Origin of the sequence: Propionibacterium sp. oral taxon 192 str. F0372 (assembly GCF_000413315.1) — a bacterium.
Classification (GTDB): Bacteria; Actinomycetota; Actinomycetes; order Propionibacteriales; family Propionibacteriaceae; genus Brooklawnia.
The window spans coordinates 2136955-2194625 of the sequence record NZ_KE340297.1 but is presented as its reverse complement, the minus strand read 5'-3'; the positions used below and the strand labels follow the sequence as shown (position 1 = coordinate 2194625).

The window sequence follows — 57671 nt, the reverse complement described above, 5'->3', positions numbered from 1 at the left end:
GGCCGCAACGATCGTCGTACCGTGCGGGGACAACTCCGCGCCGTCGGTACGCGGCAACACCGCCGGATCAACCGACCGGACCAGATCAAAGAAGGAGGTCAGCTCATGCATCATGATGATCCAGCCTAGACCTCAGCCCATTTCCCGGGCACGTCGTCGATTCGCCTCCATGTGCTCGGCTGCAACATTGCGGGGAACCGGACCGGTATAGTCCGGGCCATAAGCGCCGGGAGCCGGGCGACGTTTGCGCATCGGTGCATCTACCCCCGGAGCCATGCGACGGGTGATCACGAGGAAACCAGTGTGTGCGCTGGTGGCGTGGCCCGGGCGGATCGCTAGCCCCTCAGCATGCCAGTCGCGCACCGACACCTCCAATGCCATCGGTTCAGTGAAACAACCCATGGCCCGCATGCTGTCCATCACCCGGCCCATCTGGGTGGTGGTGGCCACATAGCAACACAACAGACCACCGGCCACCAGCGCTTGGGAAACCTTCTCCAAACAGTCCCAGGGGGCGAGCATGTCCAGTACCGCCCTGTCGTACTGGTCCTCAAGAGTGATCTCGGCAAGATCTCCAATGCTCAGCTCCCATCCCGGGTGTGTTCCCCCGCAGAACTGCTCGACATTGCGACGGGCAACCTCGGCGAATTCGGCGCGACGCTCCACCGAGTGCAGAAGTCCACTGGGTCCAATCGTGCGCAGCATCGCCAGGGACAATGCCCCCGAGCCGACCCCGGCCTCCAGCACCCGAGCACCGGGGAAAATGTCGGCGCGCATGATGATCTGCGCGGCATCCTTGGGGTAGATCACCGCCGCCTGCCTGGGCATGGTGACCATGTACTCGTTGAGCAACGGCCGGAACACCAAGAATTGCAGCCCGCCCACAGTGGTGACGACAATTCCCTCGGGCTGTCCGATGATGTCATCGTGGGCCAGACCCCCCTTGGTGGTGTGATGCACCTTGCCCGCAACGAGTTTGATCGACTTACGGTGGCCTTTGGTATCGGTGATGGTGACCCACTCTCCGGCGCACAGCATCCCGGTACGTACCCCTGACCAGCGGTTCGGGTCTTCCTCGTTCACTTGTCTCCTCGAAGCTGTTTCCAGATCCTGCCCAGACTCGCAGTGTCCAGACCGGTCAACGATGGCAGATTGAGCTGGTATTCCCGGTGCGGCAGTGGCTTCATGCAGGGCACCGCGATGACGGCGGCGCCAGCATTGATACCGGCTTGGGTCCCGTAGGCCGAATCCTCAATGACCACACACCTGCCGGGATCGACTCCCAAACGCTCAGCCGCCAACAGGTAGCCATCGGGCTCAGGTTTCCCGCGAGGTATCTCGGAGCCGGGAACCACCAATGAGAAGGCCCCGGACGGCATCCGATCAACACCGGCCATGATCAGATCCAGGGGCGAGGCAGAAACGATCGCCTGGGGAATCCCATTGTCCAGCAGATCCAACACCAATTGTTCCGCGCCGGGCAGCCACGGCAGTGAGGCGACGGTGCTCAAATGATCACGCACCATCCGGTGCATTCGCTCGTAGAACTCCTCACCGGAGATGGGCAACGGCCGACCTTGGGATTCAGCCCAGGCCAAGAAGGCTGCTGTTGAGACCTCACGCGAGGAACCGCAGTACTCAACGCCTTGTTCCCGGGTCCAGGTGATTCCGAAGGATGAGAACAACTCGATCTCCGCATCCACCCACACCACTTCGGAGTTCACCAAAGTTCCGTCGAAATCCCACAGCACTGCCTCTGGAATGTTGCCCACCATTCCATTGTGCCATTTGCGAGGATAGCGGCATGACCGATGAGCAGCAGAACACCACCCCAGCATCTGGTAAGCCGACCCCTACGAAGGAAACAGCCACCTCCATCCGGACCCCATCACCGACACAGCGGGGCACTCTCATCACACCGCAGATACTCAACGGGACCGCGAAGCAGGCCTTCTCCCGCGGATTCGGTACCGGATTCGGTTTCATGGCAGGTATCGGTGCGGTTGTCGCGGCATTGACTATCATCAGCCTCATCAGCGTGATGGTGATGGGAGCCATGGGCGGTTCTGCCCAACAGACCAATTCCAAGTCAACATTGTGGGGCCCGGCCAATGCGAAGAACCAGCTGCTGGCGATAAAAATCGAAGGAACGATCGAGACCACTGGAACCACCTCTTTCGGATCCTCCACCTATGGCTACGAAGTGGCCAAGCAATTGGATGATCTGAAGACCAACGACTACGCAGGTGTGGTGCTGCTGATGGGCACCCCTGGCGGCACCATCAGCGGAGCTCGAGCAATCGCCGAGGCCATCATCCGTTACCAGGAGCGCACCGGGCACAAAGTCGTCGCCTATGTGCAGACGATGTCGGCTTCTGGCGGGATGTTCGCCATGGCACCTGCCGATGAGATCATCACGGACCACGGCACCCTCATCGGTTCCATCGGGGTGATCATGGGTCCTTTCCAGCATTACAAAGATGTGACCGGAACCACCGGGACACTTCTCCAGTCGGGTGTCACCACTTCTGGCGGGATCACCTCGGAATACCTCACCGCAGGCACCGGCAAGGACTTCGGGAATCCCTACCGGGAGATGACCGAGCAGGAGCGAACCAACTACCAAGCCGGACTTGATGCCGAGTACACCGCCTTCGTTGATTTCGTCGCCAGACACCGTGGCATTGAGGCCGATACCATCCGTAACGACCTGGGGGCATTCATGTTCGATGCCCAGACCGCCATCGACAAGGGATTGGCTGATTCGATGGCTGCCCGCCCCGATGCCTTCCGCCGGGCCGCCGAACTCAACAATGCCGACCCCGAGAAGACGAAGGTAGTCACCAATGCGATGCCTAATGGTCTGGCCTCCCTGCTGGGGGCAGAGCAGCGGGTGTACGGACACAACATTCCGCTGAGTACCAAAGACGGTCAGGTTCCCACCTCGGAGCTGTGCTCAGGTTCGCCACGTCCGACAGTCTTCGTCGGCAACCCGGCCACCGTGTGCGGGAGCTGACCGACACTCGCTGCAGATCTGCCAAGAGCACAGCGACACGCGATGGTGCCGTTGTGTGCCGTTGTCCCCCTCGTATCTTTTGGGCTGTGCCGGATCAGCGCGTGGAGAAATACTTGGCTTGGGGGTGGTGGATCACGATGGCATCGGTGGATTGCTCCGGATCCAACTGAAACTCCTCAGACAGGTGCACACCGATACGTGCCGGGGCCAGCAACTCGCACAATGGGGCGCGCATCTCCAGGTCAGGGCAGGCCGGGTACCCGAAGGAGTAGCGAGAGCCCCGGTATGCCTGATGCTCCAGCTGCTCAGCGACGGGCCCGTCCTGGTCGGCGAAACCTAGTTCAGCCCGGATCCGGTGGTGGATGAGTTCCGCCGTGGCCTCGGCCAGCTGTACCGACAACCCGTGCAGTTCGAGATACTCCCGGTAGGAGTTCAAGGCATAAAGCTCGGCTGTGGTCTGGGAGACCTTGGACCCCATGGTGACAAGTTGCATGCCCAGCACATCCGGGCCAAGATCCGCTGTCTCTTGCTCGTCGCGAAAATAATCGGCCAGACATAGCCGCTTGCCGGAGGGCTGCCGAGGGAAGTCAAAGCAGGCCCGCACACTGGTGTGATCCTCAGGATCAAGAACCACCAGGGTGTTTCCCCGAGAAAAACACGGGAAATAGCCATGCACAGCGGCGAATTCACCCAATCCCTCAGACTGGATTCTGTCCAGCAGCCCCCGCAGCCTCGGTTCGGCCTCGGTCGCGACGATCTCTTCATAGCTGGGTCCATCGGGAATTGCACGCAAACCCCAACGTCCCTTGAACAAAGCCTTACGGTCGAGCCAGGACAGCACCTCGGCCAACCCGATGCCCTTGGAAACCCGGGTGCCCCAGAACGGCGGGACGGGAACCGGCACACCACGATCCACCTGGGAGCGGACCGAGGTATCAGCGAGGTCGGGCAGATCGCGGGTACGCGGGGCGACGCGACGCTGTCGACGTGCTGGTAGTCGTGCCCCGGGTACGCCCTGCTTGACGGCCATGATGGCATCCATCAACGCCAGTCCCTCGAAAGCATCCTTGGCATAGCGGACCTCCCCGTCGTACAACTCGGCGAGATCATTGTCGACATATGGCCTAGTGAGAGCCGCTCCTCCGAGCATGACCGGGTATTTTCCGGCGAGTCCCCGCTCGTTGAGCTCCACTAGGTTGTCCTTCATCACCACGGTGGACTTCACCAGCAGCCCGCTCATCCCGATCGCATCCGCGTCGTGCTGCTCGGCCGCCTCGACGATGGCTGTGATCGGTTGCTTGATGCCGATGTTGACCACCGAATAGCCGTTGTTAGACACGATGATGTCGACAAGATTCTTGCCGATATCGTGGACATCGCCTTTGACCGTGGCCAGCACCAGGGTTCCCTTGCCTGCTCCGGCAAGTGAGGAATCCATATGGGGTTCAAGGTGGGCGACCGCCTTCTTCATCACCTCGGCCGACTGCAACACGAAGGGAAGCTGCATCTTCCCAGAACCGAACAACTCGCCGACCGTCTTCATCCCCGACAGCAGGTCATCGTTGATGATCTCCAGAGCGCTCTTTGATGCGAGTGCCTCATCCAGGTCATCGGCCAGAGCCTTATCGTTGCCGTCGATGATTCTTCTGGCCAGCCGCTCAGCAACGGGCAGAGCCGCCATCTCAGCCTCTCGCTGCTGTTTCAGGGATGCGGTCGAAATCCCCTCGAACATTGACAGAAAGACCTGAAGAGGGTCATAGCCATCCCTGCGATGGTCATAGATCAGATCCAGAGCAACCCGGTACTGCTCCTCCGGGATTCGCGACACCGGCATGATTCTGGCCACCGACACGATCGCCGAGTCAAGCCCGGCCTTGATGCACTCATCAAGGAAGACCGAGTTCAACACGATGCGTGCGGCGGGGTTCAGCCCGAAAGAAACATTCGACACCCCCAAGGTGGTCAGTACCCTGGGGTGAGCGGCCTTGAGGGCGCGGATCGCATCAATCGTCGCCACACCGTCACGCCGAGTCTCCTCCGCGCCAGTAGCGATGGGGAAGGTGAGACAGTCAACCATGATGTCGCCCTCGTCCATACCCCACTGCCCCGTCAGGGCCTGGATGAGACGTTCAGCGACCCGCACCTTCCACTCGGCGGTGCGCGCCTGCCCTTCCTCGTCAATGGTCAACGCAACGACGGCCGCACCATGCTCCCGAACGATCGGCATCACTCGCTGGAACCGTGAATCGGGTCCGTCACCGTCTTCAAAGTTGACCGAATTGATGATTGATCGTCCCGGCAGATGGTTAAGACCCGCCTCGATGACCTCTGGCTCGGTTGAATCGATCATGACCGGCAGCGTCACCGAGGTAGCGAACAGTTTACTCAGGGCGGTCATGTCCACTGTTCCGTCACGTCCCACGTAGTCGACGCACAGATCGAGGACATGTGCCCCGGAAGAGGACTGGGCACGTGCGATGTCGACACATTCGTCGAGGCTGCCCGCGAGCATTGCCTCCCGAAAGGCCTTGGAACCATTTGCGTTGGTGCGTTCCCCGATCGCCAGGTAGGAGGCATCCTGAGCGAAGGGCACCTCGGCATACAGAGAGGCCAAGGCATTACCCGGATCAGCCTCGCGGGCAACAACGGCCCGGTCACGACCTAGCATCTCGCGAACCGCACGAATATGGTCCGGGGTTGTGCCACAGCATCCACCCACCAGACTCACACCGTGGACAGTGGCGAACTCATCAAGAGCGTCAGCCAGTTCCTGCGGTGTGAGCGGGTACACGGCCCCGTTGGGGCCTAATTCGGGTAGACCTGCATTCGGCATGACGGAAATCCCGATGCGGGCATTGCGTGCGAGGTAACGCAGATGCTCCCCCATCTCGGCAGGCCCGGTGGCACAGTTCAATCCGATCATGTCCACCCCCAACGGGGCGAGAGTGGTGAGCGCGGCACCGATCTCGGAGCCCAGCAGCATCACTCCGGTCGTCTCGACGGTGACCGAGACGAGGATGGGCAGGTCGACGCCGACTGCTCTCCGGGCTCGCTTGGCACCGATCACCGCAGCCTTGGCCTGCTGGAGATCCTGACAGGTCTCAATCTGGACGGCATCAATTCCGCCACGGATCATCGCGGCCACCTGCCGCTGGTAGGCATCACGCAGTTCAGTCGCCTCGATGTGACCGAGAGTCGGCAGTTTGGTACCCGGACCCACACTACCCAGCACAAAGCAGGGCCACTGCGGCGTGCTGTACTCGTCGGCCACCTCGCGGGCGATCTGGGCTCCCCGAAAGGCCAGATCTTCGATCTGGTCGGGAATGCCGTACTCACCCAGGGCGGCCAGATTCGCCCCGAAGGTATTGGTGGTGACCATGTCGGAACCAGCTTCGAAATAAGCACGGTGTACCCCGGCCACCACATCGGGGCGGGTGCGGTTGAGAATCTCGTTGCAGCCCTCGAAGCCTTCGAAATCATCCAAGGTCAACTCCACCGTCTGCAGCATCGTACCCATCGCCCCATCGGCGAGCAGGACGGTGTCAAGCAGATGATCACGAAGTGAGGGCATGGCCACAAGGATAACCAGCGATTCCGACCCTCGCCCGACGATGACAACCCATGAACAATCGAGATACCTGCGCATGCCCTGGATCAGCCACCAGTTAGGGTTGAGGCATGTTCACCCAGCTCAGAAACCCGGCAGTCGTGGTCGCCTTCGAGGGCTGGAACGATGCTGCCGGGGCAGCATCGGCAGCTTTATCGCATGTGATGAACCGGTATCCAACCGACCTACTCACCAAAATTGAGGGTGACGAATACTACGACTACCAGATCGTGCGGCCCCGGGTAGTGGGTACTGGCCGCAACCGCCGCACCGATTGGCCGCAGGTCTTGGTGCACATCACCCACCTGGCCACCAGAGATCTCCTGCTGGTGTCCGGGCCAGAGCCAAATCTGAACTGGCGGCGACTGGTCGCAGAGATTGTCTCGCTGCTGCGCAGCATCAACCCCCAAATGGTAGTGCTGTTGGGAGCCATGCTCACCGACACCCCCCATTCGCGCCCCGTGCCGGTGTCGGCCACTTGCCTCGACCCCGATGCAGCAGAACGCCTGGGAGCGCAGCCCACCAGCTACGAGGGGCCGACGGGCATCACCGGCGTGCTCGCCGATGCATGTCATGCTGCCGGGGTGCTTGAGGTGTCTTTGTGGGCATCGGTACCCCACTATGTCGCCTCGCCACCGAACCCGAAGGCAACGCTGGCCTTGCTATCACGTATTGAGGATCTCCTCGACATCGCCTTCGATCTCGGCGATCTACCTGAGGAAGCCCGGACCTGGCAGCGTGGAGTGGATGAGCTCGCCGGTGACGACCCGGACATCAGGGAATACATCGCAGGCCTGGAGGATGCTTCAGACAACGACGAGATGCCACACGCCAGCGGGGAGGCTATTGCCGCGGAGCTGGAACGTTACTTGCGGCGTCGTAATCGGGAACGCTGAACTCGCGCACCTCTCTCATCCACCAGGCCAGTACCTCAGTGCTTGCAAGCGGCGACGGCCATCTCACGTAGCCGGTTGACCATGGCGTCGGGGTTATCGGCCCCATAGACGGCCGTTCCCGCGACGAAGACATCGGCACCGGCCTCGGCAGCCCGACCGATCGTATCGACCGACACTCCCCCGTCGACCTGCAACCAGATCTGTTTTCCGGTGCCCTCAATGAGTTTGCGAGTCCGCTCAATCTTCGGAAGCACCAGATCAAGAAATTTCTGCCCCCCGAAACCAGGTTCAACGGTCATCAGCAGAACCATGTCGAGCTCTTCGAGCATGTCAGCATGGGGCTCAATGGGAGTGGCTGGTTTAAGAGCCATTGAGGCACGAGACCCGAGCCTGCGGATCTCTCTGGCCAGCCGGATTGGGGCCTTGGAAGCCTCGACGTGGAAGGTCACCGAGAAGCATCCGGCATCGGCATACTGGGGCGCCCAGATGTCAGCGTCCTCGATCATCAGATGTATGTCCAGTGGAAGATCGGTGTGTGCTTGGAGGGACTGGACCACCGGCAACCCCAAGGTAAGGTTCGGCACGAAATGATTGTCCATGACGTCGAAGTGAAGCATGTCCGAGCTGGGCACCCGGGCGACCTCGACGGCCAAGTTGGCTAGGTCGGCATTGAGGATGCTGGGAGTTATCTGGTGCACGTGGGCAGTCTAACTGGGGACGACCCGCCCCTCAGTCGTCAGCGACGACGCAGCAGAGCGCAGAACATGGCATCGCTGCCGTGCAGATGGGGCCACAGTTGGATGAACCGCCCATCGAGGTGATGTGCTGCGCCGGGTACTTGAGCGATGAGCGCAGGGGCGTCGATGATCTCCACCTGCTCGGCCTGTTCGACGACACCGATGGTTTCGTCGAGATGAGGGGAGCAAGCGATGTAAGCGATCACCCCGCCTGGAAGAGTGGAATTGATCGCTGTTCTCAGCAAGGCATGCTGCAGCGGAACCAGTCCGGCGACTGTCCCGGGAGTGCGACGCCATCGCGATTCTGGCCTGCGTCGCAGAGCTCCCAAGCCACTGCACGGCACATCCGCGACTGTCAAGGCGAAGCGTGGCCCCCATGCGGGCGCGGTGCCGTCACAGGTAATCACTTGATGAGCCCCGGGCGGATAGTTGGCCAGATTCTGGGTGACCAGACCTGCCCGCTGATGCTGGGCTTCAGACGCGAGCAGGAATGTAGGGCTCAACCCACGCAGCAGGGCCGACTTGCCGCCCGGGCCCGCACACAGGTCGAGCCACGGCCCATCGGGAAGGTCCGCCGAGGTGGCTGCGAGGATCGCCAGCTGGGAGCCCTCATCCTGTACACCGGCTCGGCCTTCCCCGATCGCTGGCACCTCTCTAGGGTTTCCGGGCCGTGCGGCGCCCCAGGGCGACCATGTAGCCGGCTCCGCCCCAGCAGCCACCAATTCGTCGACGGTGGCCAGCCCCGGTCTGGCCACGAGCATCGGGACCGGGGCGAGATTATCCGCGGACAGGAGGGCGACCAGATCACCATCCGCGCCCAGCGCCCGGGCCAATTCATCGACCACCCAGGTGGGATGGGCATAGCGCAGCCCTAGTGATGTATGGTCGTCGCCGGGTGCCAGTTCTGCGAGCCAAGAATCAAGGTCTCTGGTGGACATCTTGCGCACCACTGCGTTGACTAGACCAGTGACCCGCTCCCCGATGGCTGTCCCCGCAAGATCCACACTGGTGGCCACGGCGGCGTGGGTCGCCACCTGCGTGGCGAACAATTGCTGGGCGCCCAATCGCAAGACATCGACCACAGCGGGCTGCATTGATCCCAGACCTCGCCCAGCTGCGGCCTCAATGATCGCATCCCAGGTTCCCTGCATACGGCAGGTGCCGTGGACCAGTTCGATAACGAATCCGGCGTCACGGGGTATCATCCGCGCGGTGGCCGATGTGGTCACCAAATTGGCATAAGCCCCTTGGGAATTGATTCTGCGCAACGCATCGAATGCGATCCGACGGGGCGCATCGACCGATCTTTTTCTGCCGCGTGACGATCTGCGATGTTCAGACATCGAAGTACAGCCCGGCCTCTGCAAACTCGTGACGCCCCCGCGCCCAGTCCACGGCCTTCATCGGTTTGCGTCCGGCTGCCTTCACCTCCAGCAGTTCCATGTCACCGTCACCGGTGCCCACCCAAAGATGTTTGCGATCTGCGGTCAGCTGCCCCGCTGCCAAAGGCTCTGCCTGCCTGAGGCTGTCCGGTGCAACGCGCAGCACCTGGAATCTTTGTCCCTCCAGCATTGTCCAGGCCATCGGGGCTGGATTGGCCGCCCGGACGAGCCGGACGATGTCGGTTCGTGGCGCCGACCAGTCGATGCGAACATCGTCGGGCCGCAGCTTCGCTGCCAAGGTGATTCCTTCCTCTGCCTGAGGGACGGGGGTAAGGCCGGATGCCACGTCACGCAGGGTGCCGACCAGCAGCGGCGCGCCGATCTGAGCTAGTTGATCGAGCAGATCACCGGAACTCGTCTGATCGTCGATTTCGACCTGCAGACTGCGGTAAACAGGCCCGGCATCGAGGGCACGCACGATGGAGAAGGTGGTCGCCCCGGTGACTGTGTCCCCGGCAAGAATGGCTCGCTGCACCGGAGCCGCACCCCGCCATCTGGGCAGCAAAGAGAAATGCAAATTGATCCACCCGCCGGGAACTACGTCGATCAACGGCTGGGTGAGCAGCATCCCGAAGGCAACCACGGCCGCAGCGTCGACCTGCAGCTCACGGACCCGGGCAACCAGTTCCGCATCGCAGCGTTCCGGTTTCCAGACCGGTGATCCGAGCTCCTCAGCAAGCAGCGCAACCGGTGAAGGCCTGAGTTTCCTACCCCGGCCTGCAGGAGCATCCGGACGGGTAATGACGGCAGCTACCTCAATGCCTGCCGCCACGATGGCTCGTAGGCTCCAGCAGGCGGCCTCGGGGGTTCCGGCAAAGATGACTCTCACAAGTTAACCCTAGCCAACTCGGGCCACCTCACAGCGCCACCGGATCCACCCGCACCCGCAGGGAGCCGGTCATCTTCCGCGCCGAACGCCCGGCAAGCGCCGATTTGACCGCATCAAGGAGTCGACGTGCTCCGGTGATAGGGCATCGCAGGCTCAACTGCCAGTTTGGTTCGGTCTGCCCCACCGCCAGCGGCTCGTCGAGTTCCACTGGGCCAAGTAGTTCGGCACCGTGGTCGGCGCCCAGCAATCCGATGAATTCGTGCAGTGCCTGAGATCCCCCGGTGACCGTGACGAATCGCACGGCCGGCGGGAAACCGGCCTCGATCCGCTCAACAAGTTCCGCGGTGGCACTGGCCCCCGGGTCAAGACGGACCAAGGCCTGGATGGGTCGTGCCCCGGCTGGTCCGACGACCACCACCGTCCCATCCCGCTCAGCCGGGCGTACCAAGGCCACCGCATTAAGCCAGCGGCGCAAGGCCTCCTCTGCCGCTCGCAGGTCGACGCGATCCAGCAGACGAGCAGCATCCAACAACACGGCCGCGGAATAGCCGTCCACCGCGGGGGGCTCGGCACCAGGGGTAGCAACCACCAAGCAGGGGTGAGTTCCGGTTTGCTCGACGAGTCGTTCCCCGGAGGATTCGATCACTCTGGTACCCGGGAAGGCCCTGCCGAGTTCCTCGACGGTGCGCCCGGCTCCGACGACCGGGGCCCGCAGCTGATCACCGTGGCACACCTCGCAGCGCCAGGTGGTGATGATCCGCCCACACCACGCGCAATCCAGGCGCCGAGGGCCATCAGGTCGGTTCAACCGCACCGGACCATGACAGACAGAACATCTGACCGGTACGTGGCAGGTTGCACAAGATACCGCCGGGAGGTAACCGGCGCGAGGCACTTGGACCAGTACTGGGCCGGATGCTAGACCCCTGCGTATTGTTTCAAAAACGGCACGTGGCAAACGGTCGAATTGAGCCCGCGGATCTCGGTCGAGGGCAAATCGGGAATCGACTGCTGCTCGCACCACCGGAGCATCCGATCTCATCATGACCGAGTCAGCGCCCACGGCTACGCACCATCCCCGATCGATCCACGCCTGAACCTCGCAGCTGCGTCCATGAGATGCGAGCAACAATCCACAGCGCTGCGATGAAGCACGCAGGGCGGCCACATCCCTGGCATGCGGATACGGGGCGCGGGTTTCCGAGTGCAGATCATCGCCGTCATCCCACACCACGATCAGACCGAGGCGGTGAACGGGGGCGTGGACCACCCCACGGGTGCCGACGACCACCTGAGCCTGACCCCGGGAGACGGCCAAATAGTTGCGGTAACGGGCGGCAGGGCCCAGGTCGGAATGCAACTCCGCGACAGCACCTGGCCCGATCGCCTCACCCAGCGCGCTGCGCACATGGCCCAAGTCTCGATAATCGGGCACCACGATGATGACCCCACGCCGCGCCCGCAATGTGGCGATGCTCGACTGGACCACGCCCCTGGTCCAGTCATCGAGACCGGACTCATCCCGTCGATGTCGTGGCCTGACCTGCCAGTGCACTCTGATGGGTTCCCCGCGGGAGAGTGAGTCGAGGAAATGCTGTCCACCCACCTCGTGGAGCAGCCCACCAGCGGGCAGATGCTCAATGAGCGGCTCGGGCCATTCGCGTTGCGGTGCCTTTTCCGTGGTGGCATGACGCGGCGGCACGGCCAGACGTACCACATCGGCGAAGCAACCCGCGTAATGATCGGCTACCCGGCGGATCAACTCGATCTGGGCCAGCGACAACACGGGTTCGCTGGAAACGACCTTCGACAGCGGCAGCAGTGTCCCAGTGACCTCGCTGTGGTCGGTGATCTCGACGACGAAACCGTCACGCATCCTTCCGGCGAAACGCACCCTGACACGCGAGCCGACAACCACCTCATCCACTTGGAGGGGTGGCACCAAATAGTCAAAGAACCTGTCCAAATGTGGCAGGACGACATCGACCGCGACCCGTGCGACCGTGATACCGCCGGTCAGTGGACCAGCGGGCATTTCCATAGGTATCAGCCTCGCACCATACGAGCCAGTTCGTCTGCCATCTCCACTGATTCCCAGGTCATCACATCAAGTTCCCGACCGAAGTGACCGTAGGATGTGAACTGCGAATAGATCGGCGCCTTCAGCCCCAACCGGGCAACGATCGCCGCAGGACGCAGGTCGAAGACCCGCCGTACCGCATCGGAAATCTGCTCGTCAGGAACCATCCCGGTACCGAAGGTATCGACATACAAAGACGTCGGATTGGCCGTACCAATGGCATAGGACACCTGCACCTCACAGCGCCTGGCAAGTCCAGATGCCACAACATTCTTGGCCACCCAACGAGTCGCGTAAGCAGCAGAACGATCAACCTTCGAAGGATCCTTGCCCGAGAACGCACCGCCACCATGACGAGCCATGCCACCATAGGTATCGACAATAATCTTGCGACCCGTAAGACCCGCATCACCCGCCGGTCCCCCGGTCACGAAACGACCAGTCGGGTTCACCAACAACCGGGGATCGGATCCCTCGAAACCATACTCGGCCAGGATCGGCTGAATCACCTGGCTGCGAATATCTGGCACCAAGGTGGCCTCGACGTCAATATCGGCCCGGTGCTGCGCAGAAACAACGACGGTGTCCACCCCCACTGGGCAACCACTGTCGTTATAGTCGATGGTCACCTGAGTCTTGCCGTCGGGACGCAAATAACCGAGCACACCCTGTTTACGGACTGCGGTCAGCCGTTCAGACATACGATGCGCCATCCGGATCGGCAAAGGCATCAACTCGGGAGTCTCATCGGTCGCGTAACCAAACATCAACCCCTGATCACCGGCACCCTGCAGATCAAACTCATCGACCATGGCACCATTGCGCGACTCCCAAGACCCTCGTACGCCCTGGGCAATGTCCGCAGACTGGCTATTGAGAGCAACCATCACACCACATGAAGCGCCATCAATGCCCTTGTCGGCCGAATCAAAACCGATATCAAGCAGACGCTGACGAGCCAAAGCCTGAATATCAGCATAAGCCTCAGTGGATGCCTCACCCGCCACAACAACCACACCATTGGCCACCAAAGTCTCAATAGCAGTATGAGAATTGGCATCACCAGCCAACATGGCATCCAGAACAGCATCAGAGATCGCATCAGCAACCTTATCAGGATGACCCTCGGTTACTGACTCCGACGTGAACTTGCGCATCAGGATGCCCCAAGATCACCGAGCGGATCGCTCAGGTCGTCGCCCAGCGGATCAGTGAGATCAAAGTCGGGATCGGAGAATGCCTCGGCACGGGCAGCAGCCTCAGCGATCGGGTCGATCTCGGTGTACTGGAGCTGGCCCGCCTGCATCTCGCGCAGCGCAATAGACAGCGGTTTTTCCTGAGGAGCTGTTTCCACCAGTGGACCAACGGAATCAAGCAGTCCCTCGCCAAGCTGGGCGTAGTAGGCGTTGATCTGGCGCGCCCTCTTGGCTGCGAACAGCACCAGCCGGTACTTGGAATCAACCTGCTCCAGCAGATCGTCCACCGGCGGATGGGTGATGCCTTCAGGGATGTTGTTGCTCACGGTACGTCCTCGCGAAGAATTGCGGATGTCACAGACCAAGCAAGTGTACCAGCTGTTCCACGCTGTGCTCCACCGTGTCATTGACCACGGTGACGTCGAACTCCGATTGAGCCGCGAGTTCCTGACGAGCCGTGCGGAGCCTACGGGCCATCTGCTCCTCGGTCTCGGTGCCCCTGCCACGCAATCGGGAGACGAGTTCATCCCACGATGGTGGAGCCAAGAACACCTGCTGGGCATCTGGCATGGTCTCACGGACCTGCCGGGCACCTTGCAAGTCGATTTCCAGGACGACTGGGTGTTGTCGGGCGAGTGCATCAACCACCGGCTGACGGGGGGTGCCGTAACGGTGGGTGCCATGGACGAGTGCCCATTCGAGAAGACCATCATCGGCGACCAATTGGTCGAACTGTTCATCGGTCACGAAGAAGTAGTGCTGTCCGTTCACCTCCCCCGGGCGAGGTGCCCGGGTGGTGGCTGATACGGAGACGGCGACCTCGGGATGAGCGGCACGCAGTGCGGACACAACAGTTCCCTTGCCGACTGCGGTCGGCCCGGACACGACGAGAACACCCATCCCGAGATCACCCTGGGCTCAGTTGAATTCTGCCTTCAGGCCGGTCACCTGGTGACGGCCCAGGCCACGGACCCGGCGATTATCGGCGATGTCGTATTTGGTCATGATCTCTGCCGCACGCTTATCGCCAATGCGTGGCACTGCCTTCAGCAGATCAATCACCCGGATGTGGGCTAGCACGTCGTTCTTTGCGCACTCATCGAGAGCCTGGGAAAGGCTCTTCGACCCGTCGCGGACACTGTCCTTGAGTGCGGCGCGGACACGACGCGACTCGGTTGCAGCCGCACGTGCCGCCTGCAACTGCTCGGGGGTCAACTTCGGAATTGCCACAATGCGCTCCATTCTTGCTATCGGTTGACTTGGTACCATGGTGCCAAGCCAGGTGGGTCACATTGACCACATTTGTGTGTTCAGATTCAGTTCAGACCATCAGGGCAGCCACCGCATTTCGTAGTGACTCACCTAATGGACCTGCAGATATCACCTGGCGTGAAACACTTGGCAAGGTGTTGCCAGCCACCTCACCGAAAAGCTTCCGCAGGGTATCCACGGTGCCACCTTGGACACCGATTCCCGGGGCCAGGATCGACCCGCCGAAACCGGTCAGGTCCACGTCCAGGTGTTGGTGGGTGGCCCCGATGACCAGCCCGACAAAGTCGGTACCGGCTTCGGAATTTGCCTGCATCGCCCGGTTGACGATTTCCTGTGCAACGGAAACACCATCGCGCAAGGCCGTCTGGACCGCAAAGCCCTCCGGGTTGGAGGTACGGGCCAAGACGTACAGGCCACGGTCGTTGGCGACCGCGAGTTCCAGGGCGGGGGCGAGTGAATCGAATCCCAGGAATGGCGATACCGTGATGGCATCAGCGCTGAGGTCGGTTCTCCCCGACAGATATGCATGGGCATAGGCAGCCATCGTCGAACCGATGTCGCCGCGTTTAACATCCAGGATGGACAGAGCACCGACATCCGCTATGTCTGCCAGCACCTGGGCCAAGACCCTCATCCCGGGCGCCCCAAAGGCCTCGAAGAAAGCCGACTGGGGCTTGAACACCGGGACGATATCACCGAGGGCCTCCACCATCGTGCGGGAGAGCCGCTCCAAACCGTTCAGGTCGTAGTCGTATCCCCACCCACGAATCAACTTCTCGTGTGGGTCGATACCCACGCACAGTCGTCCTCGTACAGCGGTAACCGCGTCTAGTCGCTCGCAGAACGTGCTCATCGAGTTCTTCCCGGTACGCAGAGGCGATTGATTCCCATCACCAGGGCCGGACCGGAGTAGATGAACCCGGTGTACACTTGAACCAGTTGAGAACCTGCGTCAAAGAGACGCTGGGCATCGCGCGGGGTCATGATTCCACCCGAACCCATGATGGGGAGTTCGGTACGTGATGCGATCGATTCAACGAAAGCCAGCGCCTTGGCAGTCAATGGAGCCCCCGAAAGTCCGCCTGCCTGAGAGGCCAGGTGGCGTTCGGATGCATGCAGTCCGTCACGGGTGATGGTGGTGTTGGTGGCGATGATGCCCGATACCCCGGTCGCCGCGCAAACCGCAAGTACCTCGGTAAGATCGGCCTCCACCAGATCCGGGGCCAGTTTGACGAACAGCGGAATCGGATCGACGGAATCGAGTTTCACCGTTTCCTCAACCAAGGCCGAGGTGAGGGACTCGACCGCGCGCCGTGACTGGAGAGAACGCAACCCCTCGGTATTCGGTGAGGAGACATTGATGGCCACGTAGTCGGCATGGGGGGCGATCGTGCGCAGTGAGTGCAGGTAGTCTTCGTTCGCTGCATCCAGCGCAGTGGTCTTCGTTTTGCCGATTGACACCCCGATCGGGTGCCCCAGCACACCGTTGCCACGGTAGACACCCCACTGGTCGAGGCGGGCCGCCATGGCCTCAACCCCGGAGTTGTTGAAGCCCATCCGATTGATGATGGCCTGAGAGTGCGGCAACCTGAACAGACGTGGTGCTTTATTGCCCGGCTGAGCCTTCGCGGTGACCGTACCCAGTTCCGCGAAACCATAGCCCATAGCCGCCCAGGCCCGAGCCGCCATGCCATCCTTGTCCAAGCCCGCAGCCACCCCGACCCGGCCTGGGAAATCGATACCGGCAACGGTAACAGGATCCATTGACGAAGCCAGGAACTGGGCCATCACGTCGAGTACCGAGGCGGGCAGTTCACCCAGCACACCGACCATCTGATGATGGATCTCCTCGGGGTCTCCCCCATTGAGCCGGAACAGCACGGGACGCACGCACCCGGCGTATCCGGCACGCAGAGTTCGGATCAGCAACTCATCAACGGTGACCATGGTTCACCATCATGCCTCGCAAAGGGTCACTTCGTGGCATTCACCGACAAGCTGTGTCGATCTCCTCGCCCCACTCCTGCAAGGAAACGACATCAACATCACCGGTTTGGAGGGCCTCAATGCCGAGTACCGCAGCCTCTAAACCGGACACCGTGGTGATCGACGGAACATCGTAGAGAACCGCTGCCGTGCGGATTTCGTACCCGTCAGCACGTTGCGACCCACCGCTCGCACCACCCGAGGGAGTGTTGAAGATCAAATCGATCTCACCACGTGCGATGAGCTCCACGATGGTCGGTTCTCCGTTGGGGCCGGTCTTCTCGGAGAACTTACGCACCGGGGTTGCATCGATCCCGCGCTGGGCGAGCACCGAGGCTGTCCCGTCGGTGGCCAGCACCTTGAAACCAAGTTCGATGAGTGCCTTCACCGGAAAGACGATATTGCGCTTGTCCTTGTCCGCGACGGAGACGAAAACTGTTCCCCCGGTCGGGACCTTGACATAAGCGGCGACCTGTCCCTTGGCGAAGGAAAGCCCGAAGTTGCGAGCCAGACCCATGACCTCGCCGGTGGAGCGCATTTCCGGACCCAGCACCGAGTCGACAGAGGTTCCCTCAATGGTATGGAACCGGTTGAAGGGGAACATGACCTCCTTCATGGCGATCGGCATTCCAGGCCAGATCGAAGCACCATCGGTGCGGGTTCGAAGCATCCCGCGCTGCCGCAATTCGGCGATTGTGCTGCCCATCATGACCATGGTGGCGGCCTTGGCTAGCTGGGTATTGGTTGCCTTAGAGACGAACGGGATCGTGCGTGAGGCTCGTGGATTGGCCTCCAGCACGTAAAGGGTTTCCCCCGCTAGCGCGTACTGGATGTTGATCAACCCGTGCACGCCAACACCCTTGGCAATGGCCTCGGTGGATGTTCGGATCTCTTTGAGTGCCGCCCGGCTCAGGGTAGCTGAGGGTAGTGAGCAGGCCGAGTCGCCGGAATGGATACCGGCTTCCTCAATGTGCTCCATGATGCCACCCAGGTATAGCTCGTTGCCATCGTAGAGGGCGTCCACATCGATCTCGATGGCGTCATCCAAGAAACGGTCCACCAGAACAGGGGTTTCCGGGGAGATCAGCGTGGAATTGTCGATGTAGGTGCGCAAGGCTGCGTCGTTGTAGACGATTTCCATGCCGCGTCCACCCAGCACATAAGACGGGCGGACCAGCACGGGATATCCGATCTCCTTGGCAACATTCGAGGCTTGCTCGTAGGACTCTGCCATGCCATGTTTAGGCGAGACTAACCCGGCAGTCTCCAACACACGGCTGAAAGCGCCACGCTCTTCAGCCAAATCGATGGCCTCCGGTGAGGTACCAACGATCTTCACCCCGGCATCCTTGAGCGCCGTAGCCAACTTCAATGGGGTCTGGCCCCCGAGTTGAACGATGACACCGGCGATCTCCCCCATCTGGGATTCTGCGTGATAGATCTCCAAGACGTCCTCAAGGGTAAGAGGCTCGAAGTACAGGCGGTCGGAGGTGTCGTAGTCGGTCGACACCGTCTCCGGGTTGCAGTTGACCATGATGGAGTCGTAGCCGTTCTCTGACAGCACCATGGAGGCGTGCACGCAGGAGTAATCGAACTCAATGCCCTGCCCGATGCGGTTGGGGCCCGAACCGAGGATGATTACCGCAGGGCGCTCACGCCGAGTGAGTTCGCTGTATTCATCGTAACTCGAGTAGTGATACGGGGTGCGTGCTGCGAACTCGGCTGCGCAGGTATCCACTGTCTTGTACACCGGACGAACCCCAAGCGCCCACCTCAGTTGGCGGATGAGATCTGGGGTGGTGTGATGCAGATCGGCGATCTGCCTGTCGGAGAAACCATGACGCTTCGCCGTGCGCAGCAGTTCGGGACTCAGCCCGTCCGCGGCCTTGATCTCATCGGCGAGCTCCTTGATCATCAACAGCTGGTCGATAAACCAAGGATCAACCCCGGTGGCCTGTTGCACTTGTTCGACGGTTGCTCCGGTGCGCAGGGCCTGCATCATCAGTTGGATACGCCCGTCATGCGGGGTCGCGATGGCTTCCAGGAGCTCGTCACGATCGCCCACAGGCCGGGCGAAGTCGAAAGGTGCATCCGGGTTTTCCAAGGAGCGCAAGGCCTTGCCCAGAGCCTCGGTGAAGCAGCGCCCGATGGCCATCGCTTCACCCACCGACTTCATGTGAGTGGTCAGCGTCGGGTCGGCATTCGGGAATTTCTCGAAGGCAAACCGGGGCACCTTCACAACCACGTAATCCAAAGTGGGTTCGAAAGAGGCTGGGGTCTGCTCGGTGATGTCGTTGGGAATCTCGTCTAAGGTGTAGCCGACGGCCACCTTGGCGGCAATTTTGGCGATCGGGAAGCCGGTTGCTTTGGAGGCCAGCGCCGAGGAGCGCGAAACGCGCGGATTCATCTCGATGACAATCATCCGACCGGTCTCGGGGTGAATGGCGAACTGAATGTTGCACCCGCCGGTGTCCACTCCCACCGCGCGGATGATCGCGATGCCGACATCGCGCATATGCTGGTACTCGCGGTCAGTGAGGGTCATCGCCGGAGCCACGGTAATCGAGTCACCGGTGTGCACTCCCATCGGGTCGAAATTCTCGATGGAACACACCACGACGACATTGTCAGCCTTGTCGCGCATGACTTCCAGCTCGAATTCCTTCCAGCCGAGGATGGATTCCTCGACGAGGACCTCGGTGACCGGGGATGCGTCCAGACCGATCCGGCCAATTCTGTCCAGTTCTTCGAGATCATGGGCAAAACCCGAACCCACCCCACCCATGGTATAAGATGGGCGTAGCACGACGGGTAGGCCAAGTTCGGTGGATGCTTCGTGAATCTCCTCAATGGAGTGACAGATGACCGATCTGGCTGATTCTGCGCTTCCCAGGGTGAATTCGGGCAGTGAATCGACGACCCTCTTGAACTCCTCACGATTTTCACCGCGCTTGATCGCATCAACCGAGGCCCCTATCAGTTCCACACCGTATTTGGCCAGCACCCCGGAGTCATGCAGGGCGACTGCAGTGTTGAGAGCGGTCTGGCCGCCGAGGGTGGCCAGCAGAGCATCAGGGCGCTCCTTAGCGATGATCTTTTCTACAAAACTGGGCTCAATCGGTTCCAGATAGGTAGCGTCGGCGAACTCCGGGTCGGTCATGATCGTCGCCGGGTTCGAGTTGACCAGGATGACCCGGTACCCATCCTCGCGCAGCACGCGACAGGCTTGGGTGCCCGAGTAGTCGAACTCGGCGGCCTGTCCGATGACAATCGGCCCGGAGCCGATGACCATGATCGAAGAAATATCGTTACGCCGTGGCATCAGAGGTTCTCCTTGGGCACTGGAGGGGATTCACTTGGTGGCTTGCATCAGGGCCACAAAACGATCGAAGAGGTGCTCCGCATCATGAGGCCCTGCGGCCGCCTCCGGGTGGTACTGGACGGAGAAGGCCCGCAACTGACCATCCCGGCGCAATTCCAGACCTTCCACAACATCGTCGTTGAGACACACATGGGAGACGTTCACCGTGCCAAATTCGGTCTCGACCGATTTGTCGAGTGGCGCATCCACCGCGAAGCCATGGTTGTGGGCGGTGATGTCGATGCGGCCAGTGGTGCGGTCTCTGACAGGTTGGTTGATTCCTCGGTGCCCGTATTTGAGCTTGTAAGTGTCGAATCCTAAGGCCCTTCCGAAGATCTGGTTGCCGAAGCAGATGCCGAACATCGGGCGTCTGGCGCCCAACACCGCCCGGGTCAGTCCCACGGCATGATCTGCGGTCGCAGGATCGCCTGGGCCGTTAGATAAGAAGACCCCATCAGTGTTCATCTCGAGTAGTTCCTCAGCGGTGATCGATGCAGGCACCACAATCACCTCGATACCGCGTTCGACCATCTGGCGCGGGGTATTCGACTTGATTCCCAGATCGATCGCAGCAACCGTGAACCGCTTGGGTCCCACGGCTTGCACTACATAAGGCTCGTTGGTGGTCACCGTCGCGACATGGTCGGCACCTTCCATTCGAGGAGAACGACGCACTTTGTCCAGAAGATCTGCAGCATCCTCGCCCAGCGAGGAGATGCCCACCCGCATGGCACCGGCGTCGCGCAGGTGGATGGTGAGGGCCCGGGTGTCGATGTCACTGATGCCGACGATCCCCTGAGCCACGAGTTGTTCGTCCAATGAGATGGTGGATCGCCAGCTGGATGCGCGCCGGGCAGGGTCACGCACGACATAACCAGAGACCCAAATGCGCTGGGATTCGTCGTCCTCGTCATTCCACCCGGTGTTGCCAATGTGTGGGGCAGTCGCAATGACCACCTGACCGACGTAGGAGGGGTCGGTGAGGGTCTCCTGGTATCCCGACATGCCCGTGGAAAAAACCGCCTCGCCGAAGGTCTCACCGATGGCGCCGTAGCTTCGGCCTCGGAAGACTGTTCCATCCTCCAGAACAAGTATTGCCTTGTTAGTACTCATCCTGGTCCTCTTCCTCGGGAGGTCTAGCGTTCCTGTGGTCTGCTGCTGCAGAAGCCAGCAGCCCGTTTAGGAATTTCTCGGAGTCGTCGGTGGACAGTTCCGCTGCCATCTCCAGCGCCTCGGAGATGATGACCTTCAGATCCGTGTCGGTATGGTCGAGTTCCCACACCGCAATACGGGCGATGTTGCGATCAATGCGCGGCATCCGTTCAATCGGCCAGTCTCGGGCCGAAGCGGAATTGATCCGCGCATCAATGTCGCGTTGGTAATCCCGCACCCCCGCGACGATCTGTTGGGTGAACTCACGGACCGTGATCTCGGGATCGTCCATCCGCCGGGTCAGGGAGTCGAGGAGATCCGACTCGAGCAGATCGGCCTCGAAGAGGATGTCAAGCGCGGCTAATCTGGCCTTGGTCCGCGTGGTGTGCGAACGCCCAGCCATGTCCTGGGATGCGATCTTTACCGCTCCGGGTACCGGGGAGTGTTCTCCGGCAGCCAGCGGTAGAACCTGCTCGTCGTCGGAATGGCTCATCAGTTGTTAACACGACCGAGATATTCGCCCGACTCAGTAGAGACTTTGACGCGCTCACCGGTGGCGATGAAAAGCGGTACCTGAATCTGCTTACCGGTCTCCAAGGTGGCGGGCTTGGTGCCACCGGTGGACCGATCACCCTGCAGGCCCGGCTCGGTATAAGTGATTTCCAACTCAACCGAAGCGGGAAGCTCGATGTACAAGGGGTTTCCCTCGTTGGTGGCGACCGTGATCGTCGCTCCTTCAAGCAGGTAGTCCTTCGCATTGCCAAAGGTCTCGGCCGGGATCGTCATTTGCTCGTAGGTGTTGTTGTCCATGACTACGAAACCGGTGGCGTCCTCGTAGAGGTACTGCATATCGGAACGGTCCACCTGGGCCATGTCAATCTTGGTATCAGCGGGAAAGGTACGGTCGACGGTCTTGCCGTTTACGATGTTGCGGATCTTGGTCCGGACCACGGTGTTGCCCTTGCCCGGTTTGTGGTGCTGGAACCACAGGACCTGCCACAGCTGGCCATCGAGGTCGAGGACGGTTCCGTTCTTGATGTCGTTCGTGCTTGCCACGACTACCCTTTCGATCGCTTCATGACGGTCAACCCGCAAATGACAACTCTAGCTGAACCGAGCGAGAGCACCCAGTCTCATGTGGCTGCCGAACCGCGCCTATTCTCCAGCCGCAATCCCTTTGCCCATGCCACGCGTTGTTCCCGCGCCACCGTATAGGGCACAGCGAGTTGCCGCATGATTTCGGCGATGTGTGGGCAATGTCCGGTGGTGGCCAGGTGATCGGCAATGCGGGTGACCTCCGAGGTCGATTTGTTCTGCGATAGCTTCGCCTTCCCAACGATTCCGGTCACCACCAACTCCACCCCGACTATGGCTGGAAGCATCTGGCGCACCAGGTTGATACCTCCGGCCTCCAGGGTCCACCGCTCCTCGAAACGGTCGACCATCTGACGCAGTGATTCGAACTTCCATTCCTCGTCATGGTGGGCCACCAGCCGCCCGGTGATGTGCACGGTAACGTAGTCCCAGGTTGGCACTGTGGCTACTCGGGCGTCTGGGGCCTGCGGATCGCACAGGGTAGGCGAGATGTAGGCGTCAGGGCCGTGCACCACCCAGGTGGCTTCCCCTTCGTCTTGCCATTGCAGATTGGTACGGGCCAAATGGGTGATGAGGCTGGTTCGTTCTTGGTCGCGCACTACGACGAAGGGCAAGAAGGTCACATCGATTCCGCGCTCAGAGTGAGTCACCAAATCACCCGCACCGGTATCCTCGACGTGAGCCCATGCTTGTTGTGGGGTCATCGCATACTGCTCGGCCACATACATCTCAGATCCTTCCCAGCTGGGCATAGCATTCGGCGAGCACCTGCTCATCAGGGGACGTGATCATCTCGGGAACACCGAGTTCCCGCAGCCCGACGAACCGCAGGGTGGTACCGCGGGATTTCTTGTCATGGGCCATCAACTCTCTCAGATCTTCCCACTGCGCATCGGCGTAAGACACCGGCAGGCCAAGCATCCGCAGACAGGAGATGTGGGTCTCCACCGCTTCTTCCGGCAGCCCGATCAGCCGGTGGGATAGCAGGGCCGCAAAGACCATGCCGATGCTCACCGCCTCCCCATGACGCAGCCGGAAATGCTCATGGATCTCAATGGCATGGCCAAGAGTGTGGCCATAGTTGAGCAGTTCCCTACCGATGTCTGCCTCCACTGAAGTGGCTTCCCGCAGGTCCTCACCAACTACCTCTGCCTTGAATACAACCCCGCGGGTGATCAGTTCAGCCAGCCGATCCGATGCCGCATCGCAGGCATCGGCGGGATCTTCCTGGATGGATTCAAGGATGCGTCGATCGCGGATAAAACCTGCCTTGATCGTCTCAGCGAGTCCGGAACTGATGTCTCGTTGTGACAGCGTCGCCAGGAAGTCAAGGTCGGCGAGGACACCGAGCGGTTCGTGGAAGGCCCCGACCAGATTCTTGCCCTGCGGCAGGTTGATGCCGGTCTTGCCACCCACGGTGGCATCCACCATCGCCAACACCGTGGTGGGCAGCAAGATGCATCCCACACCGCGCAGCCAACTCGCTGCGACGAAACCCGCCAGATCGGTGGTTGCTCCCCCGCCCAGGCCGATCACCACATCACAGCGGGTCAACCCGGCATCAGCCAGTCGCGACCAGCAGGATGCGAGCACCTGGGGATTCTTTGCAGCCTCTCCGTCGGGGACTGGGACCGGGATGATGCGACCGGGCATGTGGTTGGCCATTTTCTCGGCGGCATCGGCTAGTTGCTCACTGTGCACCAACCCGACGCGGGCTGCATCGGGGACCAGCGAGGGCAGATGCGCCAGCGCCCCGTGCTCAATGCGCACTCGGTAAGGGCGTTCGGTGCGTACGTCGACGATGCTCACATGTCCTCCAGAAGTTGACAAATCGTGCGCGCCACTTGATCGGGGTGCTGTCCACTAGTGCTTATCCGGTGGTCGGCGACCTCGGCGTACAGGGGCTCACGCAGAGTTGCGATACGCGTCCAGTTTGCTGCCACATTCCCGGCGAGCAGTGGACGGCCGCTATCCCGCCCCATCCTCGCGGTGGCCTCGCCCACCGAGGTGGTGAGCCAGAAGACGTGGTGTCCGCCGAGTGCCTCACGCACCTGTGGAGTCACCACTGCGCCTCCGCCCAGGGCGACAACCCCACAGTCGGCCAGAGCCTGGCCGGTGGCTTCCAACTCCAGACGCCGGAATTCCTGCTCCCCGTCGGTGGCGAAGATCTCGGAGATCTCCCGGCCCTGTTGCTCGACAATCCGGGCGTCGACGTCAATGAAATCCCGGCCGAGCCGCCTGGCAACGAGGGCACCGACAGTGGACTTGCCGGCCCCCATCGGACCGACCAGCACCACGGCAGATTCAGTCATGGATCGACAACCCCCGCTCTGCGACACGCGAAAGGTAGGCAGCATGGTTGCGACGAACCTCGTTCAGCGAATCCCCACCAAATTTCTCGAGGGTCGCTTCGGCGAGCACCAACGCGACCATCGCCTCGGCAACCACCCCGGCTGCCGGGACCGCGCAGACATCGGAACGCTGGTGGTGAGCCGCAGCCTGCTCACCGGTGGTGGTGTCGAGGGTGCGCAAAGCGCGGGGAACCGTCGCGATCGGTTTCATCGCCGCACGCAACCGAAGGACCTCACCAGTGGACATGCCGCCTTCGGTCCCTCCGCAATGCTGAGTGAGACGTTCGATGCCGTTGCGGCCGGGAATGATCTCGTCATGGGCCGCAGATCCCCGGACTCCGGCCAAACCGAAGCCGTCACCAACCTCCACACCCTTGATCGCCTGGATACTCATCAACGCGGCAGCGAGCTTGGCATCCAATCGGCGATCCCACTGGGTGTGTGAGCCGAGCCCCGGGGGGCACCCCCAGGCGATCACCTCGATAACCCCACCCAAGGTATCCCCCGCGGCATGGCAGTCGGCAACCTCCTGCTGCATCCGTTCAGAGGCTGCGGACTCGAAGCAGCGCACCGGATCAGCATCAATCAATGGTAAGTCGGCCATCGTTGGGAAACCGTGCGGGTTCGCCACAACGCCACCGAGTTGGACCACGTGCGACAGCACGGTGATTCCCAGGCCCTGGGCAAGAAAATTCTTCGCCACAGTTCCCAAGGCGACTCGGGCAGCGGTCTCTCTGGCGGAAGCACGCTCCAGGATCGGGCGGGCCTCGTCAAAATCGTATTTCTGCATCCCGGCCAAGTCGGCATGTCCAGGCCGCGGCCGAGTGAGTGGTTCGTTGCGGGCCAGGGAGCCCAGCGTTTGAGGGGCGACCTCGTCGGGCGACATCACTTGTTCCCATTTGGGCCATTCCGTGTTGCCGATCATGACGGCGACCGGTGAGCCGAGGGTAGAGCCATGTCGTATCCCGGTGAGCACCGTAACCTCGTCAGCCTCGAATTTCATCCGGGAACCCCTCCCAGCCCCCAAGCGGCGCCGGGCCAGTTCATCGGCGATGTCCGAGGCCGAGATCTTCACATGGGCGGGGATGCCCTCGATAGTGGCAACTAAGGCTCTTCCATGGGATTCACCGGCTGTGAGGTAACGCAGCATGCTGACCATTGTCCCAGAACCACCCATGCGGTGCGCTCAAGTACACCTGATGGTCAGGACCTCATCATCGCGGCTGTGCAGGTGTCAGCAGAGTTCAGGAACAACGATCTGGGTTGGACTGGCACCACTGCTGGAACAGCGCAACATTGGCTTCGTGCCCGGCCCAGTCATTGGCGAATTTGGTCTCCCCGGTGTCTGGATTCACCGCAACGAAGTAGAGGTAGTCGCCACTTGTCGGATTGACCGCAGCGGCCAGGGCCCACTGGCCCGGATTCGATATCGGTCCGGGAGGCAGCCCTTCGTGCACATAGGTGTTGTACGGAGAGTCGTTCGCCCGTTCCTCGTCGGTGGTGGTGATGGTTCCGGGCGAGTTGACCGCGTAGATCACCGTTGAGTCGAGTTGCAGCTTCATTCCCTTGGCCAGCCGGTTGTACAGCACCTGGGCGACATCGTTGGCATAAACTTGGTTGTTGACTTCTTTTTCGATGATGGACGCGACGATCAACGCATCGTAGGGGTCGATGCCACGCGCCTTGGCCTGGTTGACGAAGTCCACCGAGGTGGAGATCTTGTCGAACTGGGCAGTCATCTTGGCCAGCATTTGGGTGGAAGTGGTGTTGTTGTCGTAGGTGTAGGTCTCGGGAAACAGGAATCCCTCGGGATTGCCCTTGCCCCACTCCGGGATGCCGAGCGCGGCGGGATCGGCCAGGGAAGCATTGAGTTGCTCGGCAGTTAAACTGCTCTGCTCGGCTAAGGATGCCACTACCTCGCTGTTGCGAAGCCCTTCTCGCAGGGTGATGTTGTGGGAGACCATCGTCGTGCGGCTGACGAGCAGCCCCAAGGCATCGGTGGACTTCATCTTCGTCTTCATCACGTAGCTGCCGGCCTGGATGGAGGCTGCTGCCGGATTGTCTTCGGCCACCCGTACGAAGCCCTTAGAGGAGGCTACAACATCGGCTTCCACCAAGGTATCGGCGATCTGTGAGATGGTGGAGCCCGCGATAATCGTGACGGTCACGTCCTGTTCGCCGGGGCCCGGGTAGTCCGCAGTTGAGCTGAACTTGAACCCGTGCACCTTGGAGTAAACGAGGTATCCCCCGCCGACCACGACCACCAAAGACAGCAGGACAGCTAGCAGCGACTTGCCCCACGAGGGCTTATGCCGACGTGGAGCATTGGCGACCCGGTCGAGGAGGAACTCCTCCTCAACGATCTCCGGTTCCTCCGGAGTTGGTTCTTCAAGGAACCGCGACATCGCGTCATCCTTCCTCAACGGTTCGGGACCGTGTCCACCCGACCCCCGCCGGAGCGCCTGTGCCGCGCTCAATGTCGAGGGCCTGTTCAAGAATGGCAACAGCAGCTGCCTGGTCGATTACGGCGCGCCGGTCAACGCCCGAAAGCCCAGCCGCTGCCAGTTGCCGATGGGCCGTTGCAGTTGTCAGCCTCTCATCAAGCAGCCGCAACGGTACCTTGATGCGACAGCCAATCCGATCAGCCACCTTCATCATTGCATCGGCAGCGATCCCCTGTCGTCCCGCCAGGTCAATCGGCATACCGAGGATCACCTCAACCGCATCCAACTCCCGGACGAGTTTGGCAATCCTGCCGACGGCAGCTGGGCCGTTGATAATGGTCTCTACCGGACGAGCCAGCAGTCCCTCACTGTCGCAAGCCGCCACCCCGATCCTGGTCTTTCCCCAGTCAATCGCTATACGCACCCCGGGCTGGAACTCATTCAATGCGACTCTCCACAGCCTGTAGCGCTGCCTCAAGTGCAGCAGCGGCCAGCGTCGGATCGGTTCCGCCACCCTGGGCCATGTCATCTTTGCCGCCGCCCCTGCCACCGAGCACACCGGCCGCCACGCCGACGATCTCGCCCGCGCGAATACCGCGGTCGCGGGCCTGTTGGTTGGTGGTCACGATGACTGAGGGTTTATCGCCTTTGGCGATGAGAACGACCACACCTGGTTGGTTACCGCAGCTCTGGCGGGCGTCGGTGGCCAAGCTGCGCAGATCAGAGGCTTGAGCCCCGTCCAAGACCCTGGCCAGCAGTCTTACCCCGTTGACCTCTCGCCAGGTAGTGGTAGCCAAGGCGGAGCGAAAACCGTCCAGACGCATCTCCTCGATTGTGCGGCTGGCCATTTTCAGGTCGTTGACCAGCGAGGACACCCTTTCTGGAAGTTGTTCGGGACTCACCTTGAGCAACCCGGTGAGTTGGGAGACAAGTGCCCGTTCAGCAGCCATGTGGTTGAACGCATCGCTCGATACCAGGGCCTCAATACGTCGGGTGCCCGAACCAATGGATTGTTCACCCAGGAGGGTGAGCATCCCGATCCGGGCGGTGCTGGCGACGTGGGTGCCACCACACAGTTCACGGCTCCAAGGCCCGCCGAGCTCCACCATGCGGACGATCGGTGGGTATTTCTCACCGAACATGGCCATCGCTCCGATGGCCTTGGCTTCTTCCAGAGGCATCTGGGTGTCGGTCACCACTAAATCGTCGCGGATGGCCTGGTTGGCGCGCTGTTCGATCTCAATCTTCAGTTCACCGCTCAGGGCTTTGGTCGACGCGAAGTCAAACCGTAGGTACCCGGGCCGGTTGAAGGAACCGGCCTGGGTTGCGTTGCGACCGACCAGTTCGCGAAGCGCTGCGTGGATGATGTGGGTCGCGGTGTGGGCCTGGGCGGCTCCTAGACGGTTGGCGGCATCGACCCGGGCGATGATCGGATCGCCAATGGCAAGTTCACCGGTGAGCGTTACCTTGTGCACGATGAGGCCAGGTACCGGTCGTTGCACGTCGAGAACCTTCAACTCGGCTGCCGGACTCACCAGGACTCCCTTATCAGCAGCCTGTCCACCCATCTCAGCGTAGAAAGGTGTAGCGGCCAGGACAATCTCGGCGCTCTGCCGGTCATGGGCAACACTGACCGATTGACCGTCGACCACCAGACCGATGACCCTGGTCTCCAGTTCCAGGTCGTCGAAACCGACGAAGGGGGTCTCCCCCGCCGACCTGAGCACGTGATAAGGCTCCAGATCGATCAGCCCACCCTTCCTGGCCTGGGCATCAGCCTTGGCCCGCTGGCGTTGCTCGGCCATCAAACTCCGGAAGGCCTCCAGATCAACCTCGAGACCTTGATCAGCGGCCATCTCCAGGGTTAGGTCGATCGGGAAACCGTAGGTGTCATGCAGTTGGAAGGCCTTCTCGCCGCTAAGCACCCTAGAGCCCGAGGTTTTGGTCTGCCGGGCCGCGGTATCGAATAGCGATGTGCCCTGAGACAGGGTCCGGGTAAACGACTGTTCCTCGGCGGCTGCGACGTCTGCGATCCGTGGCCACTGCTCGTCTATCTCCGGGTAGGAGACCGACATCACCTGACGCGACACATCCAGCAATTCCACCAAGGAGGCTGCATCATGACCGAGCAAACGCATGGAGCGCACCGCGCGGCGCAGCAACCGACGCAACACATAGCCGCGGGCCTCATTACCGGGGGTGATCCCGTCGTTCATCAGCATCAGGCCGGAACGGACGTGATCCGCGACGACCCGGAAACGGATGTCATCGCTGGGATCGGCGCCGTAACGCTTGCCGGTGAGTTCGGCCGCGTGAGCGATCACCGGGAAGACATCGTCGATCTCATACATGTTCGCTACACCCTGCAGCAGGTAGGCGATGCGTTCAAGACCTGCACCGGTGTCGATGTTCTTGGTGGGCAACGCCCCGGCGACATCGAAATCGTCTTTGGCCCGCACCGCGGAAAGATCCTCCTGCTGGAACACGAGGTTCCAGATCTCCAGGAAGCGGTCCTCATCGACGTCGGGGCCACCGTCGGGACCAAATTCCGGTCCGCGGTCGATGTATATCTCCGAGCAGGGCCCGCCGGGGCCGGGCACTCCCATCGACCAGTAGTTATCTTTCAGGCCGCGGGGCTGGATGTGATCCGCGGGGACACCAACCGACAGCCAGTGCCTACGCGCCTCGACGTCGCCATCGGGCAGGTCGGGGTGCAGCCCGGGTCCCAGGATAGTGACCCATATCTTTGCTGGGTCGAACCCGAAGCCACCATCGACCTGGGAGTTAGTAACCAGTTGCCAAGCCCATTCGATGGCTTCCTTTTTGAAGTAGTCGCCGAAGGCGAAATTGCCGAGCATCTGAAAGAAGGTGCCGTGCCGGGTGGTCTTGCCAACATCGTCGATGTCGAGGGTTCGCACACATTTCTGCAGCGACACCGCCCTCTTGTAGGGGGATGCCGCCACGTCGAGGAAATCGTTCTTGAAGGGAACCATGCCGGCATTCACGAACAGTAGGGTGGGGTCGTTGAGGAGCAGGGATGCGCTCGGCACGACGGTGTGATCATGGGCGGCGAAGAAGTCGATGAAACGACGCCCGATCTCAGCAGCCTTCAGCATGTCAGTCACCCAGCGGATACTACCTCGTCCTGTAGCGTGGATGCGGTGAACGTTCCTCGCTGTGGCTCCCGGCGCCACCGGGCCATCCTCTTGGCTCGATCTACACTCAACCGGTTCAATGCCAACCAGGCAACAGATATCGCGGCAGGTCTCACCTATTACTCGGTACTCGCGGTGTTCCCAGCATTGTTGTGCGTTGTGTCGCTTCTCAAACTTTCCAGGCTCGGCAGAACCCTGGTGCCCGAGCTGTCGCAACTGCTGCAACAATCCATCACCGATCCCGGCACGGCCCGTGTGGTGACAAACATGGTCACGACCTTTTTCGACTCAACCGGTGCCGGCCTTGGCCTGGTGGTCGGCCTACTGGTAGCTATGTGGTCAGCCTCCGGCTATGTGGCGGCGTTCAGCCGAGCCGCCAACCGAGTCTACGACGTCGAGGAGGGCCGGGGCACCGTCCGGCTGAAGGCAACACAGTTCGGACTCACCGCGGTGGTTCTGGTCGGCTTCGCGATTCTCGTGGGCCTAGTCACGCTTTCCGGGGAGGTGCTGCACTGGCTCGGTGCACGCCTGGGCGCCGGGAACACCGCGCTGACGGTCTGGAGCATCGTGAAATGGCCGGTGGTAATGGTGATCGTCATGGGGATGGTGGCAATGCTTTACCACTTCTGCCCTAACGCCGAACTGGGCAAGTTCCGGTTCATCACACCAGGTTCGGTGCTCGCTGTCCTGGTTGCGCTTGCAGCGGCCTCAGGCTTTGGTTTCTACGCCTCGGGTTTCGGCTCTTATGATGCCACCTATGGCACCCTCGGTGGGATCATCATCGCCTTGTGGCTCATCTGGTTGGTCAACATCGCGATGCTGTTGGGGGTGTATCTCGATGCCCAGCGGTTGCGGTTGCGACAGATCGCCAGGGGTGAAGTGAAGGCCCGGCGCGGGGCGGTGGTTGCCCCGCGTGCGATGAAGGGAATCGTCGCTGGGATGCGCAAGGACAACAAACTCGCTGCGGATCTGGGGGCACTGGCACCGAAGGAGTGACTCGAACGGGCCCTTTCCTCTACTGCTGTGAGGATGCCGAGAGATCGCCCAGGATCTGGCGCACTGCCGCCACGCGTTCGGCGATCTGGGCCTCATTACCGTTGTGTGTCGGGCGGTAGTACTGGCGTCCGCGCAGTTCGTCGGGCAGGTACTGCTGGGCGACGATGCTGTGCTCGAAGTCGTGTGGGTATTTGTAATCGACCGCGTGGCCCAGGTCCTTCGCCATAGCGTAGTGCCCATCGCGCAGGTGGAGCGGGACGTTCCCGATGTGCCCGTTCACCACATCGCTCCTGGCAGCACTGATTGCCATGGTCACCGCGTTGGATTTCGGTGCGGTGGCTGCCGCGATGGTGGCATGTGCGAGATTGAGTACGGCTTCCGGCATCCCGATCAGTTGGACGGCCTGGGCCGCGGCCACGCAGGTCTGCAACACGGTGGGGGCGGCCATTCCAATGTCCTCGGATGCGGAGATCACCAACCGTCGAGCGATGAACCGAGGGTCCTCCCCCGCTTCGATCATCCGGGCCAACCAGTGCAGGGCCGCGTCGACGTCGGAGCCGCGGATGGATTTGATGAAGGCGGAGATGACGTCGTAGTGCTGGTCGCCGTCCGCGTCATAGCGCACCGCTGCCCGGTCAACGGATTGTTCCAGGATGGCCAGGTCGATGAGTTGTATCCCACGGGCCTCGGCTCCCCTGGCGGCTTCCTCAAGGTAGGTGAGCACGCGACGGGCATCGCCCTGGGCCATGGCTAGCATTCCCGCCCGGGCCTCGGGGGCGAGACTGAACCGCCCTCCCAGGCCACGTTCCTCGTCCAGGGCACGGTCCACCAGCAACGACAGGTCATCGTCAGTGAGTGGTTTCAGGGTGAGCAGCAGCGATCTGGACAGCAGCGGGGAGATGACCGAGAAGGACGGGTTCTCGGTGGTGGCCGCGATGAGGGTCACCAGCCGGTTCTCCACGGCGGGCAGCAGCACGTCTTGTTGGGCCTTGTTGAACCGGTGTACCTCGTCGACGAACAGCACCGTGTAGGTTCCTCGAGCTAGTTCCCTCTTGGCGGTCTCGAGTTGGGTGCGTACCTCCTTGACCCCGGAGGTGACTGCGGAGATCTCGACGAATCGCCGGTTGGTCTGGCGTGAGACCACTGCCGCGATGGTTGTCTTGCCCACCCCAGGTGGGCCCCAGAGGAAAACCGACATGGCCGCGGTTCCCTCGGCGAGCCGACGCAGGGGGGATCCCGCGGCTAGCAGATGGTGTTGGCCGACGATCTCGTCGATCGTGCGGGGGCGCATCCGCACAGCCAGAGGAACATTGGCGTGCTCCGACCCGCTCAGCACCCCGTCGGGCTGGACGTCGGTGTTGTCGGGGTTTCCGAACAGATCGCTCACTCCACAATTTTAACCGAGGTGCGGCAAAGATCTTGGACCGAAGGTGTTACCGGGGGAGAACCACGACCGCGCAGACGACCGCTGTGTTCTCAATGCTTTCCGTCGTTCGATCAGGTTCCCCGGACTACCTCAGCGAAGTGCTCGGATGCGTTCAAGGAGTTCTTCTCGATCGGCGGGGGTAACCGGAGCCACCGGATAGCGTTCAAACAGGTGCTTGACGTCGCTCTCCCGACGTTCCAGTGCTTGGTTGAGGGCTTGCATAATGGCATTGCCCACCCAGCGGCCTCCCCTGTCGAAGCAGCCGGCTACCTCAACTGTCTCCACGGTTTTGTTGCGCAGCGCGACGTGTACCAGTCGAGTCTGGTCGCGTCCGTCTGCCCTGTCGGGGAATCGCCAATCCTCTCGGTGAACGACAGCATCGGGATTGCACTTGGCCAGTTGGGCCTCCAGGAAATCAGTAATCTCCTTGGGCTCGTCCTTGAGAAGCTCATCATGCATGTTTGCCATTAGATCGGCGGAATGCCGAGCAAGTAATCGCGATAGCAGAGTGCGCAAGGTTTTCTGGAATGCGTCGGGGTCCTGGTGCGATAGATCTCTGGGCAGGTGGAGTACCTCCAGCCGTCTCGCACACATCCGGGCGAAGAACCCCTGGATCTCGGTGCTTTCCAGATCGGTGATCACCTTGGAAAGATTCATATGAGCCGGAACCACCTCTCGGAGCCGTCGGTGCAGGTGATCACATCGACGATTCCATCTTTCGTCAGGATACAGCGCTGGGCCTCAGGGGTCAGTTCTTTCCAGCTGAGCAAGGCATACTCGTCGGCGACATGAAACACTTGCCATGGCTTCGCATAATTCCCATTCCCAGATTCATCGATGGCGATCAATGATAAGTGAACCAGATCCCATTCGGCTCTAGCCCCCTTGGAGTCATAGATCTCTTCCCGAGCTATGGCGAGCAGCCGGTGGGCAACGGGCGACAGGAAGGCGCCGGGCATGTGGAATTCCACCAAGCGGATCACCTCATCCCACCGATCGTCGGCCAGCAGCTGCTCGGCCCGCGACTGCCATGCCAACTCTCTGGTGAACCTGGGATCACGCACAATGCTCTTCTGCAGCGCCCGGCGATCCACTGAACTGCGAGTGTTAACCCACCGCCCGAAATTTTCCTTGACGCTCATGCATCATCGCTTCCGATTATCAAGGAACCTGGTTGCACAGTTCCTCAAAATCTTTGTAGGACATCTGATTCGCAAAATTTCTCCCCTTCTCTCTCGCATCCACTTCAACAGGTTTCGGCGCATACCCTTTATCGTTCAGATGATCCTGAAAAAGACGTTTCCATCGAGCCTTCTCTTCTGCTTCCATGCTGGAAGGAATATTGTCATACTTACCACTGTTCTGATAAAGATGCTCCATTTCATGCTCCACTGCACCTAATAATTCATAAGGAGCCCAATTTTCGACAGGACCAGCATCTCTGGGAGTTTTATCAACAGCACTACCAAGAGTTTTAGGATTTAAGGCAATCTTGATTCTTCTACCGTTATCGTCCACTTGACAATAACCTCCAGAATTCTTAACTTTATCATTACTGAAGTCTGCTTCATCAAACGACAGAGGAATACGTTCTAAACCGTGAGAATCCGCAAAGTCGTCGGCCACTTTTTGCAGGATACGCTTAGCTCGTTCCGGATCGTTTCTAGCAATCTCGTTGAACTCTTCGGCAATCCTTTGATCTACGTGCTTATAAATATCTTCCCGACTCATTAGTTCGAGAAAAGGATCCGGCAATACAACATCTTCGAAAAGCGAGTTAATTTTATTTGTTGCCCATGATTCGATCGCCTTCATAGTTTTGCTCGCTTCTTCAACAAGTAGGGTTATGAAAGCTTCATCCTCTTTGCCGATACCACCTCTTACAGCCTGATTATATGACTCATCATAACGTTGATTGAGACCATCCAAAGTTGTCACTGCATACTTGGCTGCAGCTGCAGACTCCAAGTAGGCTCGTGCAGTATTCCTCCCGGCCGGTATCAATGACTGAACATGTGAATGAATTGACGTTACTGACGTTTCGGAGAGTTGAAACTGGTGCGCAGCAGGACCAGAATTATATTCAAGAATGCTAGCAATTACTTGAGATATTTTTCCCTCTGCAGAAATCAACGCTTCGGCATAACTCGTGAAGGTATCTCCGAGAGTCTCCAGCCTGTCCACATCAGGATCAGGAATCACCATGTTTATCTTTTCATACATAAAAAATCCTAGCTTTCTTCAAGTTTTTCCAGTGCACTATTTCTTCGAGAAACCTCTTCTGAATCAACTTCCCAAAAGCGTTTTGCGGCCGCAATATTTCCTTCTTCAGTGGCTTCATAATCATTACCAGTAGCAGTCATTTTTGACCCCAACGATGTCAACCCATCGTTCGCGGCGCCAACCAAATTATGCCAAGGAAGACAGCACTTGCCGTCTCTAGCAATGATCGCTGCATCAATCGGTGACGCGCCGTCCAAGTACACGAGCGGTTCTGCGAGAGCGATTCCCTCAGCACTGCGATAGAGAGCATCTGCAACTTTCTCGATTGCCGCACCAGCTTCCTTCCACATGGCGGGATTGAACTCGGTCATCAAGACCTCCTTGCCGGGGTTAGAGCAGCATCCCCGCTCCGTCGTGGGCGACGCCGCTGGCAAGAAGCTATTAGATAGCCGGGGCCGTATCCAGTGTCCCAGTGCTCAGATGGCAGCCCCGCCCGGGATCACTCACCGGATATGGAGCTGGAATGAGATCTCGGTATTGTCAGGCCTTCGTAGACTCTGCGGCGTTCTGCGCATCCGAAGATTTGTCCGAGGTGGCATCCACGCCAGCTTCCTTACGTTGCTGAGCAGTGATCGGGGCTGGGGCCTCAGTGAGCGGATCGAAACCACCACCAGACTTCGGGAAGGCGATCACGTCGCGGATGGTCTCAAACCCGCCAATGAGTGACACCAGCCGGTCCAGGCCGAAAGCGACACCACCGTGCGGCGGAGCCCCGAAGGCGAAGGCCTCCAGCAGGAAGCCAAATTTCTCCTGGGCTTCCTGTTCGGAGAGCCCCATCACACCGAACACCCGCTCCTGGACGTCGCGGCGGTGGATACGGATCGATCCGCCGCCGACCTCCACGCCATTGCAGACAAAGTCGTAGCCGTAGCTGAGGGCCGATCCGGGATCGGTATCGAAGGTATCCATCGATTCCGGCTTGGGTGAGGTGAAGGCGTGATGCACCGCGGTCCAGCGGGAATGCCCCAGGGCCACGTCGCCGTCGGCAGTGGCGGCAGCCGCCGACTTGAACATCGGGGCATCCATCACCCAGCAAAAGGCCCATGCATCGGCTGGGATCATCTCGCAGCGTCGGGCGATCTCCAGCCGGGCAGCCCCCAACAACTCCTGGGCGCTGCGCTGCTCGCCTGCCGCAAAGAAAATCGCGTCGCCTTTCTCGGCTCCGGCTGCTGTAGCAATGCCCGCCTTCTCTTCATCCGATATGTTCTTAGCCACCGGCCCACCCAAGATGCCATCCTCACCGACGGTGATGTAGGCCAGTCCCCTGGCTCCACGCTGTTTCGCCCATTCCTGCCAGGCATCGAACTGGCGACGCGGCTGCGAAGCCCCACCGGGCATCACGACACAGCCCACGTAGTCAGCCTGGAAGACCCGGAAGGGAGTGTTCGCAAAGAACTCGGTGAGATCGTGCAACTCATTGCCGAACCGAAGATCAGGCTTGTCGGAGCCATACTTGTCCATCGCCTCGTGCCAGGTGATCCGCGGCATCGGATCAGGCAGTTCGACGTCGATGATCCTCCACACCTCACGCATGACGGCCTCCGACAAGGCGATCACATCGTTCTGGTCGACGAAGCTCATCTCGATGTCGAGCTGGGTGAACTCGGGCTGGCGATCGGCACGGAAGTCCTCGTCACGGTAGCAGCGGGCGATCTGGTAATAACGTTCCATTCCGGCGACCATGAGCAGCTGCTTGAACAGCTGGGGTGACTGCGGAAGGGCATACCAAGAGCCCGGGTGCAGCCGGGCCGGAACTAGGAAGTCGCGGGCTCCCTCCGGAGTGGAGCGAGTGAGGGTCGGGGTCTCAATGTCGACGAAATCGTACTCATCCAGCACCCGGCGGATGGTGTGGGTGATCCTGGACCGCAGGCGCATTGCCTGGGCCTGCCTCGGACGGCGAAGATCAAGGTAGCGGTACTTCAGCCGCGCGTCCTCACCGACATTGACCCGCTCGTCGATTGGGAAGGGCAGGGGCGCCGAGGGGTTGAGCACTTCGATCTCGGTGACCGCGACCTCCACCTCGCCGGTGGCCATATTCGGGTTCACGGTGTCGGCAGAACGAGCCTCCACCTTCCCGCGCACCGCCAGGCAAAATTCATTGCGTAGCTTGTGGGCGCCAAGGTCGTCGACCAATTCTTCACGGATAACGCACTGCACCACACCGGCCCTGTCACGCAGATCAATGAAGACCACCCCACCGTGATCTCTGCGGGCATCCACCCACCCCGCCAGCTCGACCTCGGTACCGATAGTGGATGAGTCAAGGGCCCCGGCTAGGTGGTTGCGAATCACGATCTTCCTTTCAACATGCCCGGCATGGACAGTGCCGATGCACCCGAGAGTCTAGGCGTCCTCGTCACGGCCACCCAATCGGAACACCGACGTGCCCGCCCAAATGTCATCGACCAAGGGCGTGCAGCGCTCACGCGCTATGCTGCGCGAACCGGGAAAGCGTGAACTCACTTTCCGGAGGCATGTACCTGTGGGCGCAGGTCACCGGTCGGCGGGTTCCACGAGTCGGCGCTGGCGTCGATCTGTTCCCCGGAGCGAATGTCTTTGACTTGGCCAGTAATTCCACCGAACCACACGAAGGGAATCCCCCGTCGGTCGGCGTGTTTGATTTGCTTTCCGTATTTCGCAGCATCCGGGGACACCTCGCAGGAAATTCCTCTGGCTCGCAGAGCTTTGGCGACGGCCATCGCATCACCGCGGGCCGTCGGGGCGTCAACAGCCACCAACACCGCCGAGGGCACCGGCCTGGTGGCGACGATTTCACCGCGCTGGATGAGCGGAGCCAGCAAACGGGTGAGGCCCAAGGAGATGCCGACCCCCGGATAGGTGCGCCTACCGTCACTGGCCAAAGAGTCGTAGCGCCCGCCCGAGGAAATCGATCCGAGGGATTCGTGCCCCACCAGTTCAGTCTCGTAGACGGTGCCGGTGTAGTAGTCCAGCCCACGGGCGATCTTGAGATCCGCAACCATCCGTCCCGGTACCTGGCGACGTGCTTCATTGAGCACCTCGGCGAGTTCATCGAGCCCCTCGTCGAGCATCTCCGAGTGCACCCCCAGCTTCCGCACCGCCGCGACGAATGAATCGTCGGGGGTGCAGATAGTGGCTAGTTCAACACACTTGCCCGCCACCTCATCGCTGAGTCCCAGTTCGGAGGTCAGCAACTCAGCCACCGCGGTAGGCCCAATCTTGTCGAATTTGTCGACGCGCTGCAGCACCTCAGCGGTGTCGGTAATGCCGAGCCCGCGATAGAAGCCTTCTGATAGCTTACGGTTGTTGACGTGCATCCGTGCCGGGGGCAATCCGAGTTCGGTGTGCATGGCCTCCAAAGCATCCAACATCACCAGCGGCGCCTCGACATCGTGGTGGGCTGCCAAGGTGTTCTCGCCAATGATGTCGATATCGGCTTGGGTGAATTCCCGGTAGCGCCCCTCCTGCGGGCGTTCCCCACGCCACACCTTCTGGATTTGATGACGCCGGAAGGGGAATGCGAGCCGCGCCGAGTTCTCCAACACGTAGCGGGCCAGCGGAACGGTAAGGTCAAAATGCAACCCCAGATCATCCCCGTGCTCATTCTCGACGGCGTGCAGTCGCCGGACGACATAAACCTCTTTGGTGATCTCACCCTTGCGGGTCAGCGAATCCATGGATTCCACGGCACGGGTCTCGATGCTGGCGAATCCGTGGAGTTCGAAGGTACTGCGCACGATATCGGTCACCCGCTGCTCGACGATGCGCTGAGCAGGAAGGAACTCGGGGAAGCCGGATAGGGGCTTGGGACGGGCCATCAGGCGAGCGCCTCCTTGTCGAGATACGGATTCGTGGCCAACTCATGGGCCATCGTCGTGGCTGGCCCATGCCCCGGAAGGATACTCGTCTGCGGGGAATAGGTCTCCACGATGCGCCGCAGTGAACCACGCATCGTCGCTAGATCTCCACCCGGTAGGTCGACGCGGCCCATCGATCCGGCGAATAGCACGTCACCGGTGAACACGATCGGGGTTCCATCAACCATGATGCGCAGGTTCACGCATCCCGGCGAGTGGCCAGGCAGGTGGAAAACCTCGAAATCGATACCGGCCTCGGTGAAACCCCGGCCATCGACGAGGTGACGCAGGTCATCGGGAGCGGGCAGGGTAAGGCTCCCCATCACCTGCGCGACGAGGGGCTCGCTCCCCGGTCCGAGACCCGCGGCAGGTGCGGTGAGCATGAACATGTCGTCGGGGTGCAAATACATCGGCACCCGATGCAAATTCGCGAGTGCAGCCGAATCACCAATGTGATCCAAGTGACCGTGGGTGGCTACCACTGCGGCCAAACGCAAGCCATGCTCCTGCAGCACGGAGGTGACGGCACCCGCCGCGGCGACACCACAGTCGATCACCACGGCAGGAGCATCGTCGCCTGTGGCGTTGGCAAGAATGTGGCAATTTGCCTGCCACGGTCCGGTGGGGAATGATGCGATGAACACAACAACCAGCCTATCGGGCAAGATAGGACCATGAGCGAAAGTGCAGGGCCCACTGAATTCGGTCGCGTCACCGACGATGGCACCGTCTACGTCTTCACCCCCGACGGCGAACGCAGGGTCGGACAAGTACCCGACGTCGATCCCTCCGATGCGATGGCGTTCTTCGTGCGACGCTTCCAGACGCTTGAGACGGAGGTGAACCTGCTCACCCAACGCATCGGCAATGGCTCCCTGTCACCGCAGGAGGCCGCCAAATCGATCGACCATCTCAAGACCTCGATCACCGAGGCCAATGCCGTCGGCGATCTGGCAGGGCTCATCACCAGACTTGAGGCACTCACTCCCGAGCTTCAGGCCGCCCAGGAGGCCCGCAGGGCCGAACGGATCGCACAAAACGAGGCGACCAAAGCCGCCAAAGAGCAGATGGTTGCTGAGGCAGAACGCATCGCAGCTGGTCGTGACTGGCGCGGCGGAGTGAACCGTTTCCGCGCGCTGCTTGAGGAGTGGAAGAAATTCCCCCGCATCGACAAAGCCACCGATGACGAACTGTGGCACCGCTTCTCCGCGGCTCGCACCACTTACACGCGCAACCGCAAGTCCCAGTTCGCTGCCGACAATGCGCGCCGCGAGCAGGCTCGCAGGGTGAAGGAGGAGATCATCTCCCGGGCCCGGGAGATCGCATCCTCCCAGGACTGGACTGCCACCGCAGCCGAGTTCCGGGAACTCATGGCCGAGTGGAAGGCAGCTGGTGGGGCTCCGCGTGATGTGGAAGACAAACTCTGGAAGGAGTTCCGGGGCCTCCAAGACCAATTCTTCGATGCCCGCTCCGCAGCCTTCAACGCCGAGGAGTCGAGCTATCGGGAAAACCTGACCGCTAAACAGGCCCTGCTGGACGAGGCCGAGAAAACCATCGTCCCAGTCACCGACATCAAAGCCTCCCGTGCCGCCTACCGGGACTTCCTGGCCAGGTACAACGAGCACGGGCGGGTGCCCCGGGACCAGATCCGTTCCCTGGAGAACCGGGTGCGAGCCCTGGAGAATGCCATCAAGGCGGCCGAGGAGGCCGAGTGGAAACGCACTGATCCCGAAGCCCGTAAACGTGCTCAGGACACAGTGGAGATGTTCGAGGCGCAGATCGCGAAGCTGACCGCCCAGGTGGAGGCGGCCGAGAAGACCGGTGACACCCGTAAGGCCACCAAGGCCAAGGAATCCATCGCCACTTACACCACGTGGATGGAGCAAGCCCGCAAGGCGCTCGACGAGTTCACCGATTGAATCTTCCCGCGCTCTGACTGCCTGGTCTCTCCTGCAGGGGCCGGGCAGTCAGGGCATACACGGTCACCAGGTGCGGTGCGTCAGTGTCACTGAGCGATGCGGTAGACGTCGTAGACTCCGGGAATGCGTCGCACCTGGGACAGCACCTCTTTGAGGTGTTTGGGATCGGAGCACTCGAAGGTGAGCCGGATCCGCCCAGTGCGATCCTTGGCCGTCGACACCGATGCCGCGGTGATCGAGACCCCCATCTCCGACAGAGCCTTGGTGAGTTCAGACAATAACCCCGTGCGATCCAGCGCCTCGACCTGCACCGAGACCAGGTAACCCACCCCGGTGGAGGAATCCCAGTCCACCCCGACGACGCGTTCCGGTTGAGTAGTCAACAAATTGGCGACATTTGGGCAGTCTTTACGGTGCACCGAGACCCCGTTCTCCCGGGTGATGAATCCCATGATGGGATCACCTGGCAAGGGAGTGCAGCACTTGGCGAGTTTGATCCACATATCGGAATCGCCGTCCACCACAACACCGACGTCCTTGGAGGCCGCAGAACGCCGTCTCGGGCGACGATTGATCCGTTCGTCTTCCAAGCCCTCGGACGCGGCCTCTTCCACCCCGCCGGTGACCTCGATAAGTTTCTGGACGATGGCCTGCGCCGAGACGTGGTTCTCCCCCACTGCCGCGTAGAGAGCATTGACATCGGGCAGACGAAAGGAATTGGCGACGGAGGTTAGATATTCGACGGTAAGCATCCGCTGCAGCGGAAGTCCGGAACGACGCAACTGGCGGGCCAGGGAATCCTTGCCCTCCTCGATCGCCTCCTCCCGGCGTTCCCGGGAGAAATGAGCCTTGATCTTGGAACGGGCCCGAGGCGACGCAACGAAACCGAGCCAGTCACGCGAGGGCCCGGCATCCTCGGCACGGGAGACCAGGATCTCGCACATGTCGCCGTTGTTGAGCTTGGTGTCCAACGGGACGAGCCTGCCATTTACCCGGGCACCAACGCACCTGTCCCCCACTTGGGTGTGGATAGCATAGGCAAGATCGACCGGGGTGGCACCAGTCGGCAGGGCCAGCACATCACCCTTGGGGGTGTAGACATACACCTCGGAGGTGTTCAACTCGAAACGCAGAGTGTCCAGGAACTCACCGGGATCATTAGTTTCCCGCTGCCATTGGTTGAGCTGGTACACCCACGTCAGATTGTTTGTCCCGTCGCCAGTGGTGGCACTCGGGTTCTCCTTGTACTTCCAGTGGGCCGCGACACCATACTCGGCCCGCTGGTGCATGTCGTGGGTACGGATCTGGAACTCGACTGGTCGGTTGCCAGGCCCGAGCACGGTAGTGTGCAACGACTGGTACATGTTGTATTTCGGCAGCGCGATGTAGTCCTTGAACCGGCCAGGCAACGGATTCCACCGGGTATGCAGCGCGCCAAGCGCACCGTAGCAGTCCCGGATCGAATCGACCAGAACGCGTAGACCCACGAGGTCGTAGATGTCGGAGAAGTCCCGGCCACGCACCACCATTTTCTGGTAGATGGAGTAGTAGTGCTTGGGCCGTCCGTAGACGGTGGCCTTAATCCCGGCACTGGCCAGGTCCTTCTTCGCTTGGTCGATCACCTCACGCAGCTGGCGTTCCCGCTGGGGGGCTGCATCCGCGACGAGGTGGACGATTTCTTCGTAGACCTTGGGTTGCAAGGTAGCGAAAGAGAGGTCTTCCAATTCCCACTTGATGGTGTTCATACCCAGCCGGTGGGCCAGCGGTGCGAAGATGTCGAGGGTGTCGCGGGCGATTCGTTCCTGCTTGTCGGGTCGCAAATAGGTGAGGGTTCGCATGTTGTGCAACCGATCGGCGAGCTTGACCACCAGCACCCGTACGTCGCGAGCAGTAGCTACGACTAGTTTGCGGATTGTCTCAGCCTTGGCGGATTCCCCGTACTGGAGTTTGTCGAGTTTTGTTACCCCATCGACGAGCAGCGCGATTTCCTCACCGAAATCGGTCTGCAACTGTTCCAAGGTGTAGGAAGTGTCCTCCACTGTGTCGTGGAGCAGGGCCGCGCACAGGGTCGAGGAGGTCATGCCCAGTTCGGCGAGAATCGTTGCAACCGCCAGCGGATGGGTGATGTAAGGCTCCCCCGATTTACGCTTCTGGCCACGGTGGTAATGCTCTGCGGTGTGGTATGCGCGCTCCAATTGGGTGAGATCAGACTTCGGGTGATTAGCCCGGACTACGGCGAACAGCGGGTCAAGGACGGCAGATTGCGGAGACCGGTTGGCTGCCCCGAACCAAGCGAAGCGCTGACGCATCCGCAGCCTGGGTTGCTCGGGGCCCGAACCGATGCGGTCCAAGGTCGCTGGCGGAGCCGATGATATCTGGGACCGGGGGCGAACGGGACCGTAGGGCCCGTAGACACTGTCATCGCTCATCGACGGTTCCCTCCCCTCGTGTCCGGCTACGAAATGCCCAGACTAGTCCGTAGTCGTCACCAAGGAGACCAGGTTCCGCAGTCCGGCTGTGGCCAAGTTCTCCCGTCCCAGAAGATCCGCCAATTCGACGACGACCTGCACCCCTGCGATTTCGGCACCTAATCTGGTAACAAGTTTCGCCCCAGCGATCAGCGTCCCCCCGGTGGCAAGCAGATCGTCGACCAGCAACACCCGATGCCCTTGGCCCAGGGCGTCGGTATGCATAGCGAGCACCGAGGAACCGTATTCGAGGTCGAAGGCCTCCTCAATCACTGCTCCGGGCAGTTTGCCGGGTTTGCGCACCGGGACGAAACCTACACCCAAGGCCATGGCCAGCGGCGCACCGAAAAGGAATCCACGCGATTCGATCCCGACAACCGCGTCGACGGCGGGAGCCTGTTCCGCCAGCAGTTCTACCGCAGTACGTAGTGCCTCAACATCACCCACCAGTGGCGTGATGTCCTTGAACTGGACGCCTGGCTTCGGAAAATCCGGAACGTTTCGGATTTTCGAGGCGATGAGGGAGGTTCTGGGATCCACGGTCATTTCTTCCTCGACGCGCGCGAACCCTTCGAGGGCTGATGGCGGGCACCGCTGCCGGGCGCCGGAAGGTTCTGCTCATCAGAAACGTCGATGTCCATCTCCTCGGATGCGAATTCGGTCACGCCCTCGGTGGGGCTGACCGACAACGGGACATCTGACGGGGATGCCGAGGAGGATGCCACGGCGACCGCACTCACCTTCGCCCTACCCTTGCGCCTAGTACGGTTCAGCCGCTCCCGATGGGCGATCATGGCAGGCTCACGTTCCCGCAACACCGCCAGCAGCGGAGTAGCAATGATAATCGACGAGTAGGCGCCAGCAGTCATGCCGACCAGCATGGCGAGCCCCAGATTCGCCAGCGGACCCTCCCCGCCGAGCACCACAAGGCCTGCGACCAAGATGGCAGCGACCGGCAGCACCGCGATGAGAGTGGTATTGATGGAGCGAACCAGCACTTGATTGATCGCCGCATTCGCAGCCTGGGAATAGGTGCGGGTCTGCTTGTTGAGGTTCACCGTCTGCTCGCGAAGGATGTCGAAGACCACGACGGTGTCGTAGAGCGAATAGCCCATCACCGTTAGCACGGCGATGACCGTCGCCGGGGAGACCGTGAAACCGATCAGCGAGTACACCCCGACGGTGATGATCATGTCGTGGAACAAGGCCAGCAGAGCCACCACCGACATTTTCCATTCACGGAAATAAGCCCAGATGAGCAGCCCGACCAGCACCATGAATACCACCAAGGCTATGACCGCCTGTTTGGTGATCTGCTTGCCCCAAGATGGGCCGATCAGTGAATAAGCAACATCCTCCGAGCTGATGCCAGCCTTCTCGGCGATGGCCGAGCGCACGGTGTTCACCTCGTCATTGTTTAGGGAGCGGGTCTGCACCCGCACTGCGGAGTCGCCGATGGTCGAAACCTGGGCATCGAGCTCGGAAACCCCGGTGCCCCCTACAACGGATGCGTAGTCATTCACCGTCGATTCGGTCACCTGCACCGGCGCCTGGAAGACCGATCCACCAACGAAATCGATGCCCAGGTTCAAACCTCGCAGCGTGATCGATGCGACGGCGATGAGCAGGGCGATCACCGTGATGGTGAACCAGCGCTTCTTGTTTCCGATGAAATCGAAGGCAAACTCACCGGTATAGAGCCGATGGGTGAATGACGAAGTCGTGGTGGCCATCTCAGCCCTCCTGCCCAACGGTGATCGGTGATTGACCCTTCTGGCGCCGGGTTCCTCCCCGGCGTCCCAGCAACGATGTCCGGGACACTCCGATGTGCTCTGCGGAGAAGCCGGACCACTTGTGACCTTCACCAAAGAATTTCGTGCGTCCCAGCAACGACATCAACGGATGGGTGAAGAAGACCACCAAAAACAGGTCGATGGCGGTGGTGACACCGAGGGTGAAGGCGAAGCCTTTCACCGAACCCATCGCCAAGAAGTAGAGCACCAGGGCAGCAAGCAACTGGACACCGTCGGCGATGAGTACCGTGTTACGAGCCTTACGCCAACCGGATTCGATCGAGTGGCGCAGCGAATGACCTTCGCGAATCTCGTCGCGGATTCTTTCGAAGTAAACGATGAACGAGTCGGCGGTCACACCGATCGCCACGATGGCACCGGCGATGCCTGGAAGGTTCAGGGCGAAACCGACGACGGTGCCCAACAAGACCATGACGGTATAGGTCACCGCAGCCGCTGCGAGCAGCGAACCGACGACCACCACGGTCAGGCCTCGGTAGTAGATGACCGAGTAGACGATGACCAAGCCCAGACCGATCAAACCGGCAGCCATACCGGCGGACAGCTGGTTTCCGCCCAGGGTGGCGGACACCGTGTCCACAGAGGAGACCTCTAAGTCGATCGGCAGTGCACCGTAACGCAGGGTAGACGCCAGGGAGCGGGCCGTCTGCTCGTTGATACCTTCGCCCGAGATGGAGGCCTGCCCTCCGGAAATCCGTTCCTCGACACGCGGCGCCGAAATGACCTCACCGTCCAAGACGATGGCGAACTGGTTCTGAGGTCGTTGCTTGGCAGCGAGCAGATTGGTGGCATCCGAGAAGATCTGGGCGCCAGCGTCATCAAGGGACAACTGCACCGACCAGTTCAACGAACCCTGGGGAATACCCGCCTGGGCATCCGAGACGTGCTCCCCCGACAGCACAACCGGACCGAGCAGGTATTTGATCTCTTGCTCCTGGTCGCAGGCAATCAGCGGCTGATCGGCGGCATCTGGGAAGTCATCCTTACAGACATAGCTTCCGAAATCAGCGAGATCCTGCTCGCTGGCCTGGTACTCGATCGCGGTGGCCGGATCGACCTCCTTGACATCGGAGCCCGTCGGACGCGGGGTCCACGATGAGGGAGGTGCCGTTGGCAGCTGGGGAGCCGGGCCACGCTGGGCGGTCGACGCCGGATCGGTTGGCTCGGCACTGGGCTCCTGGGTCTGGGAGGGAGCCGAGGTCGGTTCGGCAGACGGGCTGGACTGGGCACTCGGCGAAGTGGAGGGTTGGCTGCTAGCCGGAACACCCTGGTTGACGTTGATCACTGGGCGGAAATTGAGACGTGCCGTGGTGCCCACCAAAGCGACAAGTTCGTCGGAATTCACATTGGGAACGGCGACCTCTATCTGGTCGTTTCCTTGGATAGTCACCGAGGCCTCGCCCACCCCGAGGGAGTCGACACGGTTCTGGATGATGGTGCGGGCCGTCTCCAAGTTCTCGGCAGGCACATCGCTGCCGTCGCTGGTGACTGCAGTGAGGGTGATGGTGGTACCGCCCCGCAGGTCGAGGCCCAGACGCGGCGTCCAGGTTCCAGCGACGGCCATCAACACGACCAGCAAAGCAAGAACCGCGCCGAAACCGAGAAGGACTCGTCCCGGACGGTAGTCGGCGGCGTTGGTGTTCGAAGGCACGTTTCTCCTCAGGCGCGCTCGGTGTCGGAGTCGGCGGGCTTGTTGGTGCCCTTGGGTAGGTCGTAACCGGAACCGATCAATTCCTCGGCGACCTCCTGACCTGGCGTCTCGGCAGAATCATCCGATACAGCGGGCTCTGATACAGCAGCGATCTGCTCGTCATCGGCGAGGTCGGCATCACTCACCTGCTCGACCTCAACGGCTTCGGCATCGGTGTACTCGAATTCCTCGTCGGCTTCGGTGGCCACACGCATGATTGCTTCTTTCATGCAGGTGACCTCGACACCTGGGGCCAGTTCCACAACCACCTGGGTGTCACCGGTGGCCCGGATCGTGCCGAAGACCCGAGAGATGAGCAGGACCCTGGTACCGGGAGCCAGCTGGCTGAGCATCGAACGCTGCTCGTTCATCCGCTTCTGCTGCGGTCGGATCATCATCAGATACATGAGAAGGCCGAGCACGACCATCATCACGACAAATTCCATAGCACTTCCCTCGCCTCAGGTGTGCACCGGTCGGGGCACACCGTCCCGATACTACCCAGTGGAATGGCGATCGCCACTATTCATCATCCGCGCCGAACAAGGGTTGTCCGAATTCCACACCGGGTGGCGGTGCAAGACCGATGTGGCGCCAGCCAGCCGCGGTTGCCACCCGCCCCCGAGAGGTACGCATCAGAAATCCCAACCGCACCAAGAAAGGTTCAGCAATCTCCTCAACGGTCTGGGGTTCTTCTGCGACGGCGATGGCCAGGGTGGACAGTCCAACCGGACCTCCGCCAAATTTCGTGCAGATTGCATCTAGGACATTGCGGTCTAGACGGTCGAGTCCCAGCGTGTCGACCTCGTAGAGGTCCAGGGCACGATGGCTCGTGGCCAGATCGACCGTTCCCTCGTTGTGCACAACAGCGTAGTCACGGACCCTGCGCAGTAGACGATTGGCGATCCGGGGGGTTCCCCTGGATCGCCGGGCGATCTCGGCTGCGGATGCGAGATCAATCTCCAGGCCGAGTTTACGGGCCGAGCGCAACACGATCTTCTCCAGATCACCGGCGTCGTAGTAATCGAGTTGGGCGGTGAACCCGAATCGGTCCCGCAGCGGCCCGGGCAGCAGTCCGGCACGGGTGGTGGCCCCGACGAGGGTAAATGGTGGGATCTCGATGGGGATCGCGGTGGCTCCGGGCCCCTTGCCCACCACGACATCGACCCGGAAGTCCTCCATTGCCAGGTAGAGCATTTCTTCGGCGGGCCGGGACATCCGGTGAATTTCGTCGAGGAAGAGCACCTCCCCTTCGCTCAGCCCCGACAGGATCGCGGCCAGATCCCCAGCGTGTTGGATCGCGGGACCGGAGGTGACCCGCAACGGCACGGCCAGTTCGGTGGCGATGATCATCGCCAGGGTGGTTTTGCCTAACCCCGGGGGCCCGGACAGCAGGACGTGGTCGGGCGCGAAACCGCGATATCTGGCGGCTTCCAGTACCAAGCCGAGCTGGTCGACGACGCGGGGCTGACCCTCGAATTCGTCGAGCCGGACGGGACGAAGCGCCGACTGCCAGCTCTGCTCGTCGGGCGAGGACCAGGGATCGGTTGCGGGTGCGCTCACTGTGCTCCTCAGGATCGTGCGAGTGATTGCAGGGCGGCCTTCATGAGCTTACCCAGCGAGATCCCGGGGTCAGCCTCCGCCAGTTCCGCCACCTTCTCGCAGGCAGTTTCGGCATCCTTCGCTGACCATCCCAGGGATTGCAACCCTTGACTGACATGGTCGCGCCAGGCCGAGGGTTCCGCGGTGCGCCCGGCCGCGGGATCAGTGCCGGGTCCCACATCAAGGCCCGCCACTCGGTCGCGCAATTCGATGATGATCTTCTCGGCCCCTTTTTTCCCAATGCCCGGAACTTTGGTCAAAACGGCCTGATCGTTGCTCCGGACGGCCTGCACAAGTTGGGTGGGGGTGAGTACCGAGACAATGGCCAGGGCCAGTTTCGGGCCCACGCCGCTGGCTGACTGGACTAGCTCGAAAGCATCCCGTTCACCTTCGGATGTAAAACCGAACAGGGTCATTGAGTCTTCCCGCACCACCAAAGTGGTGTGCAGCAGGGTTTCCTCCCCGATCCGCAACCCAGCGGTGGTGTTCCCGGTCATCTGGATGCGGTATCCCACACCAGCGACATCAAGCACACACCAGTTGGCACCCGCCCCGACGACGACGCCACGCAGCAGGGCGATCATGCAGAAGACTCCTTCGACTTGGCGATGGCCTCAGCCATCCTGACAGCAGCAATCCGGTTACCGCCGCGGCTATGTGCAGCGACGGCTGCACTCAACCTGTTCGTCGCCTGACCTCGCCACAAGTGACAGATGGCCAGGGCGAGAGCGTCAGCCGCATCCGCCGGTTTCGGGGTCTCGCGAAGCCCCAGCACCCGGGTCACTAACTCCCCCACCTGGGCCTTATCGGCACGTCCGAACCCGGTGATCGCGGCCTTCACCTCGGAAGGGGTGTGCAAGGTAACCGGGATGGCCGACCTGGCTGCGATGAGCATCGCGATGCCTGCGGCCTGGGATGTACCCGTGATGGTGGCCAAGTTGTGCTGGGCAAAGACCCGCTCCACGGCAATCGCGTCAGGACGGATGCGTTCGATCCATTCGACGAGGCCCTGCTCAATGCGCAGCAACCGCAGTTCATGGGCCATATCCGAGGATGTGCGCACCACACCGGCGTCGACCATGCCAGGACGCCGTCCGATGGCACCTTCGACAACACCCACCCCGCACCGGGTCAAGCCGGGATCAATCCCGAGAACGCGCACCACACCACCCACCTGAAAAACGAACAGATGTTCGGATTCTAGGCGCGCGGCATTGTATCCCGCACCAGACGCGCCGTGGTTTTGCGGTGGTAGAGCTCACTCGGATTCGAGGGCCTCACGCACTTCAGGGGCCAGGTCGGCATTGGTGTAGACCGCTTGGACATCGTCAGAGTCCTCAAGCGCATCCACGATACGATCCAGCTTCTCGGCTTCCTCAACCGAGGAGATGATCTGGTCGAAGGTAGCAACGAAGGCGACCTCGGCGGAGTCATAATCGATGCCCGCAGCTTGGATTGCGGTGCGCACCGCGACTAGGTCATTCGGATCACAGGTCAACTCGAAGGTCTCGCCCTCGTCGGAGATATCCTCGACATTGGCCTCAATAGTTGCTTCGAGCAGTTCATCCTCGGTGATCTCCCGAGTCGAGGTCTTGCGAGCGCCGGTGTCGACCTCCTGTGTGCGGCCAACGGTGACAATACCCTTGCGTTCGAACAGCCGCTGCACCGAACCGCCGTCGGCAATGGTGCCGCCGTTGCGAGTGACAGCCACCCGCACTTCGCTGATCGCGCGATTGCGATTGTCGGTTAGCGATTCGATGAGGATCGCCACTCCGGCTGGCCCGTAGGCCTCATACATGATGGATTCGTAGTTGACCCCGTCGGAGCCCTCACCAGAACCGCGCTTGACTGCGCGGTCTATGTTGTCGTTGGGAACGGAGTTCTTCTTGGCCTTCTGAATGGCGTCGTAAAGCGTCGGATTGCCGGACGGATCGCCACCGCCCACTCGGGCGGCCACCTCAATATTCTTGATCAGCTTGGCGAACAGCTTGCCACGCTTGGCATCAATGGCCGCCTTCTTGTGCTTCGTAGTTGCCCACTTGGAGTGTCCTGACATGTCGATCCTCACTTCCCGTCTCGGCGCCAGCGCTTCAGCATAGTCCAGAGGACTTCAGTCCTCGAAGCTGCGCCCGAACAACACCATTCGTGCATCGAATTCGTAGCCGAGATCACCGAAGAGCCGTTCTGCCTGGTTCACCCGGTCAGTGTCCACCCCGATCCCGGCCCCGCTGCACCCCGCTTCCTGGAAAGAATTCATTGAGGCGGCCAGCAGGGCATGACCCAGACCCAGACCCCGGGCACCAGAAACCACACCGAATCTTTCCGTCCAACCGATTCGTTCCCCTGTATCAGGTTCCATGATCTCGGAGTTGATCGCATAGCCAATAACCCGGTTCTCCTCTCCTAGCCGCACCGCAATCCATGACCACTCGGGTCTACAGTCGGCCCGGGTGATTGAGGCCTGCCAGGATTCGGCATCCACGTCGTGGGCCCCAATCCTGGTGGAGAAGGCCAGATTGTGGGCCCTGCGCACCTCCTCGCACATCTCGGAAGCATACGGTCGCAATTCGATGCCGACGGGCGGGATGACCAACGGAAGATCGTCCTCCAGCCCACGGCGTCCGTCAAAGAACCACCGCTGAGCATCAAGCAATCCGGCTTCGATGATGTCATCGGCCACCCTTGATCCCTCATCAACGGCACACCCCACCCACATCGGGGCGACATCGTGGTCGGCGGCAATGTGGCGGTACCAGCGCCGAGCCCGCTCCACCGACCAATCCACCAAGCTGAGCCCGATGTGATGGTGCCGCCATGCTGGGTGCACCCCCATCTCCATCCATACATGTGGCCGGTGCTGAGTAGGCGGAGTGATGTGGTTCCAGGCATAGGCGACGATGGTGCCGCCCTTGTCCCGGCCAACCACCGCATGGTGGGTGGGATGAGCATGAGGTTGGTCGAAGTCGGCGACGAGGTCGTCGAGGCTCCGGGTGACCACCGGGGCATCGAAGTACTCGATGGCGGCACGTAGCTCGGCGAGTTCCACGAGATCGGTGCGATGGATGAACGACCATTCGAGGGAGCCTTCGACGATCGCTTCACCCCAGGCGGGCTGCAATTGGTCCACGAGTCATTCCTCAAGTATCGGTACCGGGACCGCGGCTGATTTCCAGCGCCTCGGCAAGCGTGAAATTACCCAGGTAGAGGGCGGTTCCAATGATGGCTCCCTCGACACCGATCGGGACGAGCCCCACCAGCAGCCGCAAATCCTCCAGACTGGAGATCCCCCCGGATGCCACCACCTTCGCGTCGGTTCGAGCACAGACCGCACCGAGCAGTTCGAGATTGGGACCGGTCAGCATGCCGTCAGATGCGACATCGGTGACCACGAACCGGGTGCATCCCGCAGCGGTCATCCGCTCGACGGTCCCGAAAACATCCCCGCCGCTGATGGTCCAGCCACGGGCAGCAAGCTGACCGTCGCGGACATCGAGCCCGATAGCCACCCGTTCCCCGTACTCGGCGAGAATCTCTTCGCACCACTCGGGGCTCTCCAGGGCCGCGGTACCGATGTTCACCCGCGTGGCACCGGTGGCCAAGGCACGTTCCAGAGAAACGGCGTCGCGAATGCCGCCGGACAACTCGACATCCATATCCACCCGATCAATCACCTCTGCAAGGATCCCGGCATTGGAGCCACGCCCGAATGCTGCGTCGAGATCCACCAGATGAAGCCATTGTGCTCCTTGTTCTTGCCAGCGCAGGGCGGCCTCCAGCGGATCCCCGAACTCCCGCTGGGAACCGACAACGCCCTGGACCAGTTGGACGGCCTTACCGTCTTGGACATCAACTGCCGGCAGAAGCACCAGCCGGTCTGCGATTGCAGTATTCATCGACACGCCCATGACCCTACTCGCCCTCGATCCACCGGCACAGGAATCGTGCCCCGGCATTGCCTGATTTCTCGGGATGGAACTGAGTTGTGGTCACATTGCGCCAACGCACTGCGGCCACGAACCGGTCCTGTTCATGGACTGTCCAAGCAACCAGAGCATCCTCGGGAACCGAGGGGCCTTCCTGCGCAGTCGCCTCATGCACCGCGTAGGAGTGCACGAAGTAGTACCGCTGATCATTTTCCAGCAGACCGAAGCCCTCGGGAACCTGTACCGTATTCCAGCCCATGTGGGGGAGCCGCCGCGCATCCAGCGATTCGACCACCCCGGGAAAAACACCGAAGCCAGCACGCCTGAAGCCATGCTCCACCCCGGCCGCAAAGAGCACCTGGTGGCCCACGCAGATGCCCAGAAGCCGCCGTCCCGAGTCGATCCAGTTCTCCAGCAGCTCGCCGGCGCCAATGGCCTCCAGCTGGCCCATACATGCCGCGAAGGCCCCCACCCCCGGAACCACGAGTCCAGCCGCGTCGGCGAAATCGGTGAGACCGGCGCCCAATACTACCTCGGCGCCGTTGACAGTCAGGGCTCGGGCAACTGAGTGCAAATTGCCCGAACCGTAGTCGAGCAGGCCGATGACCGGCCGAGAGGATCGCTGGTTCACAGAGCTCCCTTAGTGGAAGGAATGCCCTCAACCCGAGGATCAAACTCGACGGCGGCCCGCAAGGCACGCGCAAGGGCCTTGAATTGGGCCTCGACGATGTGGTGAGGTTCGCGCCCGGCGAGAACCGTCATATGCAGGCATATCCCAGCGTTGAAGGCCAGAGATTCCAGCACGTGGGCAGTCATGGAGGCCGCATAAAGCGGTTCGAGCCCACCAATGCGGGCATACTCCATTCCCGCTGGTTCCCCGCTGACCACTGCATAGGGGCGCCCAGCGAGATCGACCACGCAGCGGGCCAAGGCCTCGTCGAGAGGAATCGTGGCATCGCCGAAGCGGCGGATACCTCGCTTGTCGCCCAGCGCTTGGGCGATGGCCTGCCCTAATGCGATGGCAGTGTCCTCGATCGAATGGTGACCGTCGACGTGTACGTCGCCGGTGGTGGTGATTCCAAGATCAATCAGAGAATGCTTGGCCAGCGCAGTGAGCATGTGGTCATAGAAGCCAATGCCGGTGGAGATCGTGGACGCCCCGGTTCCATCAATGTCGATGCGCACCTCGACATCGGATTCGGAAGTCGTGCGGTGGATGTGTGCAGTGCGGGTCACCGGGATTCTCCGTTCTCTCGGTTCTGGATCAGCACTTCGGTGAGTGCCTGGCGAAAACTGTCCATCTGTTGTGGGGTGCCTGCCGAGACCCGCAGGAAGCCCTGAGGGCCCGTCTCGCGGATGAGCACTCCCCGGTCCAGGAGACCTTGCCAGATCCCGTGCCGGTTCTCGAAGGTGCCGAAGAGAGTGAAATTCGACTGTGACGGGACCACATCGAGACCCTTGGAACGTAGCCAGGATTGGATTGCCTGGTTCTGCTCACGCAGTTCCTCGACCCGGGCGAGCATCTCGGGGGCATGCGCCAGGGCAATCCTGGCGATCGCCTGGGTCTGGGCCGACAGGTGGTAGGGCAACCGCACGATGCGGCAGGCATCAACGACAGCCGGGGCTGCAGCCAGATAACCAACCCGGGCACCGGCCAGCGCGAAGGCCTTGGACATCGTCCGCGACACCACCAGCCGGGGATTGCGCGGCAGCAGGGCCAGGGCGGAATCCTCCGGCACCTCAGTGAACTCTTGGTATGCCTCGTCGACGACGACGATTGCCCGGGTGCGCTCCAGCGTCTCGGCGATCACCGATACTGGGGTGCTGGTGCCGGTCGGGTTGTTCGGGGTGCAGATCAGCACCACATCGGGATCGTGTTCCTCAATCGCGGCACAGATCGTCTCCACGTCCAAGCCGTAGTCGGGCCTGCGGGGTGCGGTGACGTAACCGGTGTGGGTGTTACGGGCGTATTCGGGATACATCGAATAGGTCGGAGGAAAGCACAGTAGTTTCCGGCCCGGGCCACCGAAGGCCTGCAACAGGTGGATCATCACCTCGTTTGAGCCGTTGGCTACCCAGATGTTCTCCGCTGCCAGGTTGAACCCCAAGTAGCGGGCCAGGTCTTGGCGCAATTGCCAGGCTTCCCGATCCGGGTAGCGATTAAGTTCGTCACCCGCTTGGTTGATCGCCTTGACAATGTCGGCCTTCACCCTCGCCGAGGGAGGGTAGGGGTTCTCGTTGACATTCAACGCCACCGCGACATCCAGTTGGGGGGCACCATAGGGCTCCTCCCCCACCAGTTCGGGGCGCAGCGGCAGATCGGCAAGACTCACATCGGCACCGGGGATCATCGGTTCTCCTTGAGACGGACCCGGATGGCGTTGGCGTGACCAGGCAGATTCTCGGCATCGGCAAAGGCCATCACCCGGTCACCGATCTCGGCAAGGCCCTGAGCATCGTACTGGATGATGTGGACCGATTTCATGAAGGAACGAACGGTCAGCCCCGAGGAATACCGGGCCGCACCGGAGGTGGGCAGTACGTGAGTGGAACCGGCCGAGTAATCCCCCAGCGGTACTGGGGAATACGGCCCGACGAAGATAGCTCCCGCATTGCGGATGCGTCTGGCTACCCCGAGGGCATCGGCGGTGTGGATCTCTAGGTGTTCGGCCGCGTAGGCGTTGGCAACCTCGATTCCGGTCTCCAGGTCGGGTACCAGCACGATCGCCGACTGCTCCCCGCCCAGCGAGATGCGCAGCCGATCGGCGGTGGCCAGCGCCGGAAGTTGCTCGGTTACCTGAGCCCGGACATCGGCAGCAAGCTGCGCAGAGGTGGTGATCAGTACGGAACCGGCCATCGGGTCATGTTCGGCTTGGGAGATGAGGTCGGCTGCGATGAAAGCGGGATCGGCCGTGTCGTCCGCGAGGATGGCGATCTCTGTGGGACCTGCCTCCGAATCAATGCCGACAACGCCCCTGAGGTAGCGCTTGGCGGCAACGACGTAGATGTTGCCGGGGCCGGTCACCAGATCCACCCGGGGACACAGCCCGGGAATACCGTGGGCGAACATGGCTACCGCTTGAGCGCCACCCACTGCAAATACCTCCTTGACACCCAGCAGTTCGCAGACCGCCAGGATGACCGGGTGGGGCAGGCCACCTGATTCGGCCTGGGGTGGGGTGGCCACGGCCAAGGAATCGACGCCGGCGACCTGGGCAGGGATGACGTTCATGATGACCGAGGAGGCCAGCGGGGCCAGACCACCGGGCACGTAGAGTCCAACCCGGCTGACCGGAATGATCGAATTGCCAACCGTCGCACCAGGGGCCAACTCCACAAGACGCCAAGCCTGCTCCACCTCAACGGTCTCGGCGACGCGACGTCGCCGCTCAATGGCCACCTCAAGGGCGGCCTGAACGGTCGGGTCCAAGCTGGCCAATGCATCGGCCATTGCTTGTCTAGGCACCCTGAAGTGCTCAGGCACCACCCCGTCGAACTGTTCGGAGAAGCGTTCCAGGGCAGCAATCCCCTCGTCGCGGACGGCATCGCACACGCAAGCCACCACCTCGACCGCGTGGTCCACGTCAAACGTTCCGCGCGGAAGCACGGAAGTCAGGTCGGATGGCCGGTCGGTTGTCAGGTCGATTTCGCGCAACACATCTGGAGTCTAGGCGGGAAGTACTCGTGACGGGGACCCATGACCAGTCATCGGTCAGGAAACCAGAATCAGACCGTCGATGCTGTGCATCCGGCACAACAACCGGGCTACCGTTGGCCCAGGTGAACAAGAGGAGCCCAGATGGCCGGAACACCAGCCCTGAGAGTGCTCGATAAGGCGAAGGTGCCCTACCGGGTGCACATCTATGAGCACGATCCCTCGAACCGGCATTTCGGGGAGGAGACTGCGGCGACGCTCGGCATCGCCGCAGAACGCATCTTCAAAACCCTGATCGCCGAATTGGTCGGCGCGACATCCGCGACGGCCTGCGCGGTGGTGCCGGTGTCCGGGCAGCTGGATCTGAAGGCCTTGGCCTCGGCCACCGGTGCGAAGAAGGCGGCCATGATCGACCCGGTGGTCGCACAACGACTCACCGGCTACGTGGTGGGTGGTATATCGCCTCTGGGCCAGAAGAAACCGATGCCGGTCTGCATCGACACCTCCGCGCAACAGTGGTCGGCCATCCTGGTATCAGGAGGCAGGCGGGGTCTATCGATCGAGATGTCCCCGACGGAACTGGCCAGAATCCTGGGCGCTTCCTTTGCCAGGCTTGGCCGCCCGGGAACGCCTCGGTAGCCACCTACCGAGCAATTCCCGCGACAACAGCGTGTAACAGGTGGTCGCAGCGAGGGCGCCGATGCACCACGTGAGAACCGCGGAACGGGCACGCAGGGCAAAATCGACCGGTACCCGGTCCCCCGGCTGCGCGGCAACCGCCCGGGCAGCGAAGTCGCCGGGGCCCATAATGACCCCTATTGCCCAGCACAGCAGCGCAGCGGCCAGCGCACCGACGGCTCCGATCAGCACCTTCTGCCAGCCCACTTCACTCCACAGCTTCCAGGCGAGAATCCCCAGTAGTGCCCCAAGCAACACCCCAATCAATGAGTAGACAGCGTCAATGGCGAAAACCTGCCCTTGGGCCCGCTCGGTCATCTGCAAGGAAGAGTCGTCGGCGGTCAGGAAGGTGGGCAAGGTGACGACCAGATGCCACAAGATTCCTGCGAGCACTCCGATGCCCACCACCGCGAGGGCGAACAGCAGTGTGCGTGGGATGGGCAATGGTGGTTGTCTGGTCATCACAACGAGCCTAGACCGCCAGGCAGCTCGGCCCCAATAAGGCCTTGAGATCCGCGATGAAGGGCTGGGATACAGCGACCCGCAGTTTTTCGTCCAATTCGAAGGTGGTGACACGTGATTCATCAAGCAATCTGAGGTGCACCATGGTGAGCCCGGGATGAGCCTGCAGCACTTGCTTGAGACGCTCGACGATCACCGGGGTGCAACGCATCGATTTGAGCTGAATGGTCACCAGCCGGGTGTGGTCGGCTGATACATCAAGGGCGTCCACTTGGTCGGCATGAAGTTCGACGCTGTCTT

At 61.3% G+C, this 57671-nt stretch carries 54 protein-coding genes and 1 pseudogene (2 of these 55 only partly in view); 5 read left to right on the top strand and 50 right to left on the bottom strand.

Annotation, left to right across the window (positions count from 1 at the left end):
• The 3 genes in view from prcB to HMPREF1531_RS13960 are tightly spaced (at most 41 nt apart) and all read right to left on the bottom strand, a layout consistent with a single transcriptional unit that may run on beyond the window.
• A protein-coding gene (gene prcB, locus HMPREF1531_RS10235; protein ID WP_016669881.1) for a proteasome subunit beta crosses the window boundary here: on the bottom strand, window positions 1-114 show its beginning. The gene continues 633 nt to the left of window position 1, outside the view; the window shows 114 of its 747 coding nt (coding positions 1-114); its start codon is at window positions 112-114; its stop codon lies beyond the left edge, outside the window.
• A gap of 18 nt (window positions 115-132) precedes the next feature.
• On the bottom strand, window positions 133-1038 hold the full coding sequence (locus HMPREF1531_RS13965; protein WP_198011091.1) for a tRNA (adenine-N1)-methyltransferase: 906 nt from the start codon (window positions 1036-1038) through the stop codon (window positions 133-135).
• A 41-nt stretch (window positions 1039-1079) separates the two neighbouring features.
• Window positions 1080-1772, bottom strand: a complete 693-nt coding sequence (locus tag HMPREF1531_RS13960; RefSeq protein ID WP_198011039.1) for an HAD family hydrolase — start codon at window positions 1770-1772, stop codon at window positions 1080-1082.
• Between the two features lie 32 nt (window positions 1773-1804).
• On the opposite strand from HMPREF1531_RS13960, the gene HMPREF1531_RS10220 reads away from it, so the two are divergent.
• Window positions 1805-3016: a S49 family peptidase gene (locus HMPREF1531_RS10220; protein WP_016669878.1), complete on the top strand. Its 1212-nt coding sequence runs from the start codon at window positions 1805-1807 to the stop codon at window positions 3014-3016.
• Window positions 3017-3110: 94 nt separating this feature from the next.
• Here HMPREF1531_RS10220 and metH read toward each other — a convergent pair whose 3' ends face one another.
• Complete coding sequence (gene metH / locus HMPREF1531_RS10215) at window positions 3111-6587, bottom strand: methionine synthase (protein ID WP_051123422.1); 3477 nt, start codon at window positions 6585-6587, stop codon at window positions 3111-3113.
• A gap of 107 nt (window positions 6588-6694) precedes the next feature.
• On the opposite strand from metH, the gene HMPREF1531_RS10210 reads away from it, so the two are divergent.
• The gene (locus HMPREF1531_RS10210) at window positions 6695-7519 is read left to right on the top strand and encodes a PAC2 family protein (RefSeq protein ID WP_016669876.1); all 825 of its coding nucleotides are present in this window, start codon (window positions 6695-6697) and stop codon (window positions 7517-7519) included.
• A 35-nt stretch (window positions 7520-7554) separates the two neighbouring features.
• Here the strand turns inward: HMPREF1531_RS10210 and rpe are convergent, their stop codons facing one another.
• From rpe to alaS, 21 genes are all read right to left on the bottom strand, one after another.
• The gene (gene rpe / locus HMPREF1531_RS10205) at window positions 7555-8217 is read right to left on the bottom strand and encodes a ribulose-phosphate 3-epimerase (RefSeq protein WP_016669875.1); all 663 of its coding nucleotides are present in this window, start codon (window positions 8215-8217) and stop codon (window positions 7555-7557) included.
• A gap of 38 nt (window positions 8218-8255) precedes the next feature.
• Entirely contained in the window at window positions 8256-9599 is a 1344-nt protein-coding gene (locus HMPREF1531_RS10200) for an RsmB/NOP family class I SAM-dependent RNA methyltransferase (RefSeq protein WP_016669874.1), read from the bottom strand.
• Window positions 9592-10527 carry a methionyl-tRNA formyltransferase gene (gene fmt, locus HMPREF1531_RS10195; protein ID WP_016669873.1) on the bottom strand — a complete coding sequence of 312 codons (936 nt, stop codon included), beginning with the start codon at window positions 10525-10527 and terminating at the stop codon, window positions 9592-9594. Before fmt ends, HMPREF1531_RS10200 begins: the two co-directional genes overlap by 8 nt.
• Window positions 10528-10555: 28 nt before the next feature.
• Complete coding sequence (locus HMPREF1531_RS10190) at window positions 10556-12562, bottom strand: primosomal protein N' (protein WP_232210238.1); 2007 nt, start codon at window positions 12560-12562, stop codon at window positions 10556-10558.
• Between the two features lie 11 nt (window positions 12563-12573).
• Window positions 12574-13764, bottom strand: coding sequence for a methionine adenosyltransferase (metK, locus tag HMPREF1531_RS10185; RefSeq protein WP_016669871.1), 1191 nt, complete (start codon window positions 13762-13764; stop codon window positions 12574-12576).
• A complete protein-coding gene (gene rpoZ, locus HMPREF1531_RS10180) occupies window positions 13764-14129 on the bottom strand; it encodes a DNA-directed RNA polymerase subunit omega (protein ID WP_016669870.1) in 366 nt (121 codons plus the stop codon). Before rpoZ ends, metK begins: the two co-directional genes overlap by 1 nt.
• A gap of 28 nt (window positions 14130-14157) precedes the next feature.
• Window positions 14158-14703, bottom strand: coding sequence for a guanylate kinase (gene gmk / locus HMPREF1531_RS10175; RefSeq protein WP_016669869.1), 546 nt, complete (start codon window positions 14701-14703; stop codon window positions 14158-14160).
• An 18-nt stretch (window positions 14704-14721) separates the two neighbouring features.
• Entirely contained in the window at window positions 14722-15045 is a 324-nt protein-coding gene (gene mihF / locus HMPREF1531_RS10170) for an integration host factor, actinobacterial type (protein WP_036897728.1), read from the bottom strand.
• A 79-nt stretch (window positions 15046-15124) separates the two neighbouring features.
• Window positions 15125-15928, bottom strand: coding sequence for an orotidine-5'-phosphate decarboxylase (pyrF, locus tag HMPREF1531_RS10165; protein WP_016669867.1), 804 nt, complete (start codon window positions 15926-15928; stop codon window positions 15125-15127).
• Window positions 15925-17022, bottom strand: coding sequence for a quinone-dependent dihydroorotate dehydrogenase (locus HMPREF1531_RS10160; RefSeq protein WP_016669866.1), 1098 nt, complete (start codon window positions 17020-17022; stop codon window positions 15925-15927). Before HMPREF1531_RS10160 ends, pyrF begins: the two co-directional genes overlap by 4 nt.
• A gap of 40 nt (window positions 17023-17062) precedes the next feature.
• A complete protein-coding gene (gene carB, locus HMPREF1531_RS10155; protein ID WP_016669865.1) occupies window positions 17063-20383 on the bottom strand; it encodes a carbamoyl-phosphate synthase large subunit in 3321 nt (1106 codons plus the stop codon).
• Window positions 20384-20413: 30 nt separating this feature from the next.
• The gene (gene carA / locus HMPREF1531_RS10150; protein ID WP_016669864.1) at window positions 20414-21535 is read right to left on the bottom strand and encodes a glutamine-hydrolyzing carbamoyl-phosphate synthase small subunit; all 1122 of its coding nucleotides are present in this window, start codon (window positions 21533-21535) and stop codon (window positions 20414-20416) included.
• The gene (gene nusB / locus HMPREF1531_RS10145) at window positions 21525-22067 is read right to left on the bottom strand and encodes a transcription antitermination factor NusB (protein WP_016669863.1); all 543 of its coding nucleotides are present in this window, start codon (window positions 22065-22067) and stop codon (window positions 21525-21527) included. The genes carA and nusB overlap by 11 nt, the downstream gene beginning before the upstream one ends.
• The gene (gene efp / locus HMPREF1531_RS10140; RefSeq protein ID WP_016669862.1) at window positions 22067-22630 is read right to left on the bottom strand and encodes an elongation factor P; all 564 of its coding nucleotides are present in this window, start codon (window positions 22628-22630) and stop codon (window positions 22067-22069) included. The genes nusB and efp overlap by 1 nt, the downstream gene beginning before the upstream one ends.
• Window positions 22631-22707: 77 nt before the next feature.
• A complete protein-coding gene (locus tag HMPREF1531_RS10135) occupies window positions 22708-23397 on the bottom strand; it encodes an FMN-binding negative transcriptional regulator (RefSeq protein ID WP_016669861.1) in 690 nt (229 codons plus the stop codon).
• A gap of 1 nt (window position 23398) precedes the next feature.
• A complete protein-coding gene (gene aroB, locus HMPREF1531_RS10130) occupies window positions 23399-24478 on the bottom strand; it encodes a 3-dehydroquinate synthase (protein WP_016669860.1) in 1080 nt (359 codons plus the stop codon).
• Window positions 24475-24981: a shikimate kinase gene (locus HMPREF1531_RS10125; protein ID WP_016669859.1), complete on the bottom strand. Its 507-nt coding sequence runs from the start codon at window positions 24979-24981 to the stop codon at window positions 24475-24477. Before HMPREF1531_RS10125 ends, aroB begins: the two co-directional genes overlap by 4 nt.
• A complete protein-coding gene (gene aroC / locus HMPREF1531_RS10120) occupies window positions 24974-26170 on the bottom strand; it encodes a chorismate synthase (protein WP_036899042.1) in 1197 nt (398 codons plus the stop codon). The genes HMPREF1531_RS10125 and aroC overlap by 8 nt, the downstream gene beginning before the upstream one ends.
• Window positions 26171-26264: 94 nt before the next feature.
• Entirely contained in the window at window positions 26265-27425 is a 1161-nt protein-coding gene (mltG, locus tag HMPREF1531_RS10115) for an endolytic transglycosylase MltG (RefSeq protein ID WP_016669857.1), read from the bottom strand.
• 4 nt (window positions 27426-27429) lie between these two features.
• Window positions 27430-27909, bottom strand: coding sequence for a Holliday junction resolvase RuvX (gene ruvX / locus HMPREF1531_RS10110; RefSeq protein ID WP_232210237.1), 480 nt, complete (start codon window positions 27907-27909; stop codon window positions 27430-27432).
• Complete coding sequence (gene alaS / locus HMPREF1531_RS10105; RefSeq protein WP_036899032.1) at window positions 27902-30577, bottom strand: alanine--tRNA ligase; 2676 nt, start codon at window positions 30575-30577, stop codon at window positions 27902-27904. Before alaS ends, ruvX begins: the two co-directional genes overlap by 8 nt.
• Window positions 30578-30625: 48 nt before the next feature.
• Between alaS and HMPREF1531_RS10100 the strand changes: the two genes are divergently transcribed.
• Window positions 30626-31615: a YihY/virulence factor BrkB family protein gene (locus tag HMPREF1531_RS10100; protein WP_198011038.1), complete on the top strand. Its 990-nt coding sequence runs from the start codon at window positions 30626-30628 to the stop codon at window positions 31613-31615.
• 19 nt (window positions 31616-31634) lie between these two features.
• Here the strand turns inward: HMPREF1531_RS10100 and HMPREF1531_RS10095 are convergent, their stop codons facing one another.
• The 8 genes from HMPREF1531_RS10095 to HMPREF1531_RS10055 all read right to left on the bottom strand — a co-directional run bounded on the left by HMPREF1531_RS10095 (window position 31635) and on the right by HMPREF1531_RS10055 (window position 39804).
• Window positions 31635-33002 carry a replication-associated recombination protein A gene (locus tag HMPREF1531_RS10095; protein ID WP_016669853.1) on the bottom strand — a complete coding sequence of 456 codons (1368 nt, stop codon included), beginning with the start codon at window positions 33000-33002 and terminating at the stop codon, window positions 31635-31637.
• A 129-nt stretch (window positions 33003-33131) separates the two neighbouring features.
• Window positions 33132-33698: a hypothetical protein gene (locus HMPREF1531_RS10090; protein WP_016669852.1), complete on the bottom strand. Its 567-nt coding sequence runs from the start codon at window positions 33696-33698 to the stop codon at window positions 33132-33134.
• Window positions 33695-34183 carry a hypothetical protein gene (locus tag HMPREF1531_RS10085; RefSeq protein ID WP_016669851.1) on the bottom strand — a complete coding sequence of 163 codons (489 nt, stop codon included), beginning with the start codon at window positions 34181-34183 and terminating at the stop codon, window positions 33695-33697. The genes HMPREF1531_RS10090 and HMPREF1531_RS10085 overlap by 4 nt, the downstream gene beginning before the upstream one ends.
• Window positions 34184-34202: 19 nt before the next feature.
• Window positions 34203-35264 (bottom strand): hypothetical protein, encoded by a 1062-nt coding sequence (locus tag HMPREF1531_RS10080; RefSeq protein WP_016669850.1) that lies wholly within the window; start codon window positions 35262-35264, stop codon window positions 34203-34205.
• An 8-nt stretch (window positions 35265-35272) separates the two neighbouring features.
• Window positions 35273-35635 (bottom strand): hypothetical protein, encoded by a 363-nt coding sequence (locus tag HMPREF1531_RS10075; protein ID WP_016669849.1) that lies wholly within the window; start codon window positions 35633-35635, stop codon window positions 35273-35275.
• Between the two features lie 169 nt (window positions 35636-35804).
• The gene (gene aspS / locus HMPREF1531_RS10070) at window positions 35805-37616 is read right to left on the bottom strand and encodes an aspartate--tRNA ligase (protein ID WP_016669848.1); all 1812 of its coding nucleotides are present in this window, start codon (window positions 37614-37616) and stop codon (window positions 35805-35807) included.
• Window positions 37617-37783: 167 nt separating this feature from the next.
• Window positions 37784-39121 (bottom strand): histidine--tRNA ligase, encoded by a 1338-nt coding sequence (hisS, locus tag HMPREF1531_RS10060; protein ID WP_016669847.1) that lies wholly within the window; start codon window positions 39119-39121, stop codon window positions 37784-37786.
• Entirely contained in the window at window positions 39121-39804 is a 684-nt protein-coding gene (locus HMPREF1531_RS10055) for an MBL fold metallo-hydrolase (RefSeq protein WP_016669846.1), read from the bottom strand. Before HMPREF1531_RS10055 ends, hisS begins: the two co-directional genes overlap by 1 nt.
• On the opposite strand from HMPREF1531_RS10055, the pseudogene HMPREF1531_RS10050 reads away from it, so the two are divergent.
• Window positions 39797-41079, top strand: a pseudogene (locus tag HMPREF1531_RS10050) (DUF349 domain-containing protein). The gene HMPREF1531_RS10055 and the pseudogene HMPREF1531_RS10050 overlap by 8 nt on opposite strands.
• Window positions 41080-41165: 86 nt before the next feature.
• On the opposite strand, the gene HMPREF1531_RS10045 reads toward HMPREF1531_RS10050, so the two are convergent.
• The 15 genes from HMPREF1531_RS10045 to hisD form a co-directional block, all read right to left on the bottom strand.
• Window positions 41166-43508: a RelA/SpoT family protein gene (locus HMPREF1531_RS10045; RefSeq protein WP_016669844.1), complete on the bottom strand. Its 2343-nt coding sequence runs from the start codon at window positions 43506-43508 to the stop codon at window positions 41166-41168.
• Window positions 43509-43550: 42 nt separating this feature from the next.
• Window positions 43551-44093: an adenine phosphoribosyltransferase gene (locus HMPREF1531_RS10040; RefSeq protein WP_016669843.1), complete on the bottom strand. Its 543-nt coding sequence runs from the start codon at window positions 44091-44093 to the stop codon at window positions 43551-43553.
• Window positions 44090-45280, bottom strand: coding sequence for a protein translocase subunit SecF (gene secF, locus HMPREF1531_RS10035; protein WP_016669842.1), 1191 nt, complete (start codon window positions 45278-45280; stop codon window positions 44090-44092). The genes HMPREF1531_RS10040 and secF overlap by 4 nt, the downstream gene beginning before the upstream one ends.
• 1 nt (window position 45281) lies before the next feature.
• Window positions 45282-46925 carry a protein translocase subunit SecD gene (gene secD / locus HMPREF1531_RS10030; protein ID WP_156860318.1) on the bottom strand — a complete coding sequence of 548 codons (1644 nt, stop codon included), beginning with the start codon at window positions 46923-46925 and terminating at the stop codon, window positions 45282-45284.
• Between the two features lie 95 nt (window positions 46926-47020).
• Window positions 47021-47497 carry a preprotein translocase subunit YajC gene (yajC, locus tag HMPREF1531_RS13040; RefSeq protein WP_016669840.1) on the bottom strand — a complete coding sequence of 159 codons (477 nt, stop codon included), beginning with the start codon at window positions 47495-47497 and terminating at the stop codon, window positions 47021-47023.
• A gap of 76 nt (window positions 47498-47573) precedes the next feature.
• Window positions 47574-48614, bottom strand: coding sequence for a Holliday junction branch migration DNA helicase RuvB (ruvB, locus tag HMPREF1531_RS10020; RefSeq protein WP_016669839.1), 1041 nt, complete (start codon window positions 48612-48614; stop codon window positions 47574-47576).
• An 8-nt stretch (window positions 48615-48622) separates the two neighbouring features.
• Window positions 48623-49237, bottom strand: coding sequence for a Holliday junction branch migration protein RuvA (ruvA, locus tag HMPREF1531_RS10015; protein ID WP_016669838.1), 615 nt, complete (start codon window positions 49235-49237; stop codon window positions 48623-48625).
• Window positions 49234-49815, bottom strand: coding sequence for a crossover junction endodeoxyribonuclease RuvC (gene ruvC / locus HMPREF1531_RS10010; protein WP_016669837.1), 582 nt, complete (start codon window positions 49813-49815; stop codon window positions 49234-49236). Before ruvC ends, ruvA begins: the two co-directional genes overlap by 4 nt.
• 96 nt (window positions 49816-49911) lie before the next feature.
• The gene (locus tag HMPREF1531_RS10005; RefSeq protein WP_016669836.1) at window positions 49912-50709 is read right to left on the bottom strand and encodes a YebC/PmpR family DNA-binding transcriptional regulator; all 798 of its coding nucleotides are present in this window, start codon (window positions 50707-50709) and stop codon (window positions 49912-49914) included.
• A gap of 54 nt (window positions 50710-50763) precedes the next feature.
• Window positions 50764-51780 (bottom strand): GNAT family N-acetyltransferase, encoded by a 1017-nt coding sequence (locus HMPREF1531_RS10000; protein ID WP_016669835.1) that lies wholly within the window; start codon window positions 51778-51780, stop codon window positions 50764-50766.
• 10 nt (window positions 51781-51790) lie between these two features.
• Window positions 51791-52534 (bottom strand): bifunctional 1-(5-phosphoribosyl)-5-((5-phosphoribosylamino)methylideneamino)imidazole-4-carboxamide isomerase/phosphoribosylanthranilate isomerase PriA, encoded by a 744-nt coding sequence (gene priA / locus HMPREF1531_RS09995; RefSeq protein ID WP_156860317.1) that lies wholly within the window; start codon window positions 52532-52534, stop codon window positions 51791-51793.
• Between the two features lie 28 nt (window positions 52535-52562).
• Entirely contained in the window at window positions 52563-53207 is a 645-nt protein-coding gene (gene hisH / locus HMPREF1531_RS09990) for an imidazole glycerol phosphate synthase subunit HisH (RefSeq protein WP_016669833.1), read from the bottom strand.
• Window positions 53204-53812, bottom strand: a complete 609-nt coding sequence (gene hisB / locus HMPREF1531_RS09985) for an imidazoleglycerol-phosphate dehydratase HisB (RefSeq protein WP_016669832.1) — start codon at window positions 53810-53812, stop codon at window positions 53204-53206. The genes hisH and hisB overlap by 4 nt, the downstream gene beginning before the upstream one ends.
• On the bottom strand, window positions 53809-54927 hold the full coding sequence (locus HMPREF1531_RS09980) for a histidinol-phosphate transaminase (RefSeq protein ID WP_016669831.1): 1119 nt from the start codon (window positions 54925-54927) through the stop codon (window positions 53809-53811). The genes hisB and HMPREF1531_RS09980 overlap by 4 nt, the downstream gene beginning before the upstream one ends.
• Window positions 54924-56234 (bottom strand): histidinol dehydrogenase, encoded by a 1311-nt coding sequence (gene hisD, locus HMPREF1531_RS09975; RefSeq protein WP_016669830.1) that lies wholly within the window; start codon window positions 56232-56234, stop codon window positions 54924-54926. Before hisD ends, HMPREF1531_RS09980 begins: the two co-directional genes overlap by 4 nt.
• Window positions 56235-56375: 141 nt before the next feature.
• On the opposite strand from hisD, the gene ybaK reads away from it, so the two are divergent.
• Window positions 56376-56870: a Cys-tRNA(Pro) deacylase gene (gene ybaK, locus HMPREF1531_RS09970; RefSeq protein WP_016669829.1), complete on the top strand. Its 495-nt coding sequence runs from the start codon at window positions 56376-56378 to the stop codon at window positions 56868-56870.
• On the opposite strand, the gene HMPREF1531_RS09965 is transcribed toward ybaK, so the two are convergent.
• Window positions 56784-57371, bottom strand: coding sequence for a hypothetical protein (locus tag HMPREF1531_RS09965; protein ID WP_016669828.1), 588 nt, complete (start codon window positions 57369-57371; stop codon window positions 56784-56786). The genes ybaK and HMPREF1531_RS09965 overlap by 87 nt on opposite strands.
• Window positions 57372-57381: 10 nt before the next feature.
• Window positions 57382-57671: the end of a DNA polymerase III subunit alpha gene (gene dnaE / locus HMPREF1531_RS09960; protein ID WP_016669827.1), read on the bottom strand. 3232 nt of this gene lie beyond the right edge of the window; the window shows 290 of its 3522 coding nt (coding positions 3233-3522); its start codon lies beyond the right edge, outside the window; it ends in the stop codon at window positions 57382-57384.

What these genes read in the sequence shown, in the direction of transcription:
- HMPREF1531_RS13965 (WP_198011091.1), bottom strand. Translation starts at nt 1,038, where the DNA reads ATGCTGTGCGCCGGAGAGTGGGTCACCATCACCGATACCAAAGGCCAC.
- HMPREF1531_RS10220 (WP_016669878.1), top strand. Translation starts at nt 1,805, where the DNA reads ATGACCGATGAGCAGCAGAACACCACCCCAGCATCTGGTAAGCCGACC.
- metH (WP_051123422.1), bottom strand. Translation starts at nt 6,587, where the DNA reads ATGCCCTCACTTCGTGATCATCTGCTTGACACCGTCCTGCTCGCCGAT.
- HMPREF1531_RS10210 (WP_016669876.1), top strand. Translation starts at nt 6,695, where the DNA reads ATGTTCACCCAGCTCAGAAACCCGGCAGTCGTGGTCGCCTTCGAGGGC.
- HMPREF1531_RS10200 (WP_016669874.1), bottom strand. Translation starts at nt 9,599, where the DNA reads ATGTCTGAACATCGCAGATCGTCACGCGGCAGAAAAAGATCGGTCGAT.
- HMPREF1531_RS10190 (WP_232210238.1), bottom strand. Translation starts at nt 12,562, where the DNA reads ATGCCCGCTGGTCCACTGACCGGCGGTATCACGGTCGCACGGGTCGCG.
- metK (WP_016669871.1), bottom strand. Translation starts at nt 13,764, where the DNA reads ATGCGCAAGTTCACGTCGGAGTCAGTAACCGAGGGTCATCCTGATAAG.
- gmk (WP_016669869.1), bottom strand. Translation starts at nt 14,703, where the DNA reads ATGGGTGTTCTCGTCGTGTCCGGGCCGACCGCAGTCGGCAAGGGAACT.
- mihF (WP_036897728.1), bottom strand. Translation starts at nt 15,045, where the DNA reads ATGGAGCGCATTGTGGCAATTCCGAAGTTGACCCCCGAGCAGTTGCAG.
- pyrF (WP_016669867.1), bottom strand. Translation starts at nt 15,928, where the DNA reads ATGAGCACGTTCTGCGAGCGACTAGACGCGGTTACCGCTGTACGAGGA.
- HMPREF1531_RS10160 (WP_016669866.1), bottom strand. Translation starts at nt 17,022, where the DNA reads ATGGTCACCGTTGATGAGTTGCTGATCCGAACTCTGCGTGCCGGATAC.
- carB (WP_016669865.1), bottom strand. Translation starts at nt 20,383, where the DNA reads ATGCCACGGCGTAACGATATTTCTTCGATCATGGTCATCGGCTCCGGG.
- carA (WP_016669864.1), bottom strand. Translation starts at nt 21,535, where the DNA reads ATGAGTACTAACAAGGCAATACTTGTTCTGGAGGATGGAACAGTCTTC.
- nusB (WP_016669863.1), bottom strand. Translation starts at nt 22,067, where the DNA reads ATGAGCCATTCCGACGACGAGCAGGTTCTACCGCTGGCTGCCGGAGAA.
- HMPREF1531_RS10135 (WP_016669861.1), bottom strand. Translation starts at nt 23,397, where the DNA reads ATGTATGTGGCCGAGCAGTATGCGATGACCCCACAACAAGCATGGGCT.
- HMPREF1531_RS10125 (WP_016669859.1), bottom strand. Translation starts at nt 24,981, where the DNA reads ATGACTGAATCTGCCGTGGTGCTGGTCGGTCCGATGGGGGCCGGCAAG.
- aroC (WP_036899042.1), bottom strand. Translation starts at nt 26,170, where the DNA reads ATGCTGCGTTACCTCACAGCCGGTGAATCCCATGGAAGAGCCTTAGTT.
- mltG (WP_016669857.1), bottom strand. Translation starts at nt 27,425, where the DNA reads ATGTCGCGGTTCCTTGAAGAACCAACTCCGGAGGAACCGGAGATCGTT.
- HMPREF1531_RS10090 (WP_016669852.1), bottom strand. Translation starts at nt 33,698, where the DNA reads ATGAATCTTTCCAAGGTGATCACCGATCTGGAAAGCACCGAGATCCAG.
- HMPREF1531_RS10085 (WP_016669851.1), bottom strand. Translation starts at nt 34,183, where the DNA reads ATGAGCGTCAAGGAAAATTTCGGGCGGTGGGTTAACACTCGCAGTTCA.
- HMPREF1531_RS10080 (WP_016669850.1), bottom strand. Translation starts at nt 35,264, where the DNA reads ATGTATGAAAAGATAAACATGGTGATTCCTGATCCTGATGTGGACAGG.
- HMPREF1531_RS10075 (WP_016669849.1), bottom strand. Translation starts at nt 35,635, where the DNA reads ATGACCGAGTTCAATCCCGCCATGTGGAAGGAAGCTGGTGCGGCAATC.
- hisS (WP_016669847.1), bottom strand. Translation starts at nt 39,121, where the DNA reads ATGGCCCGTCCCAAGCCCCTATCCGGCTTCCCCGAGTTCCTTCCTGCT.
- HMPREF1531_RS10045 (WP_016669844.1), bottom strand. Translation starts at nt 43,508, where the DNA reads ATGAGCGATGACAGTGTCTACGGGCCCTACGGTCCCGTTCGCCCCCGG.
- HMPREF1531_RS10040 (WP_016669843.1), bottom strand. Translation starts at nt 44,093, where the DNA reads ATGACCGTGGATCCCAGAACCTCCCTCATCGCCTCGAAAATCCGAAAC.
- secF (WP_016669842.1), bottom strand. Translation starts at nt 45,280, where the DNA reads ATGGCCACCACGACTTCGTCATTCACCCATCGGCTCTATACCGGTGAG.
- secD (WP_156860318.1), bottom strand. Translation starts at nt 46,925, where the DNA reads ATGGCCGTCGCTGGAACCTGGACGCCGCGTCTGGGCCTCGACCTGCGG.
- yajC (WP_016669840.1), bottom strand. Translation starts at nt 47,497, where the DNA reads ATGGAATTTGTCGTGATGATGGTCGTGCTCGGCCTTCTCATGTATCTG.
- ruvA (WP_016669838.1), bottom strand. Translation starts at nt 49,237, where the DNA reads ATGATCGCCCTGCTGCGTGGCGTCGTCGTCGGGGCGGGTGCCAACTGG.
- HMPREF1531_RS10005 (WP_016669836.1), bottom strand. Translation starts at nt 50,709, where the DNA reads ATGTCAGGACACTCCAAGTGGGCAACTACGAAGCACAAGAAGGCGGCC.
- HMPREF1531_RS09980 (WP_016669831.1), bottom strand. Translation starts at nt 54,927, where the DNA reads ATGATCCCCGGTGCCGATGTGAGTCTTGCCGATCTGCCGCTGCGCCCC.
- ybaK (WP_016669829.1), top strand. Translation starts at nt 56,376, where the DNA reads ATGGCCGGAACACCAGCCCTGAGAGTGCTCGATAAGGCGAAGGTGCCC.
- HMPREF1531_RS09965 (WP_016669828.1), bottom strand. Translation starts at nt 57,371, where the DNA reads ATGACCAGACAACCACCATTGCCCATCCCACGCACACTGCTGTTCGCC.